This window comes from Pedobacter rhizosphaerae (assembly GCF_900111155.1).
GTDB lineage: Bacteria > Bacteroidota > Bacteroidia > Sphingobacteriales > Sphingobacteriaceae > Pedobacter > Pedobacter rhizosphaerae.
This window is the reverse complement of sequence record NZ_FOGG01000022.1, coordinates 1-57,671: the sequence shown is the minus strand read 5'-3', so window position 1 is coordinate 57,671 and position 57,671 is coordinate 1. Positions and strand designations below refer to the sequence as shown.

Sequence of the window (57,671 nt, the reverse complement as noted above, 5' to 3'; positions counted from 1 at the left end):
CAACTATTTTAATCCCTATTCCCCATAACTTGGTTAGACCATAGCTGAACAACGAATATATAAAATAATACAAAAAAACGTCTCCTCAACGTTTTTTATATTTTGTACATTTGCGGGCTGATAAAAGAGCGGGTTATTGAATAAAAAATACAGATCAAGCTTACTGAGGTACTTTTTCTATCCTTTATACAACAGGAACCGGCTTCTCATCAAGTAACACATTTACGAATAAATCAAGCCTATACTAAACCGTTTTAAACAACCATGAAATCCACTTTCAGCGCTATAATCTTGCCCATTTACTTAATCGTTTACGTAAATAAAGTCGCTTGATTTTGCAGTTATCATGTTTCAAAACGTCAACTTTATTCCATCTAATCAAAACATAATTAATTTCTAACCGATGAGCATAAACAAGAACTCAGGTATTGTTGATGGAAATAATCCACTACACAACTTAGATGAATGGGAAGAAGATGTAATCAAACGCTATCCCGATCCCACCTCAATCAATAAAGACAAAAAAGAGGAACAATTTCGCAACTACGAAGAAACGGAGAAAGATGGTGTAAAGGAATTTTACCGTTTAAATCACCTGTACCAAACGTATGAATTTGTTCAACAGAAGAAAGCCCAATATCTTAAGTTCGACAAAAAGGAAATGCCGATTTGGAGTGCCTTCGAATTCCTGAATGAATTGGTTGATGATTCTGACCCGGATACCGATCTTGATCAAATGCAACACCTGCTTCAAACCTCAGAAGCCATTAGAAATGATGGTCACCCGGATTGGATGGTACTTGTAGGTCTTATTCACGACATGGGAAAGGTACTTTGCCTTTTTGGTGAGCCTCAATGGGCGGTTGTGGGCGATACTTTTCCTGTAGGGTGTGCTTATTCGGACAAAATCGTTTACCCGGAATTCTTCCAGCACAACCCCGATTATCAAAATCCAACCTACCAGACAAAACTGGGGGTATATACACAGAATTGTGGCTTAGATAACGTACACATGTCTTGGGGTCATGATGAATATGTATATCACATGATGAAAGATTATATTCCTGAACCAGGGCTTTACATGTTGCGCTACCACTCTTTCTATTCACAGCATCGCGAAAATGCTTACGATCACCTGATGAATGAGAAAGACCATGAAATGTTTAAATGGGTTAGACTGTTTAACCCGTACGATTTATACTCTAAAAATCCCAATCAAAAAAGTTGGGAAGAATTGAAACCTTATTACCAGGCTTTAGTAGCCAAATATCTTCCCGTAAATATTAAATTCTAATCACGCCCCCCTTTGCGGGGGCAAATTTTCATAACAAAACAAACTAACCAATTTATGAACCTAATTTTACAAAAATCATGAGATTTAAAAGTACAAGCTTTAAGCGCAGTTATCTGGTATTGCTGTTCTTATTTATTGGCCAGTTCTTTAATATCGCATTGGCTCAAAACGAGAGAAAAATAACGGGTAATTTAGTCGATGCCCAAAACTTGCCCATCATTGGTGCATCAGTTATCGTAAAGGGAACAACTAAGGCTACCTCAACGGGTGCTGGTGGAGCATTTAGCATTACAGCAAAAACAGGTGATAAAATCGTATTCAGCTTTCTGGGTTATGACCCACAAGAATTAACCATTGGTGCAGCAAACAATTACAAGGTAACCATTCAGGAAGCTGCTGCTTCTCTTAATGATGTAGTGGTTGTAGGTTACGGTAAAAGCACCAGAAAAGCATTAACCAGTTCTATTTCTACCGTTAAAGGAGACGATTTGAACAAAGGCGCGATTAGTGACGTTGGTCAAATGCTTCAAGGTAAGGTACCCGGACTAAACATTAGCCGCAGTGGTGACCCTAACCGTAATGCTGCCATTATTATGCGTGGTGCTTCTACGCTACGTGAAGGTGCACAATCTCCGTTATTTGTAATTGATAATGTTGTAGGAGCCGATATTTCTGTTCTGGCACCAGACGACATCGCTTCTATCGACGTGTTAAAAGATGCCGCTGCTGCTGCAATTTATGGTAACAGAGCTGCCAATGGGGTTATTATGGTAACTACTAAAAAAGGAACTGCGGGACAAACACAGCTATCCTATAGTGGTTACTTTGGTGTAGAAAATGTTTCCAATCAATATGACATGATGAATGCAGATCAGCTTCGTTCTTTCCTGGCAAGAAACAATTCTGCATTAACACCAGCCAACGATAAAGGTGCAGATACTGATTGGCAAAAAGAAGTACAACGTGCCGATGCAACCTCTTATAACCACAATATTTCGATGAGTGGCGGTACGGAAAAAACTACTTATAATGCCAGCATCAACTATTTTAAGCAGCAAGGTATTGTTAAAACAAGTGGATTAGACCGTTTTATTGGTCGACTAGGCATTGAGCAAAAAGCATTGAATGATAAATTGAAGCTGGGCTTAACATTAAGCAATTCGATTAGCGATGCTGACTTGGTTCCATATCGTAACACCGTATTGGCTCAAATGTTAACTTATTTGCCAACTGCACCAGTTAGAAACCCTGATGGAAGCTATTTCGATAACCTGATTCAAACCAGTTATTACAACCCGGTATCCATGTTGGAAAATGGCAAGGAAAACCTGAAAACTAAAACCATTATTGGAAACTTCACTGCAAACTTGAAATTACCTTTTGGATTCTCTTATGATGTATCCGCATCTTATCAGAATACCCAAAATATCTATGGTGCATTTTACAACAGCATCTATACTTCGAGATATAACAACGTAAGGAATACACCAGACCCACCTGCAAATCCAACATTTGTTTCCCTGGTAGGACAAAATGGCGTTGCAGTGAGAAATGCTTATCAAAATACCAATAAAATTATTGAAACTTATTTAACCTGGAATAAAAAATTTGGCAATCACGACATTAACGCAGTTGTAGGTTATTCTTACCAGCAATCATTAAATAATGATGGTGTACAAGCAACTTCAACCAATTTCCCTGTTAACGAAGTAAGTTATAACAACTTAAGTTTGGGAAATCCTTATGCTGTAAGTGATTTCAGGGTGAATTTTAATCCGGATGTTGTTTACCAGGAAATCCTCATGATTTCTGATTTTGCCAGGGTAAACTATAATTACAAGAATAAATACTTACTTCAGGGATCGATAAGAAGAGATGGATCGAATACTTTTGGAAACAATGAAAAATGGGGTTATTTTCCTTCCATTGGTGCGGCATGGAATATTGACCAGGAAAATTTCTTAAAAAACCAAACTGTACTTAGCACATTGAAACTTCGTGGAAGTTATGGTATTGCGGGTAATGCCGCTGGTTTTTATCCTTTAACCACCAAGTTAATTTATGGTGCTGTTGGACAGTTCTACTACAACGGATCGCCAAGAGAGGGCGCTTACGGAGCCATTCAAAACGAAAATCCAAATCTACAATGGGAAAAAACAGCGACAACGAATATTGGGGTAGATTTCACTTTCTTTAATGGTCGTTTAGGAGGTTCATTAGATTGGTACAACAAAAAAACCACAGACCTTATTCTTCCGTTTGAGGTAGATCAAAACCTCTATCCATCTAATTTACTTACGGCCAACGTAGGTAAGCTTTCCAATAAAGGACTTGAATTTGTGTTAAATGGAACACCGGTAAGTACAACCGATTTTACCTGGACTACCGGAATCAATGTGGCACACAATAAGAATAAAATCATTACACTGTCTGACAGCCAGTTCAAAATAGACGACAGGCTTACCGTGCAGCCAGATGGTGCCGGACAAAGTGGTGCAACCTTACAAATATTATCTCCAGGACAAGCCATTGGAACATTTTACACCTTTCAATATGCAGGTAAAAATGCTAACGGTGTTTCTCAATACTATGATGCTGCAGGAAACATTAAAACTCAGGGTTTGCTAAACAGAACAGACTACTACATTCTGGGTAACGCACAACCGAAAGCTTTGATTGGATGGACCAATAATGTTAGATATAAAAACTTCGATTTCAGTGTTTTCATGAGAGCAGTACTTGGAAATAAAATCATGAACGTTACCCGTGCTGATTTATTCCGTCCTAACACCGCTCAGTTCACCAATATCCCTGTAGAGGTTGAAAATGAATCCACAGCAGATTTCAATTCATACAAATATTCTAGTAGATTTATTGAGAACGGAAGTTATCTTAGATTGGACAATGCAACATTAGGCTATACCTTTAAAAAAGGCATTATCCCTGGCGTAAGATCTTTAAGAGTTTACACTACAGCTAACAATTTATTTGTAATTACTGGTTACAAAGGTATTGATCCGGAGATTAACCAGGGCGGTACAGCACCAGGTGTAGATACCAATAACTTCTATCCAAAAACCAGAACTTTCCTATTCGGTTTAAACGTATCATTTAACTAAAATATAAGGAGATGAAAAATCTTATCAATATAACTACAGGCTTGATCTTATCACTTACTGTGTTAACATCCTGCCACAAACTGGATTTAAAAGTGGAGACACAATTAACTCCTGAAACTTTCCCCCAAACAGATCAACATTATATCCAGCTTACTGGCCAGGTATATGTACAATTACGCCAGGGATGGGGAACAGATTATTTCTTCATGCAATCGCTGAGTACGGATGAATCCATTATGCCTGCAAGAGGCGGAAACTGGTATGATGGCGGACGTTTTGAACAACACCATAAACATACCTGGGATAAAGATAACGGGCACGTAAACAGTGGCTGGTCATGGCTCTCTGGCACCATTAGTAAGGCTAACCAAAGTTTATTTTTACTTAAAGATGCTCCAGAATCGCCAGCAAAAACAACGGCATTAGCAGAACTTAGAGCCACACGTGCCTTGGCATTCTTTATGATGATGGACCTTTGGGGTAATGTTCCTATTGTAACCACCTTTGGTGAAACTACACCGCCAGATACTAAGTCAAGATTGGAAGTATTCAATTTTATTGAGACAGAATTAAAAGAGGTTTTGCCACAATTGAGTACTGTTGTTGGCGCTGCAACTTACGGGCGGCCAAACCGTTATACAGCTTATGCTATTTTAGCAAAGATGTATTTAAATGCACAGGTTTATACTGGTACCGCACGTTATAATGACGCTGTAGCCATGTGCGATGCCATTATTACGGCAACAGGATCTCCTTACAGTCTGGAATCTGATTATCGTAAGATGTTCTTTATCGACAACGGACCTCAAATTAAAGAGTTTATTTTTGCTCTTCCTTTCGATCCGGGATTTAGTAATGGTTATATGTTTTATGCCAGATATTCACTTCCTCGTTCTTTACAGGCTAAGTTCAGTTTAAAACACACGCCAAGTGCTCCAATGAGTACCTTGCCTGAGTATTATGCAAACTTTAACGATCCTAATGATAAACGGAATAATCAATGGATTAAAGGACCACAATTTAACTACAGTGGAACTCCTGTAAATGTAAGCACCACCAAAAAAGGCTATGATCAGTTTTATACCGGTGCTGACGGCTCTGCGCCAATTACTTACCAGGTAGATATTACACCAAATGTGACTTTAAGAGACGCTTCAAGACCATTTGATGCCGGTAATGATGAGATTGCCTGGAATATGGGATATCGCAACAATAAATTTTATTGTGATAGTACCTCATCTAACAGAAATCAAAATAATGATGTCCCTATCTTCAGGTATGCAGATATCTTGTTAATGAAAGCCGAAGCCATCCTACGTGGCGGAAATGCTACTAATGGCCAAACAGCTTTATCATTGGTTAATCAGGTACGTGCGGTACGTACTACCTCTCCTGCCTGGACTACTGTAACGCTGGAAGATTTATACAAAGAACGTTGCAGAGAGATGGCCTGGGAATGCTGGCACCGCAACGACATGATTCGTTTTGGTAAATTTGAAAACAGCTGGGGCTTTAAAACAGATGCCCAAACTTTCCACAGGTTATTCCCTATTCCAGCAACTGCAATGGTGCTTAACCCTAAGTTGAAACAAAATCCGGGTTACCCTCAGTAAGCGTTAATATCCTTTATATCGGAAAGATGAGGCTGTAGCAATATTCAGTTATCAATTTAAGTTGTCAGGTTGAGCTTGTCGAAACGCATTAATGTTTCATTAATCCTTCGGCAAGCTCAGGATGACCAATCAATTTTATAAATACAGCCTCATACCTTTCCAAATCTCTATCTTTAATCGGTCAATTTCTTTAAACTGATTAACACTTTTTCAAAGCATCCCATGATTAAACATTTACCTTTTCTCCTCTTTTTAATGGCATTCGGTTCTGTAAAAGCACAATTATTGCTCAAAGAACCAGCAAGCAACCCAGCCATTACGAAAACAATAACCAAAACACCCGGTTCGCTAAATTTTATTGCCATGGGCGATTGGGGCCGAAACGGAGCCGATCATCAAAAGCAGGTTGCCAAACAAATGGGCTTAACGGCAACAGACGTTAAAGCACAATTTATCATTTCTACCGGCGACAATTTTTATCCGAGCGGTGTTATCAGCGCTCAGGATCCATCATTCAAATATTCGTTTGAAGACATTTATACCGATTTCTCTCTTCAGTGGGACTGGTACGTTGTATTGGGCAACCACGACTATAAATCCAATCCGGATGCACAGGTAGAATATTCCAAAATCAGCAGAAGATGGAAAATGCCTGCCCGTTACTTTGCAAAAAAATTCCCCATTAACGGGGATCTAAATAATCAAGTCTTAATTGCTTTTATAGACACAAACCCCCTCATACCCGAATTTTATAAAAATTCGGAATATGGTCCAAATGTTAAAGGACAAGACACTACCGCACAAAAACGTTGGTTAGCGAAAACACTGAGTGATAGCGACCCCAGCATTAAGTGGAAAATAGTAGTTGGTCACCATCCCATGTATACAGGCGGTAGCCGAACTGATGGTTATGATACCAAGGCTGTTCGCAGCTCACTTAAATCGGTACTGGACCGTTATGGTGTAGATGTTTACTTAACAGGCCACGAACATAGTTTACAACACATTAAGCCAGAAGGCAAAACCCATCATTTTATTTCTGGTGCAGCATCAGAAAAAACACCGGTAAAACTGATCGAAAACCAACAAATGGCAGCCTCTACTTATGGTTTTATGCTTTTCTCCATTAATAAAGATTTGATTAAGGTACAAACCATAAACGATGAAGGTGAAATCATTTATACCACCAATATCAAAAAGTAAAAATAGATTCAAAGCCCAAAATGATCCTATCTCCAACATCTGAAAATAGTTTAAAACCCGCTAAGTCTAAAAGATTATTATCATTAGATGCGCTTAGGGGTTTTGATATGTTCTGGATTATCAGCGGTGAGGGTATTTTCCACGGCCTTGCAAATGGTGTTAAGGAAAAACATCAGCTGCTCCGAAATGCGGAGAACTGGATGATTCAGCCCAATGGCGAATTATCTTTTTTAGAACGTACTGCCGTACTGGTTAGTAACCAGCTTCACCATACCGTGTGGAACGGCTTTACCTTTTACGACATGATCTTTCCCTTGTTCATTTTCATCTCCGGCATATCAATGCCCTTTTCCTATAGCAAGTATTTTACTGAAACCAATCCGGTTTTGAAGAAAGAGGCCAGAAAAACAATCTATCGTTCTCTTATCAAAAGAACTTTAATTCTACTTGTTTTAGGTATGGTGGTTAATGGCCTGCTTCAATTTAAAGGCTATGAACAAACCCGTTTCGCAAGCGTTTTGGGCAGAATTGCCTTATCTGCCTTTTTTGCGGCACTGATTTTTCTACACTTCAACTTCAAAAAGCAGGTGATGTGGTTTGCAGGAATTCTGTTTGGGTATTTTGCGTTAATGATGTGGGTTCCCGTGCCTGGTTTTGGTGCTGGGGTAATCAGCCCAGATGGCAACCTTTCGGCATTTATAGATCAGCACTTTTTGCCCGGTAAACTACATCGTATATTTTACGACCCTGAAGGTTTGCTTTCTACGCTACCTGCAGTAGCCTCTGCCCTTCTCGGGATATTTACAGGCCAGTTTTTAAAACTTTCTGAGCACAAATTCAGTCTGGCTAAGAAAAGTCTTTTAATGGCTATTGCTGCAGTTGTGCTTCTTGGCATGGGCTTAGTGTGGAGCATTTGGTTCCCAATTAATAAAAATATATGGAGCAGTTCATTTGTACTTTTTGCAGGTGGCTGGAGCCTGCTGTTATTTGCCCTGTTTTATGCCATTATTGATGTGGCTGGATACCGCAAATGGAGCATGCCTTTTGTGTGGATGGGTACCAACTCTATCTTAATTTACATGGCTGCGCATGGATTGATTAACTTCGAAGCCAGTTCGCAGTTTTTATTTGGTGGCATGATCAAGCTGGCCAATACACCGTGGCAACCCGCTATACTCTGGCTTGGTGTATTGCTGATCCAATTGGCCTTGCTCAAATTTCTTTACGACAAAAAATGGTTTTTAAAGGTTTAATTTATATCAAATGAGATTAAAAATATTTATAGCTGCAATAACACTTTTGGGAATTACCAATGAAGTAAGCGCGCAAGCAGACCTTCAGGCATCCAAAGCCTTAATTTCGAGGGTATTGCCCCAAAAACAATCAGCATTTATTACCGAAAGCATCCCCCAGGAAAATGGAAAAGATGTTTTTGAGTTGGAAAGTAAAAACAACCAAATCATTTTGCGGGGAAGCAGTGGCGTAGCCATTTCCTCTGCCTTATATTATTACCTAAATGAATATTGTCATAGCCAGATTACCTGGAATGGCACTAATTTAAACGTACCGGCAAAACTCCCTTTAATCGCTGAAAAAATCAGAAAGGTTACCCCTTACACCTATCGCTATTACCTAAACTATTGTACTTTCAACTACAGCATGAGCTGGTGGAATTGGGAACGCTGGGAAAAGGAAATTGACTGGATGGCTTTGCACGGGATTAATATGCCCCTGGCCATTAGAGGTGAGGAATATACCTGGTATTTATTATACAAAGAGATGGGATTTAGTGATGAGGATTTGAAAGGCTTTTTCACCGGTCCGGCATATTTCTCCTGGTTTTGGATGGGTAACATAGACGGTTGGGGTGGCCCGCTTCCTGTTAGCTGGATGAAAAGCCATTTCGAACTGCAAAAGAAAATCTTAGCCCGTCAACGCGCCTTAGGCATGAAACCTGTGCTTCCTGCATTTACAGGCCATGTTCCTGCAGCTTTTCAGAAGAAATTTCCTCAGGCTAAATTAAAAGCCACCAATTGGACAAATGGCTTTGCCGATACCTACATTCTGGATTCTGAAGACCCTATGTTTGCCGAAATTGGTAAGCGTTTTTTACAAAAACAAACGGCCTTATTGGGCACAGATCACCTGTATTCTGCTGATACCTTTAATGAAAATGAGCCGCCATCTGATGATCCGGCATTCTTAGGAAAACTGAGCAAAAGAGTATACGATGGGATGTCGCAAGCCGATCCCGCCGCAGTTTGGGTAATGCAAGGCTGGCTTTTTTACAGTGATCGTAAGTTTTGGAAAGAACCACAAACAGAGGCCTTACTCAAAGCCGTTCCTAACGATAAGATGATTATCCTTGATCTGGCTACGGAAATTGAACCTGTTTGGAAGCGTACGGATGCCTTTTATGGTAAGCCCTGGATTTGGAATATGCTGCATAACTTTGGCGGTAACACCAACCTGTTTGGCAGAATGGATGTGGTAGCCTCAGCTCCTGCAGCTGCATTAAATGATCCTAAAAGCGGAAACCTGGTAGGCATTGGTCTTACAATGGAAGGCATAGAGCAAAACCCTGTACTTTATGAATTAATGACGGCACATACCTGGCAAAATCAGGCTATTGACCTCAAAACCTGGCTTCCATCATTTATCCGCAACCGCTATGGAAATAAAGATGCTCATGCTTTGAAGGCTTGGGATATTTTACATCAAACCGTATTTACCGTACCGCAAGACAAATACATTAGAGATGGGGCCGAATCTATTATTCAGGCCAGACCAACCTTAGATAGCCTTACCCGATGGACGAATACACGTTTAAACTACTTACCTCAGGATTTGCTCCCTGCCTGGGACGAGCTGATAAAGGCATCGGCTACCTGCAAAAAAAGTGACGGCTTCCAATATGACATCGTTGATTTAACGAGGCAAGTAATGGCCAACTATGCACTACCCCTTCAACAAGAAATTGTACGCGCATATAAAAATAAAGATCAAGCTGCGCTGAAGAAATACAGTGTACAATTTATACAATTAATTACTGATATGGATCAGGTTTTAGCCACCCGAAGGGATTTTCTTTTAGGCCCCTGGGTTGCAGATGCACGCCGTTGGGGAACAAATGAAAGTGAAAAAGCCCTTTACGAAATGAACGCAAAAGACTTAATTACCTTGTGGGGGGATGCCAAAAACCCACTACACGAATATGCTTGCAGGCAGTGGAGTGGGTTGATGAACGACTTCTACAAACCAAGGTGGCAACAGTTTTTCCAAAAGCTGGAAACCAGCTTACAACAGAAAAAAGCGCTTGATGTGAAAGCCTTTGATAAAGAGATTAGCGAATGGGAATGGAAGTGGGTTAATCAACGGAAGGATTATCCAACACTAACCAAAGGTGATCCTATTGCAACAGCAAAGCTCATGTATCAAAAATACAGAAAGCTGATGCAAAGTGCTCATTTGTAGTAAAAATCAATCCTGAGTATTGAACATGCCCAGTACTCAGGACTGATTGCCTTCGACTTTCTAACCGAACATAAACAACTCATTAACAGATTTTTACAAAAAAGATGCCATGATGGCTTCCAAATCTAAAATCGGAACAGGTATCCGATAAGCTTAAGCAAAGCTTTCATTAACGCTTGCTATATTCATAATTAACAAACAGAATTAATGCTACATCCTCTTTATTCCTTTTCATCATCATTCTTCTCGGGATAATGAAGATGCACATCCTGTTGTGGAAAAGGAATAGCGATGTCATTTGCTTTAAAAGCAGCTGAAATGGCAATAATCAGATCACTTCTAGTCGCATAAGCATCTCTGATATGTTTAGTCCAGAAGTTAATTTTAACATCAATGGTACTCGCACCAAACTGCTCGTATTGAACAACCGGACCTGGGTTCTTGACTACCCTGGGTTCTGCAGTTAAAACATCAGAAAGAATTTGTCTGCACTGCTGTAAATCGGCCTGGTAGGAAAGTCCCATTACAATAGATATTCTTTTGCGGTTACCAGCAAGTGTCCAGTTAACCAGATGCGAATTCAAAAGATCCCCATTGGGCATCACCAAATCTGCACCATCCCAGGTAGATATCACACTACTTCTGAACCCGATCGACTTCATTGTTCCTCCCTGACCATCAACATCAACAATATCACCTACATTAACCGGTTTTTCAAATGCAATGATTAAGCCACTCACCAGGTTATTCACCAGGGTTTGTAGTCCAAATCCGATGCCTACACCCAAGGCACCCAACACGATCGTAATCCGATCCATGGGTATTCCTGCCGCAGCAATGGCTAAAAACAAACCCATACTTAAAATAAAGATCCGAACAAGCAGAATCCAACTTCCCAAACCTGTTTTAGGCTTTTCATCTTTGTTTACCACTAAATGCTCATCAGAAGCGAAAAAAGAAACGATTTTAGAAATCAATACAGCTATCGCCATAATGGCTACAAAAAGTAGCAGGCTATTAATGCTAAAGGTATAATTACCTAAGGTACGATCTTGGTTAAAAAAATCTTTTAAGGGTGCAGAAAGGTATTCGAAAGCGGGAAAGTTATGTCCCATCAAAATGAGCCAGCCCAATACGAGGAGCGCATAAAGCAAGACAGGGGCCTTCTTGCCAACCCTTTCAAAATTGAGGTAAAAAAGTTTTCGGTCTTGTACGGTATACACATCAAAGGCAAGTAGTAATCCCTCATTAATAAAGCGCACTACCCAAAGAAAAAGTATGGCCACAACAACGTTAAGAAAGCCACCAATAAATAGGGTTTTAGAGAGGTTATAACGGCCTAAAATATTAGCCATTATGGATACTGTCTCCAGAAATACCATAAATCCAATGGAATAAATGATCCATCTTTCTCTGAGTTCGCTCTGTCTTTTCTCAAAAAGAATAATCAATCCTATGATCACACCAATTCCAGCCACAACCAAAATGAACCAACGTTCTACCCTGGAGGCTTGTAAAACCAAATTGTCTACCGAAGAAAAGAAGAAGAAAAAAACCATTAACAACCAAACATTTAGCCAATATTTGGTAATAAATCCTTTAAAAATGATGGTTAAACTGAAGCAACAAATCAACCAGAATATTACACTGAGGATAAATGGAGGCGAGAGAAAAATGAACTGAAAGAGACTGATGACCAATATGATAGCAGAGGCAATGGGGTAACGAAGCACAAGCTGTCCTTCAAAATCACTTTTAAGCAAATTTCTAGCTGCATATATTCGCTTTAATGAGCGCAGGTAAATAAAGGAAATCAGCACCAAAAGGAAGAGAATTATTAATTTCCCTAAATTGTTCTCTGCATAAAAAAGCAGTGTCATTATCCCTTTAGCTATAGAAAAATGGGCTATTTCTCCAAATGAACGATATTGACTGGCTGGACTCCAAAGATTTCCAAAATCTCTTCTGAAGGTATGTACGGCCATCTCCTTCTGATAGACTTCAATTTCTTCGATGTTAATCTGAAGTTTAGATACAACTAAATTAACCTGATTTAATAACGTTTGAACATTACCATTAGCAAGCTTTAATGCACTATCTATTGGTGTCATTTCATAGGCAACGGTTGCAATCTTTTGCAAGTATTTAACTAAGGCTGAAGAATCTGTAGGAAAACGAAAAAGTGCAGGAACACTAATTAAAGAATCTAGTCGGTAACGAAATCCGTTCAGCTGCTGCTGATGATGATCTAAATTGGACTTACGCGCCTTGGCCTTGTTTAATAACTCATGCAGGATTTTTGAGGTGGCTGTTAAATTTCTGAAAGTTTGGGCGCTACCCTTTTCAGTAAATACGCCATCGCCAGCAACTTTTAAGTCAGCTTCAATTTCCTTTAATTCAGACTTGGTACCCACCGTATCAACACTGGTTCGAAGGTAAGCTTTAGCTTTTTGCATTGTTATCCTTACCTCCTCAAATACATTGTTCTGAATGGCAACGGCTTTATCATCCTCAAAATCGGTGGCACTTTTCCGAGCAGAATTACGGGCAAATTCCTGCATTTTGGCCACAAACGTTTTATTGCTATCTAGTTGTTTTGATCTTAAAGTATCTCTTTTTTGAGCCAGAGTACTAAACCAGGTCAATAAAAAAAACAATAGCAATAAGGGGAATCGATTTGTTTTAAGGATGATCATAAAAGCGGAACTTACTCAATAATAACGAAAATGAAATTTGAATCAAAACATATTGTTTGGGAAATAGTTGATTGGTTCAATAGTTCATTAGGCATTGGTTCATTCAATCATCCAATCATCCAATCATTCAGTCATTCAGTCATTCAGTCATCCAATCATCCAATCATCCAATCATTCAATCATTCAATCATTCAATCATTCAATCATTCCATCATTCAATCATTCCATCCCTGTACACTATAACATCAAAGCGCTTTCGATAGGTGCTAATTTACCTTCCCGACCAAACTTAATATCAAGTGTATTCTTTTCACCATCCTTTTGAAGTTGATAAACTTTTATGGGGTGTATTCCTTTCTGCAATAGGATCGTTCTTTCAATTTTTCGACCTGTATAGCCGAAATCCGCATCAATTGTGGCAGCATCATGGATCCTTACAAAGGCTTTCTCTTTACTGGATAAGGAAATCTGGTAACGTCCGGTTTCAGGAACTTTTAGGTAAGAAGAAAATACCAACACTCCCGATCCATTTATTTCTTGAGCATCGAAGGTACTAGCAAGGCCTGATTTTGATATCTTTAAACCATTTTCTTTCGCTAACCAGGGAAAATCACCTTTATAAAAGCTCCATTTAACACCCTTCTTAGGCATTTTTCTAATCTTAATGCAGGAATTGCAGTTGTATCATAAGGTCTCCTGGCCTCTTTATCTGGAGTTCTTAACTGCAATACACGATCCTTCATTTGCTGTTGTGTATTTATATAATGAGCAAGTTTCGCCAAATCAACGCTCTCCTTAGGATCTTTCACTACATCATAAATTTCAAAATTATCATCAGCTGACTTGATATTGTAACGGACTCCAACCAAATTCCCAAAACGGATCATCTGCATCTGTCCACGCTTTCTCCCTTGCCTGCCCAATTCAAAGGAATTGAACTTTGGTGTATTTCCTCCTTCAAAATATTCGGTGTATACCATACTTTCCTGCTGATTTCCTTTCCCCAATAAAGTGGGTAACAATGAAACTCCATCTGCCCTAGCTGGAATTGGAAGCTTTGCTGCATCGGCAAATGTTGGCAACCAATCAGATAACATAGATGGTGTAGCTACTATCTTCCCTCCAGGAATATGTTTTTTCCATTGTACAATAACTGGCATGCGCATTCCTCCCTCCCAGCAATCGCGCTTAATCCCATCAAACGGACCATAACTATCAAAAAACGTGGGCAGGTTTGCCGCATATTCCTTAGGAAGGTAAGACTCCATTGACGGACCATTGTCTGATGAAAATACGACTAAGGTATTGTTGTCTATTTTTAAATCCTTTAATAGTTTTAAGAGATCTCCTACTGCATCATCAATCCTTCTCACTGCCGTTGCATAACGCTTATAAGTATCTGGCCAGGGTACCTCTGGTGTAGCAGCATTCTGGTCATCATCATACGTGGCATGTACATAATCCGGGTGAATGTAGTTATCTACCGTTCCAGAAGCGGTGTTAATCATGTTACCTGCTGTACCCATCCATTTTAAGCCGCCATCAATTCCGCCACCTGGCGGATAAGCCTGTGTTGGAAGTTCGAGTACTGCATGTGGAGCATCATAAGCCAGATACATGAAAAAAGGCCTGGCGCGATCTTGCTCTTCAGCTTTGATAATCCAGTCTTTGGCTTTCGCTGTCCATAAATCAGTAGTGTAGCACCTGGCAAAATCTTTAGAAACCTCTTTATAATTTTCCCAAATCTCCTTTTTACCCCTGTATATTCCTTCAACTGGATAATGCTCATGGCCATCTGCGTGGCGCATATAGCCAAAGTAATGGTCAAATCCTCTTTTTAGTGGATGTGCAGGCCAATTCGGACTTTGCTTCTCATCATCACCCTGCAAGCCCCATTTCCCAATTGCTGCAGTGCGATAGCCGGCTTGCTTCATTACAGTTGCCAGGGTATGGTTATTTTCGAGTGCTTTATCAAACTGATTATCTCTTACCTGAGCATTTCCTTGATTAACACCTGTAAGCAGAGATGCCCTTGAAGGCGCACACACAGGAGCATTGGCATATTGTTGAGTTAAAATGGCACCTTGAGCAGCCATCTCATCCAAATGTGGACTAACCTGATAAGGAAGACTTCGGTTTCCGCTTAATTTACGTTGATTTTGAAAAAGTACCCCCAAATCTCCGTAACCCATATCATCTACCAAAATATAAATAATATTGGGCGCTTGCTGGGCATAGGTAATTAAAGTGAATACACTAAAAAAGGCAGCGATAATTATTTTTTTCATGGTCGGTTTTAAAGGAGTTTGAGGTACAAATGGCTTTATCGTCCTATTTCAGTACGTATACAAAACCAATTCTCCCAGATTTAAAGGAAACTTCAACTCTTTTATAATCGTCTACCTCATATTCATCTGCCTGAGCAAGCTCCTGGTCAGTGATTTCAAAAAGTACTCCTTCTACCTCCTTCGCCTCTTCTCCTGAAAAATGAATAATGGGATGGTATTTCTCCTCGCTCTTTCTTAGAACTTCAGGATCTGTAATCTCTAACATCCTTAGCTCATAGCCTGGCAAAGCATCATGCTGCCCTTTTAAAATGCGTCCAAAAGTTTCTAGCTGAACTTGTTCTTTCTGCAGTGTACCGTAAGAAAATAATAATGGCATGTGTAGATAAATTTATATAATTCGTAAGAATACGGAATTTCGTCTGAATAAAGTCATATAGCAATTTAAGAAAAAAAAGCAGAAACAATATGCCTGCTTAATCGTTTAGTAAATGATTCCGGGGTGGTTTCCGGAATATATTAGTTTGGTTAGTTGATTAGGGATAGCGTTCTGCATCCCTTTTCTTTTTTCCTGGAAATTTCACCGACAACATAATCCACACATTACCAACACTATAGCATCACACCTGCAGCAACAGCCATGGTCATAGCCAGGTCAGGATGATACGACTTACTGGTATACTCTATTATACTGGTTACAAATATATACCACACACGATATACCTTTGGTTAAAATTTAAAATCATGAAAAAGTTTAATAACAAAGTTGCAATCGTTACAGGTGGAAATAGCGGTATCGGTTATGCAACAGCACAAGAATTAATAGCACAAGGTGCTAAAGTAATTATTACAGGTAGAAGAAAAGAAGCTTTAGAAAAAGCTGCACAAGCGCTTGGAGCAATACCCTTTGTTGCAGATCAAGCAGAATTAGGCGATATAGATAAGCTGGTTGCAGCAGTAAAAGAATTTCATGGAAATGTAGATATCTTATTTGTTAATGCAGGCATTGTGGGAGAAAGTACCTTAATTGAATCTGCCAGTGCAGAAAATTTCGATCAGGTAATGAACATTAACTTTAGAGGAGCCTATTTCACCTTAAGCAAATTTATTCCAATCCTTAATGATGGGGCCTCAGTGGTCATGCTTTCTTCTATAGTAGCTACCATGCACCAACCCTCAAGCTCGATCTATCAAGCCAGTAAAGCCGCACTCAATTCTATCTCGAAAACTGCTGCCAATGAGTTGGCCCCTAGAAAAATTCGGGTAAATATGATTAGTCCAGGACCTACTCAAACAGAAGTAATGAATAAATCTGGAATGGATGAAACTACAGTAAAAGGGATTATGGATCACCTAACCAACATTATCCCCTTAAAAAAGATAGGAAAACCTGAAGATGTAGCCAAGTTGGTAAGCTACTTAAGCGATGATGCAGCCTCTTTTATAACGGGATCTGAGTTCATCATTGATGGCGGATTAACTTTGTAATGTAAGAGGGCTGAAAAGTGGAAGATGGTATAATGGAAATGGATATATTAAAGTCCTGAAATCCATCTTTCCCTTTTTATTTGTAGCCACAGAAGAAAGATAAATGGTGCCCTATTATATGGTTTTCAGCCATCAGAAAGTCCCTACTAGTTTAGTTCATTTTGCATCCAAGCTAAAACATTGTTCGTCCTCAGCATTGTCTATCTGGTCTTTTATTTTGTCTAACTCAGGGTAAAACTGCTCTAACTTCCAGGGATCAAAACCCATCTTTGAATTATTAATTAACTCAAAATCAAAAGATCATGAACACAAAAACAACAAGCGTAATTTACTGGGCAGGCGTAGCATTAACTTCATTATGGTTTGGCGCTAGTGGTATATTCGAATTAACAAAGAACCCAATTGTATGGGATATCACTTTACAGTTGGGCTATCCGGTCTACTTTATTTATGTATTAGGAGTAGCTAAATTAACAGGTATTGCTGTACTACTTACTCCCGGGAAATTTTTAAGATTAAAAGAATGGGTATTTGCCGGAATATTTTTCGATATCATCTTTGCTTTCTCCTCCAAGTTAAGCGTAATCGGATTTGCCGCAACCACAGATGCCATCATCGCTTTTGTAATGGTAAGCGTTACTTATGTGATGTTTAGAAAATTGTATCCTGCTACCTATTTAAAAGCTGCAACAATTTAATCAATAGCTTAATTATCAAAAAACCCATGGTCCGTGCTTCACGGACCATCATCTATCGATCGGCCATCCAGGATAAAAAATTATTCGATTTCTCTTTATTAATCAATAATTTATCTGGCGTTTCGATCACCAACTTAACGTAAAGTTTGCGAAGAAAATAATGCTCAATTTCTTTTATGGCTTTAAAATTCACCAGGTATTGGCGGTTAACCCGAAAAAACTGTTTACTGGATACTAAGTGGGTAATTTGATCCAGCGACTGACTAAGTGCAAACTCCTGCTGGTCAAAGCACATAATGGATGTAGAATCATTTCGAATGTAAAAGAATGCAATTTGATCGACATGCACAGTCGTATATTTTTGATTCTTAAATACCAGAAAACTCGTTTTTTCTGCGGCAGGAATTAGCCTGGCTAATAATTCTTCAATATCTGGAGAAGTTTTTTGCTGGAAGAAATTTTTAAGTTCGTCAACCTTTTTAAATGCATTTTCGATATCTGCTTTAGAAAAAGGCTTCAAAATATAGTCAACACCATTACTTTTAAAGGCATCTAAAGAGTATTCATCATAAGCAGTGCAGAAAACCACCGGACAAGTAATCTTTACCGATTTGAATATCTCAAAACAAAGTCCATCGGCTAATTGAATATCCATAAAAATTAAATCGGGCTTAAGATCAGCTGAAAGTGCTGTTACCGATTCTTCTACGCTTTGAAAGTGACCAATAAGTTTGGCAGCAGGTTTAATCTCTACAATAAGGTTTTGAAGTGACTTAGCTGTTCTAAGCTCGTCTTCAATGATGAGAATGTTCATAAATAAGTGGGAGTTTAATCTTAAAAATTTGCTGGTCATTTACTATTTCTACGCGTTTATCTAGCAATCGGCTATATCTAAGTTCAACATTTTTGAGTCCCACGCCAAGTGAATCTTCAGCTTTTTTCAGTTGAATCTGATTCTCTACAACGATTTGCTCATTTTCCTGATATACCTTGATATGTAGTGGCTTATTTAGGGAAACAATATTATGTTTAAGGCAATTTTCGATTAGCAATTGCAAGGTGAAAGGTGGAATAAGCGTTTGTAATACCTCTTCATTCAGCGAGCTCGTAAAGGTAAACCCTTCATCAAATCGGGCCTTCTGTAAAAAAAGATAAGCATTTAGAATCTCCATTTCTTCGTTCACATGAATCAAATCGAGTTTTCGACTTTCCAGGGTATGCCTGTAGAAACTCGATAATTTCAAAATAAAATCTCCTGCATCCTTATCTCCGGTTTCTACCATCGCCTTTAATGTACTTAAACTATTAAATAAGAAATGTGGATTTACCTGTTGTTTCAACAGCTCGTACTGTGCCTCCAGATTATCGGTTTTAATTTGTTCCAACTCTATGCTTACATGCTGATTTTCATAGTTTTGTTGTAGCAAATTGAGAAACATATAACAAACCAGGTTAATTAAAATGCCCCTCACTTCCACCATCAGCATGATTGGTCCAAAACTAATATGCGAAAGAATAAGTTGCTGAATATAAGCCAGTCCAAACATAATAACCAAACCAAACAGCAAGGACCGAAGCAATTTGGAATAAGATATCCGCTGCTTACGTGGATTACTATCCTTACGGGAAAGCATATAAATATTGAAGTACCACATCAATAATGAAAATATAGCTGTTATGGCGGCATTAACGGAGGCCTCGGCTAAATTAAAATTATGTGATGCCAGTTGTGGCGCAGAGGATATTAAACCCAAGAATATGGAGCTGAGCCATATGGTGGCCTGAGATATCTTTAAATCGTTTATTTTCATCTATTCTGGGATACTGTTACCTGGTATAAAAACAGTATACAAATTTATAATTAAATTAGAGAGATATGAGACGCTAGAAATTAGACACAAGATATGAGACGCTAGATATGAGACTACCGGTATGGTGCCTATTTGCCTCTCAAGTCTCAAATCTCATATCTCACATCTCAAGCCTTTGCTAGATATGAGACGCTAGATATGAGATTACTGGTATGGTGCCTATTTGCCTCTCAAGTCTCAAATCTCACTTCTCAAGCCTTTGCTAGATATGAGATGTGAGACGCTAGATATGAGATTACTGGTATGGTGGGTATTTGCCTCTCAAGTCTCAAATCTCATATCTCATATCTCACTTCTCAAGCCTTTGCTAGATATGAGATATGAGACGCTAGATATGAGATTACTGGTATGGTGCATATTTGCCTCTCAAGTCTCAAATCTCATATCTCATATCTCAAATCTCAAATCTCAAATCTCCATTACATTTCACTAACTGCAATAATTGCGTCTGCAAAAGCTTTAGGTGCTTCCTGTGGCAAATTATGCCCTATCCCACCAGAGATGGTTTGATGTTTATACTTCCCAGTAAATTTGGCTGCATAATTTGCGGGGTCAGGGTGTGGCGCTCCGTTGGCATCACCCTCCATGGTGATGGTTGGTATACTGATTACCGGACCTTTGGCTAATTTTTCCTCCAAAACATCAAATTTACGTTCACCATCAGCTAAACCAAGCCTCCAACGATAATTATTAATTACAATGGCTACATGATCTGGATTATTCAATGAAGCTGCTGAACGCTCAAATTCGGCATCATCAAATTGCCATTGTGGCGAAGCTGTTTGCCAAATCAGCTTTGCAAAATCATATCGATTGGCTTCATATCCTTTTTCTCCCCGCTCTGTTGCGAAATAGAATTGATACCACCAGCTTAACTCGGCCTTTGGAGGTAGTGGTGCCGCATTTCCCCTCTGACTGCCAATTAGGTATCCACTTACAGAAACTAATGCTTCGCAGCGTTCAGGCCACAATGCAGCCATGATATTAGCCGTTCTGGCTCCCCAATCGAAGCCTCCAATGATGGCTTTATCGATTTTCAATGCATCCATCAAATCGATGATATCTACCGCTATAGCGGATTGTTGCCCATTACGAGGCGTATCGGCTGAGAGAAAGCGAGTAGAACCGTGTCCACGTAAATGAGGAACAATTACTCTAAACCCTTTTGCGGCTAACAATGTGGCCGCCTCAGTGAAACTATGAATATCATACGGCCACCCATGAATTAAGATGACTACCCGCCCTTTCGCCGGACCAACTTCTGCATAACCAACATCTAACACTCCAGCCTTAACCTGTTTGATCTGTTCAAAAGAATTTCCCACTAACCTCGTCTTGTTTTTCGCAGGAATTACCTCTTTTAGCGCTTCTGCTTTTAACAAGCTAACTCCACCTAATTCTGCTGCAGCAAAAGTAATTGCGGCCATACTTAAAAAGCGACGGCGACCTAAGTTTGTATTATTTTTCATGTTGTTTTTGTTAAGTATTTAAAATGGTTGATTGTATGCTGGACGTTTCAGTGCCTTTAACAATTCAAAACTAGCTTCTCAAAGTGCTTGAAAAAATCATTGTTTAGCTGAAATGGACATACTTGGAGGTGAACTAGACATCAGTATGCCCGAAAGGGCTAAACTGAAATGAATTAACATCGGGCGTAATGAAATATATCATCAAAATTTGATGTCCAATTGGTAAAAATAAATATGGAAATGGAATGATGGAAAATGGAATGATGGAAAATGGACAGGCGCAATCCCAACCACCAAGGCGCTTAGGCACCGAGATATATCATCAAGAAATTGGTTTCTTTGTTCCTTCGTGGTAAAACAAATATGGGATATCCTTAGGTATCTGACCTGGCTAAAAACCTGTTACCTACCTAACCACTCCTTCTTACATCTTTACGTTTAGCAGAAAACTCCATGAGCATTCCACAACTTTGAGGATCACGTTCAAAACGGGCAGTTGAAATAGACAGAAAAGATGATAACGCAATAAAGCTGGTAATGATTTTTCTTTTTAGAGCAATGATGAAAGTTTTCATAAGTATTTTTTTAATGATTAGACTAGAATTGGCCTAATAATTAAAGTTAATCCCAACAAAAGCCAGAATCAATTAACGATCATCTCTAATGGACAAATTCCAGCTTGAACTAGACATTAAAAAACGCAGGTGCATGGGCAGGCCATGCTTAGATCTTTCGCATTAACTTACTAGTTTTTCAACAGCGTGCTCCAATAAAAAGTTAGCTTTTCTCTTTTACCACAGTTTTAGTCGATCCATCATTTGTATTATCTTGTATAGAATTATTTCCTGTCTCCACTTCGATTTCTCTGGTGGTTACCGCATAATGTGCAGGTTTAATTTCAGATCCGTAAGCTACTGCATAAGCTTTTGTAAACTCTGCTCCGAAATAGAGTATAATAGAGGAATAATAAGTCCATAATAGCAAAATTACCAAAGAGCCGGCGGCCCCATAAGTACTGCCTACATCGCTTTGTCCAATGTAAATAGAGATGCCGAATTTACCGAGCATAAATAATACAGCCGTAACTATAGCTCCCAAGGCCACATCACGCCATTTGATTTCGGCATCTGGCAATACCTTAAAAATGACACCAAAAATTAATGAAATTACACCTAATGTCACTATCTGATTGAGGATATAGAAAACAATCACGGAAATATCTTGATACCGTGCCTGTAAACGGCTGCTAAAACCATCCAAAACAGTAGTTACAGCTAAAGAAACCAAAAGAATAAACCCTAAACTGATAATGACAGAAAAAGATAAAAATCTGTTCTGAAGCATCTTTAACCAACCTCTTTTGGGTTTTGCTTTAAGCCCCCATATACTATTGATTGAATCCTGAATATCTGAAAAAACGGAAGTTGCACCTACCAGTAACGTAACAATACCAATAATAAAAGCTACAGTCCCCTTTTTTCCAATAGCCGCTTTTTCCACAATATTCTGAAGCTGTAAAGCAGTTTCCTTTCCCATGAAACCGGCCAATTGTTTGTAAATTTCGCCTTGCGCTGCTTCCTGACCTAAAAAAATACCACAAAGAGAAATGATTACCACTAATAATGGTGCCATGGAGAATACAGTATAATAGGCTAGTGATCCACTAAGCTTAGTCACCTTATGATCTGAGAATCCTGTAACTGAATTTTTGAGTACCTTCCAGATACCTTTGAATGTCGGTCTTTCTTTCTTCATCTTTATACGGGGCTAATGAGCTAATCTAACAATGTGTTATTTACCTAACTACTGTTTCAGATGAATTGTTTTAAGTACGCATAGCGTAAGCAATCGGATTTTCTTTAAAAAAATTTAGATAAATTGTGGAGACAACGCTTGAGCTAGCCACTAAAAAGGCCGTAGTGAGACACTACAGCCAGATGAGTTTATCTATTATTTTTGCCGTTCGTTACAATAAGCAATCAAATAAGTAGAATCTTTGGGCGACTTTTTACCCTTTTGTTTTTGTATTAAGCGATCAGCCTCTTCTTCCAATTTTGGACTAATCAACTTTAAAAAAGGTAAAATATCATCAGGTGCTATTTTGGTATCCAAAATTGGATAGAATCTTTTTTCTAAATCACTTTTTCCATTAAGTCCTGTGAGTTCTAAGATCCATTTATCTTTTTCCGAAAAACCATATTCATACCTGATATTATTCAGTTCATACAAGAAAGCCTTTGCTTGCATGCCAACGCTATCACTTGCCATTTTTAACCTTTCTATTTAACATTACAGGTTCGTCTTTCAGAACAGTTTTACCTTTTCCCGATTGGTAATCAGAGGGAGTCTTGGTTTTAACACTCGTCTCTTTTTTCTTTTCTCTACTCATAACAAAGTTATTAAACACGTAAAAGACCAAACCATTATTGCATAAACAATTCAATGGTTGGAATTAATGATATAAAACGGTATTTCGGATTATATTTAAGATACCAGCAAGAAGGTAATTTAAAATTAGTGGAATTTTGATCGCTGGTTTTAGTAAATATACATTAAATATTTGGTAATGAATACATAAGTAGTTTAAAACCGGAAGATACCGGTACAGTAAATCAGAGTGACGGCTGTTTCGCTTAACCGCAGAGGGTACAAAGTTTTCGCAAAGCAAGCAAAGCATAACAAAACAGAAAAGGAAATTTACTAAAGGCACGAGAAGCTGCCCAGATTGAAATTTATTTTAAGCACAAGCGTGACGCTACACTAGAAGAAAAAATCATTCCGGTTGGTAGGGATACCAACCGGAAGATTAAAATATTTAAGTCGTAGAGAGAGGCTACCAATGCTATTAACTTAAGGAGAAAACTAAAATGGATTGTCAATCCTGAGCCTGTCGAAGGGTAATCCATTTTAGTTTTCTCCTTATTCAGAAGGTCTTCGACTACTTGTCCCGATTTCACATTGCGAAGCTCGGACTGACAGCATTTAGCTTAAGTTAACTGCATTGGAGGCGCTAAGACCAGATAATCTAGATAGAGACAAACTATTTACTTAATCATTATGTCCTGCACTACTTTCAAATCCAAACAAAGTCAATCTTACTGGTCTTGAAGAAACCTTGTGCTTAACTACCTTACCGAAATCCGTTAAATCGATTTGAGCCACCTCTCCTGTTGACGGCAAAGCGATATAAGCAAACTTAGAACTGGCTTCTAAAACTGGCTTATACGTATCCGTTGCACTAACTGCTGATATTACACTTCCTTCTTTAATGAGCTGAGAGGTACTGAGGTCGTAAACCCTTAACTTCCCATCTAGTGTTAATACCAGTAATTTCTTGCCCGCATAATCCACCTTGCATTGAAAAGCATCTGCTCCCGCATAAATTGGTGTAATTTTATCAGTCTTAATGTCGACCAAATAAGCCCCTTTGGTGGCTACGAAACCAATAAATTTATCAGCCGCATCAGCGTAATAAATTGTAGCTAATCTAAAGGCCCCAAATCCTGCCGGATTTGGAATTAATCGTTGCTCCCCTGTCGATTTTACCACTAAAACCCCTCCTGCGGTAGCTGCAGAACTTGCAAAAGCACCGAATACAGCATTTCCACCATCCGTTGCATTGCCATGAATGGCACCTACCTCTAAATTAGATTCGTGGATATGCTTTCCATTTTTATCAATAATGAGTACCCTGGTTGGTGAAGTGCCAGCAGTTGATGTAGCAGTAACGGCAATATTTCCGCTATCAAAGTTCGCCATGGCACCATGGTGAGGCAACAAACCAGCATTGATGGTTTTAAACTTCGCGCCAGCAGTATTAAAGTCAGTTTCTACACCTAAACTCAATGTTCCTTCCGCATCGTTAAAAATAAGCGATTCCTTGCCGGCAGTTTTGAAATGTGTAGGCTTTGCACCTGTGGCTGTTATGGCAGTCCATTTCGGTTGGTTTTCCACATCGATATGATCCACATGAGTAGAAAGGCCACTATCAAAAACTTCAACCAGATTTTGGCTTGGGTAAAGCACTGCAGCATATCGCCCACTGGCTGTTCCATACAAATTTGCCAAAGGATACTTAGCATCATAACTGGTTACTGAAGCACTGAAGGGATCAATCTGGCTGAGTTTATTGCTCAGCTCATCGGCAACCAGCACGCGAAGGAATTTAAATTCTTTAGCTGTATTTTGGGGCGTTTCGGGCTCAGTTACATCGTTGTCTTTCTTACACGCCGTAAAGGATGCAGCTATTAAAGCAAACAGGGCAATTTTCTTAAAGTGTTTTTTGTTTAACATAATGGGTAATTTTGATTATGGGTTTATTTAATTAATTATTTAAGGAGTTTTTTAAGGAGAAGGCAAATCAATACCAGCACTCCGGCAACAACAATTGGCCATATGAAAAGACCAAGAATTGGGTGAATGATACCGGATAAGCACATATGACTATTGAACCTTGATGCTGATTCCTCTAATGGTTTGCCAACCCGCTTTATCCGTTAATCGGATCATAAAATGATAGTCTCCCGGATCGGCATCTGCCGGAACAACTAGTTCTTCATTTATGGTATAAGTTTTTTGACCAGCAGCAATGGGAAATGCTTTGATCAGTAAAAAAGGATTAACAGGTTTTTTCACCGCTTCCATGCTACAATCGTTCACTTCTGTACTGTGCGTATGGTGATCGAAGTTGTGGTGAATATCTATACTTGCAGAACCGAGCTCCACATTATCACTAAAACTGGCCCGGAAACTAAACTTTTCGCCACGTTTAACTATACCACATTGCTTGGGAAAAGCATTAACGGCAGAGAGGTCAATCTCAGGATAAGTGGTATCGATTTCTTCGGTCTCCTTCTGACACGCGGCTAAAAAGCCTAAACTTAAGAGCAAGCCAAACATTAAAGTTCTTGTATTCATATATGCTGTATTTGGGATTGTTTTATTGATAGTTGATGGTAATTGGAATACTTTTGTGGATACTGATGTTGTGCACTTTATTTTCATAAATCAGCAGCAGATTGTATCTCCCCGATTCCCAGGCTTTTGCAGCACTGATAGGGAGTGGTGCAGGAACGGCATAGTCAACCTCTGCGCCTACCACAAGCGTATTGAACATACCCCATGATGGTGTGGTGCTATCTGTGTAATTTCCAAGGGTAATGGCCTTGCTAAAATCAATTTTACTTACCGTTTCCGGGTAATGCTTTGCACTTTCCTTGATGAGCACAGCACATAAGGTACCTTCATCTCTTACGTTATTCACACTAAAGCGGGCAATAATGCTTTCTCCTTTTTTGTAAACCTGATTGTCTGTAGGCACATTCCGAAAAGTAAAAGTGGGATTAAATGGTAGGTCGGCTGCTGCCAGGATCGTAAAGTCTTCCCTAATTTCAAGCTTCGTTCCGTTCTGGTCAGTTACAATCAGAAAGAAATCATACTTGCCTTTTGGAGCATCAGCAGGAATATCAAAGTGCTTATGGATATTGGTGTTCTTTGCACCTTTATAGGTTTCCCAGGAAACTTCAAACTTCCAGGCTGCCGTATAAGTTTCAGTAGTTTTTTGTGCAATGCGTACCGTTACGTTGTCAATTTTATCGCCGGCAACGATATCGGCGTTAAGGTGAAAATCTGCGCCTATAATGCCACGCTTGTTATTATTCGTTCCAATTTCGAGGTTTTGAGCAGTAGGCTTGGCGAGTTCAGGTACCGCAGCATCATCTTTTTTACAAGAACTCCAGGTAGCGGCCGTAATCAGCAGTGCCAGGATCATTTTTTTTGTTTTCATTACGATTTTTTTATTGGTGGATGGATGTTTATTTCTTGGTAATGGGAATATTTACCGATAGAATGAGATTGCGCCCTGCCTCGGGTAGTTCAATCAAACGGTAAAAACTGGTATGATTCAGGTATTTGGTATTCAGGAGGTTTTGCGCCTGTACATTTATCGATATCCACCTCTCCCCAGCCTGTATTTTTGTTCCCGCCTGCAGGTTAAAGATGGAATACCCGGCGGTCTTCTTCTCCGGTGGAACAATATTATCCTGCCTTGCGGTAGCCCGATAATCAATGGATAAATAAGCCTCCTTCAGTTTTGGGCTGAGATCAGTTTCATAGCTTAAATTAAAAAGTACTGAGGCAGGTGGCGAGAAAGGTAATACGTAACCTTTTTTATCTCCGGAAAGCTGTTTTGAATAAAGATATTCGCCCAAAACTTCGGCAGTAAGCCCTTTAAAAACATTTACTTTCGCCTGCAATTCTGCACCATACCGCATTACCCTACTTTGGGCATATTCAAATACCTGGTTACCTGCACCATAAAAATAATCGTGCGTCGCCGTCGGATTTAAGTAGATATAATTCGGGAAATAATTATAAAAAGGACTAAAATTTACAGACCAACGTTCAGCCTTCCAACCTAAACCTAAATCAAACTGATAAGAAACTTCGGGAGATAGATTAGCGTTGCCTTTTTCATAACTGAAATAATGATAATTGACTCCATTAGCCCCAAGCTCCTTGGCAATAGGCATTCTGAAACTTTTGCCGGCATTCCATTTCAGGCTAAATGCTCCACTATTAAAATTCATCCCCAGGGCATACACCAAACTGTTAAAGTTTCTGGTCAAATCGGAAGAACGTGTGAGATAAGCAGAGCCCTGTGCCGCACCTGTACCCAGCTGGGAAGGGAACCAATCATCATACCGATCCATATCAATGCGACCAAAATCATAACGGATGGCTCCATGAAGCCAGATCTGATCATTCAGTTTAAACTTGTCGTAAACAAATGTACCCTGGCTAATCTGCCTGAAGGCAGGCACCAAAAAGCTCCAACCACTAATTTTATTGTTTTGAAATTCTGTATTGAGCCCAAAGCTCAATTCATGATTACCTAAAGCAATTTGGTCTTTAAAATTTGCCGAGTAAACCTGCTTATTAAATTCCCGCTCCAAATCGGATGGCTCTTGCCGATAATCGGGATAAATGGCAGGCATATAGCCATGGTTTACATAAGCACTAAATTCCTGCCTAAAATTATGCTGGTAGCCTAAATCAACCTTAAACCGGTGCCTTCCCCATTTAAAATCTGTCCTGTTGATTACCTTAAAATGATTCACTTCCTGTTGGGGCATTAAGATATCTCGGGCAGAAGCATCATGAAGCGTCGCATCCACCCTACGCGGTTCGAGTCCGTGGGCATTAGCAAAAAAGCCACTTTTATTATAAATATTACTGAAGTAAAAAATAGAACGGATGCCTTCATTTACATAACCCGTTGTAAAGTGCAAATTGGTTTCACGCCCGGCGGTATTGCGCAAATAACCATTCTTCAGGGCTACAGCATAATCGTATACATGTACCGAATCGGCAGGCACCTGGTAATCGCCATAGTTTTGGTACGTAATTCTCGAATCGAAGAACCATTTATTGCTTCTTCCATCCAAATTAACAGATGTTCCATAAAATCCATTGTTAGACTTGCCTGTCAAATCAACTGCACCCGATATCGTATTTGCTAGCGGAATAAGCGGTGGTTTAAGTTCAATCACACCAGCAATGGCATCAGAACCATAAACAAAAGATGCCGCTCCTTTCAATATTTCTACTTCTCTGGTCGCAAACTGATCAATTTCCAGTCCGTGGTCAGCTCCCCACTGCTGCCCCTCATGTTTCATTCCTTTATCCACCACAACCACGCGGTTAAACCCTAATCCACGAATCAAGGGTTTAGATTGACCACTCCCAATTCCTATGGTTTTAATTCCAGGCAGTCGTTCCAACGATTTCATCAAGCTTCCACCCAAATTTTTAATCAGGAAATCTCTTTTTACTGTTTCTACATTCATCGACTCTTCTTTGCTTCTAATCTCCATCAGGTTATCTTTCACAAAAACCTCATCAAGCTGATGAACAAGTGGATCTAAAACAAAAACCAAAGATTTGGTGGTCGTAATAAGCTGAATATCTCGTGTTAACTGTTTATAACCAGCTAAAGTGATTTGAATACGATACCAACCGGGAGACGATAAGCCGAAATTAAAGAGACCTTCAGAATTGGTTTTGGAGACCTGTTTGAGTCCTTCAATGCGAACCTCTGCTCCAGTTAGCGGATGGCCATTATGGCTTATTGTTTTTCCCGTTAAATGATACTCTTGTGCAAAAAGCATAGCACAATACAACATGCCGGTAAACAGCAAGAAGATTTTCTTCATGGTAAATGGAAGGCATGCCAAACATACCCAGGCATCGGAAAACCCAAGTTAATCCGATCAGTAAATGATTAATAAAATGGAAAGTTGGGGCACATTACAGCCCAGAAGGAAGAATCAGGAAAAACTGGGAGGGCCTTTATTACTGAAACTTTGAACAATACAGCTGTAATCTCCAAGAAAATGTACTCCACCCTTTACAATCGGAGGTGCAGTTATACTCCAATCGAGCACAGTAAAATCTGGCTTAATGGCAGTACTTTGATGATGAAAAAAGTGATCGCAAATTTTGCAGTGTTCTGATTTCTTGATCACTGTTTTGGTAACGCACTCGTCATGATGAGCAGAACTGCAATGGTGATGATATTGAAACACGGCAATAGAGCATAGCGTCACCACTAAAGAAAGCGAAACTAAGCTTCTCCAAATTGTTGCGATATATTTACCCTTGCCTTTCAAATTGCAACAAAATTGCATTTAAAAAACCTGTTTTGCAAATGAATTTTCAAATATAAAGGTATAGACTTATTATCAACAACTTAGAATATTACAGTTAGATGCAAACTTGTACTTTATTCGAACCAGATAAGCCTTGTAAGGAAAATATAAGTAGGGTTAAAAGTGATGGCTTAGGGCGCAAGAATGGACTTAGCGAGACCTGAAGAGTAGATCAGGTTAACCGCAAAGCAAAGTAATAGACGCTATAACTAGAAGATAAGAAAACTATTCCGGTCGGTAGGGATACCAACCGGTAGATTAAGGAGAAAACTAAAATGGATTGTCATCCTGAGCCTGTCGAAGGGTAATCCATTTTAGTTTTCGACTTATTAAGAAAGTCTACGACTAATTATCACAATATCACATCGGGAAGCTCAGACTTGTGACAGCATTTAGCTTAAGTTAACAGCATTGGCTGGGATACCAACCTGTAGATTAAAGTATTAGAGTTATTATTTCACTAAAGCCGAATTAAGCTTCTCTAACCTTATTCCAAATATCATGGTAAAGCTCCTCGTGCCTTTTAAATTGTAAATGCACATACGGACAAACTGGAATAACCTTAAGATGATGCTCACGCACATACCCCACCATGGCATCAAGCAATAACTTAGCATAGCTCTTTCCCTCTTTTGATGGGTCAACTTCGGTATGATAGACGGTTAAATCGGTTGAATTGATATCAAAAACCATTTCACCAACCTTGCCATCTTCATCGTATAAATCGAATGAGCTTGGCCCTTTCTCCTGAATATTGATTTTAACTTCTGCCATAAGGATTATTTTTTTGAATGAGCAATTTAACAACTTCTGTCCTAACAAATGCCAACGAGGCTAAAAATGTAAACCTGAACTTATTATTGATTTATTTTCAAATTTTTAACTTTAACTGGTATGATCCTTTTACCGGTAGGAATTTTTGTGTCTGATAAATCAATCTGCATCTCCTGTTTCCGAATCACCTCATCGCTAAAGACTTTTTCCTTCCTTATTTTATGAAGTTCCTGACGTTGTAACTTATAAATATCCTTAAGTATATCGTTATATGCTTCCATTTCTGCATTTTCAATTTCCTGGCACTCCATAGATTCCAGTCTTCTTGATGCATTTGAAAGGCTATTTTCCAATTCCTCCTTCAGCCCACTAATTAATCCAACTCCTTGTATTTCATTCGAATATTTTTCTTCTAATGCCATTAAAGAAATTTTCAAAAGTCTAAGTTTAATGGTCGATTCTTGCTGTTCTTCAGGCACAATCGGGTCAATTTCATCCACTTTGATGGCTTTAATAATATAGGGTAAGGTAAGTCCCTGAAAAACCAGTGTTACCAAAATCACCACAAAAGTGATGAAGATAATGAGGTTTCTATGTGGAAAATTGATATTTGCAGCCGTGGTTATAGGTAGTGAAAGTGCCGCAGCTAAAGAAACCACACCTCTCATTCCTGCCCAACCAATTACAAAAGGAATTTTCCACCCCGGATGAGCCTCCCTTTCCCTTACTTTTTTAGATAACCAACGAGGGATAAACGTTACCGGATAGATCCAGGCAATTCGCAAAACAATTACAACAGCACTAATGATCAAACCGTAACTAATAGCTTCCCATAAAGAATAACCTTCCAGGCCTGCCATTACAATGGGTAATTCTAAACCGATTAAAATAAATACGAATGCATTGAGAATAATAGTCAGGGTAGACCAAACATTTATGGCCTGTAACCTGCTTTGTCCATCCGTAAAAATTTCATGTGACCGGTACGATAAAAATAGTCCACCACTTACCACAGCCATAACCCCCGAATAATGAAACTGCTCTGCTGCCAGGTACATAAAGTATGGGGAAATGAGAGTTAAAGCAGAATCAATACTTGCCGTAGTAGGTAAAAATCTGTGGATGAGATAAAGCACATGTGCCACAGCTAAACCAATTACGATCCCCATTATGGTGCTTAAGAAAAAATCTGTTGTCGCTTGAGATAATGAAAATTGCCCTGTAATTACTGCTGCTAAAGCAAAGCGAAGTACAATTAAACTGGATGCATCATTTACCAAACTCTCGCCCTCTAATATTGTGGTAATCCGTTTGGGTACTGTTATATTTTTGAGTACGGATGTTGCCGCAATCGCATCTGGCGGAGAAACAATCCCTCCCACTAAAAAGCCCATGGCCAGTGTAAAACCCGGGATCATTGAAGAAGTTATAAAAGCTACGGCTAGAGAGGTGATAATAACCAATCCAAAAGCCAAGAGACTAATTGGCCTGCGCCATTTCCAGAAATCATTCCAGGAGGTATACCATGCTGCTTCATAGAGTAATGGGGGCAAGAAAATTAAAAATATTACTTCGGGATCAATAGACATTTCTGGAATTCCCGGAATGTAGCTAATGCCCAATCCTGCAAGCACTAAAAATATAGGATAAGAGATTTTAACCTTCTGAGCCAGCAAAATGAGCATAAAGGCAACAAAAAGTAAAATAAGAAACTGAAGTAAAGTATAGTGCATAGTCTTTTAGGATGGAAATAAATGCAAATATAAGGAAGAAAGGGGAAAGAGTTGAAGGAGTGAAAAGTTAAAAGTGGAAAGTTGAAAGTGAAAAGTAGAAAGTATAAAGTACTACCGCCTTAACTTACCTCAACTTCTTTATGTTTAGCGGAAATAGTTAAAAGTTGAAAGTGGAAAGTGCTACCGCCTTAACTTACCTTAACTTCTTAATGTTTAGCGGAAATAGTTAAAAGTTGAAAGTGAAAAGTAAAAAGTAGAAAGTATAAAGTATAAAGTATAAAGTGCTTCCGCCTTAACTTACCTTAACTTCTTAATGTTTAGCGGAAAGTGGGAAGTTGAAAGTGCAAAGTATAAAGTGGAAAGTGCTACTGCCTTAACTTACCTTAACTTCTTAATGTTTAGCGGAAATAGTTAAAAGTTGAAAGTGGAAAGTGCTACCGCCTTAACTTACCTTAACCTCTTAATGTTTAGCTGAAATCGGAAAGACCAAAGCGATATACCAGCAAGACGAGATCCCGAAGAAGTTTCTTCTAATCTCGTCTAAAAGGGAATCTACTGGTTCAACAGTAACCGCTCCATTCTAATTATGCGATATAATTGTAGCGGTCAGGGCTGGTGTTCCTGCTAATGTTCCGTTGAGATAAATGGTATAAATCTTTCCGTTTTCAAATACAGCTCCGGTTAATGCGGTATTGCTAAGCGGAATAGTTGTTTGATTGGTATTATCTTTAATCAATAGGTTAATGCCAGAACCTGCATCCACTTCCTTAAAAGGACCTAGTGTTTTCCAGCTTAGTCCTTCAATCACCGCTGGTGCCTTTCCTGCCGTGTAGGGAATTACGGTTTGACCACCAAAAGTACCATATCCCACAGCGCTGAATAGTACCGATCCGCTGGCATAACTAAGATCTACCTTAGGTGCATCGGGAGAAAAGTTAGCAAATCTAATCTTGGCTTTGCCCGATGCGGGTAAGCTTAAATCATCGTAAACCAATATTAAACTATCTATATTGTTTGGATTTACAGTGCTGGTAAGTTTTTTCTTTACGGTGAATAAACTATGTGCAAAATCTGCTATCGGACCATTTGGGCCTGCAAAAGATGCAGAATTGGTTTCTTGAACAAAGTTAGCACTCCCTCCAAAAATATACGATGCCTTGTAAGATGGATCAGTTCCTTCGGTGAGGTTAAATTGTACCTTACCATATTGCGTTTCCAAATAGGGAGAAGCAGTATTTCGCTGAAGTACTGTACCGGTTACCTTTCGGGTAAAATCCCAAAAATTAACGGCAACGGTCGATTGTCGGGCATTAATAAACTTCACCTTAGCACTTAATGGTATCCTGTCTCCGGCATCTATATCGAGGTAATCGGCCTTGTTGCAGGAAGTAAGTACTGTAGCCGTTAGTGTTAAAATGAGAAGAGCTTGCTTAAGTATTTTCATATCTCTCTGGTTGTAAAGCAATCGTTAAAGGTTATATTATTTAAAATTCGCCGCAATGCGGATAAAGGGTTGGATTCCGGTGCTGGTGCCCGATTGAGCGGCACTAGGTGAAGGTGTTCTGGTTATATTACTTCCGGGTGCAGGAATGGCATAATCGCCCTGAACATTAAACAGATTATTTACTCCTAGGGTGGCATTCAGCACTGGTGTAATCTGGTAACCTGCAGAAATATCGGTAATCCAGATTGGACTATACGTTTGGTAATAATAATCGGGCTTAGGGAAGTTAGCATTTAGCTGGCTTACAGAGGTTACCGAACCAAAATATACCCCACGAACCAGGAAGTTAAACTTATTTAAATTATAAGTTCCTTGAAGCGTAACTTTCGTTTGAGGGATACTGGAAGTAACACGTGCCTGCTCGCTTTCATCAAAGATAATGTAGCGATAAGCCTCTAGTCCCTTAGGGGTATTTACCTTGGTTAAAGTTGTTTTTTGAAGGTTTGCTCCGGCAAGGAAAGCCACATTTCCACCGTTAGGGAGTAAAAACCGATAGCTACCGGTAAACTCTATCCCTTTGGTTCTGGTGCTAAATGAATTGTAAAAGAATTTGGCTTGTACCGTACCTGTCTGAACAAAAAGTGCACGCACATCTGCCGGAAGGTTCGTATCCGTTGCCGAAAAACGCCCGGTATTCCCTACCCTATCTTTGATGTCTACCTGATACGCATCTACGGTAATTTCTACGTTTTGTATCGGTTGAGAAGTGATCCCTGCAGAATAACCTTTAGACCTTTCCGGTTGTAACGATGGAATGCCCAAAGCTTTAGTCGCTGGATTTACATTATTTGCCGTAACCTGATCTATCGCTACTCCATTTTGAAATGTAGTAGAGGTTTCTGTATAATAAAATTGCGCCAGATCCGGAGCCCTAAAGCCTGTATTAAAACCACCACGAACGGCCAGCCATTTTGCAAAACCATACCTGGTGGCTGCTTTATAAGTAGTTACACTTCCAAAATCCGAATAATTTTCCACCCTTAGCGCTCCTGAAAGTAACCACTTGTCGGTTACATTTAGCTCTACATCAGCATAAGCTGCAGAAATAGACCTGTTTACGTTAACTTCATTGGATGGGCGGAAACCTGCATGGATTTGTGAACCTGGAGAAAGACCGTTTAGTGGTGTACTTCCAGATGTTACCAGATATGGTATGCCCCCAGTGGTATAGGCAACGGTATAAATGGGACTTAAATCCGCTTTAGAATAAGAGCCTTCTTCTCCTGCAATAATTTGATAGGTTTCTACCCGGTATTGTCCCCCAAAAGCAACGTTTAATCCATGAAGCACTTTATCAAACTTACGTGAAAGATCTACGCTTCCGCTGTTTTGTGAAGCATTGTAACTCCCTGCATTAAAAGTTCTAGGCGTTTTTTGGCCCAAACTGGCATTTAAAGTGTTACTGATAATATTATCGAAAGCATTTCTGCCATAAACATTAGATACATCAATGTTCCATCCACGGATTTTTCCTTTTACACCAACGGCAAAAGATTGATCGGTAATGATATTGTCCATAGCAGGAAGAAATCCATCTGGATAAACGAAGGTATTATTGCGTTCAGTCCATCCCGGAAGGCGGTACACGGCAGTAAACTGCGAATTTCTGTGACTTATCCCTCCAAAGGAATAGATTTCAAAGCCTTCTTTTAAAGGAATAGCGGCATTAAACGATAGTAATCCATCTTTTGATTTATTGGTAGATCCTCTCTGATCGAAGTGATGGCGGTCAATTCCTCTACTGGCGATAATCGCATCGTCAATTTCTTTAGTATAGATTTGATCAAATCCCCTGGTATTGGCACCACCACCATATGCAGGACCTATATATATCCCATCAGTATCATTTCCAACAGGAAGCGACACGCCTTGCGTAGCATATTCTCCTGTAATATTTAAAAAGCCTTTTGAACCCAATTTTAAACCGATATTGGCATTGGTTCTGGTCGTTAAACCGTCTCCTCTTCTGCGGATACTCTCTACAGTGCTCAAGTTCACCTCTTCCGAATTATTTTTGAGTACCACATTGATTACCCCCGCAATGGCATCTGAACCGTATTGTGCCGCAGCACCATCACGCAGGATTTCAATTCTGTCGATAGCTCCTACTGGAATGGAGTTTAAATCATATCCCGTAGCACCATTCCCTAATCCACCCCAGCTGATATTCGAACTTTTATGTCTTCTTTTTCCGTTTACCAATACCAGCACCTGGTCTACTCCGAGCCCCTTAAGCTGTACCGTGGAAGTTGCCGAAGCGGCATCGCCTCCCCCAGATACTGAAGAGTGAAAAGAAGGTGAAACATATTGCAATAACTGCGTAACGCTGGCCTGCGGCGAATTTTGCTGCAATGCCTTCAGGTTAATAATGTCGACAGGTACCGGCGAATTTAATTTGGTGCGATTAGCGTTACGTGAACCTACGATTTGCAATTCAGTTAGCGTATTATCGGCTTCCTCAAGTGACACATCAAATTTAGTATTGGTGCCAATTTCGATCACTAAAGACTTATAACCAATGTAGGAAATTTCCAGATAGCGGCCATTGCGCGTTGAAATTTTGAATTTTCCGTCTTTATCTGTTACGGTAGAGCCTTCCAGCCCTTTAATCCTTACAGAAACTCCTGGTAGCGGCTGTTTGTCATCTGCTGATGTAACAACACCGGTAATGCTACGCTGCTGTGCCAGCAGTTGGGCACTAACCACCAGAAATAACAATAGTATTGATAGTATTTTTATTTTCATATTTACCTTTTGGAATAAGCAAAACGAGGTCTGTCCAGCCCTGTTTGGGGTAGAAAAGACATGTTTTGCCTGATGTTTTTAGTTGTTTATTTGGTTTTACACATTACTTCTGGGCAGTTTTTAAAAACCGGTCGTCGGTAAGTGATAGCAGGAAGGCTTCTAAATCAGTGATTTCACTTTCAGAAAGCCCCAATGGCTTATTTAAGGATAAATCTCTGTTCTTGCCATTTTTGATTACAGCATCGGGATCATTATAATACCTGATGACCTCTTTTAAGGTTTTAAACATCCCGTTGTGCATGTAGGGTGCAGTTAAGCCCACATTTCGCAAACCTGGAATTTTAAAATGTCCTTTATGTTCAGGCTCTTTTGTCACATCAAACCGACCTTGATCTTTCAGCTCTGCATCGTTAAACAGGCCAATTCCTTTGAAACGATCGGCCGTAAAGTCTTCTCCTGAATGGCAGTTATTACAGTTTGCTTTACCAATAAATAATAATCTTCCCCGCTTAGCATTTTCAGAGATGGCATTATCATCGCCATTGATATAACGGTCGTAAGGGCTATTGGCCGTTTCGAGCGTACGTTCAAATGCAGCAATGGCTTGAAGCAGGTTTTTCTGTGTAGGTGCCGAGCCAAATATCTTTTGAAAGAGTGCTGCATACACCTCATCTTTATTTAAACGATCAATAGCTTGTGCAATTGGCAGGTCCATTTCTACAGGGTTGATAATGGGCTGTAAAGCCTGATCCTCTAAAGAATTTACCCTACCATCCCAAAATAGATTCGGCCTCCCCGATAAATTAGTAACGGATGGAGAATTTCGGGTTCCCTTTTTCCCACCTACGCCAATGCTTACCATTGCGGTATCGGCGAAGGCAAACTCAGGACGATGACACGATGCACAACTAACGGTTTTATCTTTTGAAAGGATCGGATCAAAGAACAGCTTTTCGCCTAAACGTTCTTTAGAATTGATGTTTTCCGGATCGTCTGCGCCAAATCCAGCCATGAGTATGGTTACAACAGAGAGGCTAAAGAAAATTTTGATCTTGTTTCTGCTCATTAGAAAATAGGATATAGGTGGATAGGATTATAGAAGAGGCTGTACCATAAATTAAACTTGTCATCCCGGGCCTCCAGATGTAAAATCGGGACAAGTTGTCGAAGGGTTTACATAAAGTGTATGTAAAGCGTTTCGACAGGCTCAACGTGACAACATTGAAGTGATTAATGATACAGTCCCCATCTAAATCAACATAACAAGAGAGAATTTTTAGTTATTGGCAACCAGTTGTACATTCAGGTCAAAATCATCATAGATGGTTTTGTCGCCCAGGTTTTCAAAGAAACTTTTAGATCTGAATTTAATATCGTACTTGGTTCTATCCACAGTTATTTTAGCATTGGCAATCACCTTGCTGCCTTCCTGTTTTACGGTTGCAGGAAAGCTAATTTCGTGTGTGATTCCTTTTATTGTCAGGTTACCCTTTACATTATAAGCACCTTTACCACTTGGGGTTACATTCGTAATTTTAAATAGCGCTTTACCATGCTTATCTACAGCGAAGAAATCATCTCCCTTAAGATGGCCGAGCAATTTTGCATTGGTTTCTTTATCGGCAACATCAGTAACCGTAATGGTTTTGGTATCCAATTCAAAGCTTCCACCTTTAAGCACGCCCTTATCTAAATCCAAAGAACCAGCACTTACATTAATGGTACCTGCATGTTCTCCGGTAACTTTTTTAGCTAACCAGGTTAGTTTACTTTGTTCGGCATTCACTTTGTAACTCACTACTTTTTTAAGCGTAACTACGGATACTTTAGCTTTTGGTTTCGGACCGTTCGGTGTACTTACAGCAGATAATAAGGCTACCGTTGCGGCTAGTGCAATTGTTTTGTACTGTAACATGATATATGGGGTTTGGTTTATGGGTTTATTTATTTTCCTGTGGCCTGAGCTTCGAAATAAGAGGCAGATGGTACGGGTTCGGCAATGAGCTCATCCAAAAGCTTGTTGAATTTTTTCTCATAGTCGTCGTAATATTTACCGGTAACCGTTCCGGTATAGCCCGTATATATTTCACGTACTTCTCCTTTTCTATCGATGATGATGGTAGTAGGGTACGCAATAAATTTGTTTAAGGCAGGCAGTTTGTCTGCTACCAAACGTTTATCTGCTAATCCTCCAAAAAGGATATCATACTTGATGTTGTACTTATCACGAAGCTTGCCTAATGTATATTTACCGTATTCCAGGTCATCCTTTTGCTCAAAGCCGATAGCAATGGCCTCTACTCCTCTTTTAGCATTTTTATTGAACCATGGAGAAAGGAAGATGGTTTGATCGGTACAATTTGGGCACCAGGTACCCACCAATTCTACGATAACCACTTTGCCTTTGTACTTATCATCCGTTAGGGAAACAGGTTTACCCGTCAAATCCGGAAAAGTAAAGGCTAATTTTTTAACTCCTTCTTTTAATGAGGTGATTTTATAAGGGTCTGGCAACTCTGCCTTAACGTCTTTTACACCTGTAAATTTCAGATTATCATAAATTCCCTGAGAAATTTCACCTGAAATGGTACCATCTTCGTTAATGGTTCCCTTATATATTTTCGGACTAGGGCCACTAAAACCAGAGAGCACAAATTGGTTGCCCTGAACAGTTCCTTCCAATTCGCGACTATCGCCGGTTACCTGCATAATTACACCAGTTAGTTTGTTTCCCTGTTGCTTTAATATAGCTACCTTATTGGGAACGGCCTCTTTAGAAAAGCCTTTAAATTCCCATTTTCCGGTTAAGTCTGCTGTTGGAGCAACGTCTTTTCCTGGCTCAACAAAGCGATAAGTTTTGCCTTGCTCTGCTGTAAAGGGAAGCGAATTACCTTTCAATCCGGGAACCAGACTTCTATATTCGCCAGAAATCCTGCCGTCGCTTTCAATTTTAGCCACTAAGGCCGCATCGTAGGTATTCATTTTAATGAAAAGAGAATCCTGACCGAGATAGCTGATGTGGAAATCGTCTCTGCGGGTTCCATTTAGTAAAGTAAAAGTAGCGTGTTCGGCATCCTTTCCTTTTAGCTCAAAGTTGAATGGAACTTCTGTTTCTGCAACTTTGAAAACGCCTCTCCAGATCCCCTCTTTGATAAATTTCTTAGCTTCTTTTGGCTTCTCATCTAATTTGTGTGCAGCTAAGGCTGATGTAGAAATCAGTGAGGCTACGGCCAAAACCTGAAATCTTGTAAAATAATTGCTCATCGTTTTAGTTTTTTAGTGTAGGTTGAAACACACCAGCACATTTTATTGCACTGGTGTAAGTTTAGTTTGTGGTTTAGTATTTATTTACCGTTTTCGGTCTTGGTAGAAGCCAGTTGTGGTACTGGTTCAGCAATAAGTTCATCTAATACCTTGTTGAACTTTGCTTCATAATCATTAAAGTATTTGCCTGTTACCGTTCCGGTGTATCCGGTATAAATTTCCCTTACCTCTCCTTTTCTATCAATGATGATAGTGGTTGGAAAAGCAATAAATTTATTTAAGGCGGCCAGCTTTTCGGCAACTACTTTTTTATCGGCAATACCACCGAAAAGGATATCGTAGGTGATGTCATATTTATCTCTCAGTTTACCGAGTGTATATTTGGCATATTCGAGGTCATCTTTTTGCTCGAAACCGATGGCGATAGCTTCTACACCGCGTTTTTGGTTCTTTTTAAACCAGGGAGATAAAAAAACAGTTTGATCGGTACAGTTTGGGCACCAGGTGCCAATGGTTTCTATAATCACCACTTTGCCCTTGTATTTATCATCGCTAAGCGAAACTGGTTTTCCATTCAGATCCGGGAAGGTAAAATCTAATTTCTTATAGCCTTCTTTTAAAAAGGTGAGTTTATATGGATCAGGGAGTTCTGCCTGTTCATTCCGTTGTCCGTCAAATTTCAGGTTTTTATAAATCCCGAAACCCTGCTCACCTGTGATGCTATTGTCATCGTTGATTTTACCCCTTACAATAAAAGGGCTAGGGCCTGTAAATCCCGAAAGTTCAAATTCATCGCCCTGTACAGTGCCTTCTAATTCGCGGGTATCGCCTACTACGGTCATAATCACGCCCGTAAGTTTGTTTCCATTTTGTTTTAATAAGGCAATAGAGGCAGGAACAGCTTCCTTCGTGTAGGTTTTGATTTCCCATTTCCCTGAGATGTCATGTTTAGGTGCAACATTCTTTCCTGGCTCTACAAAGCGGTAGTTCTTGCCGTACTCTGCTACAAACGGAAGAGAATTACCTCTAAAGCCAGGCACCAAACTGCGATATTCACCACTTAATGTACCATCGGCCTCTACCTTCGCCACCAGTGCTGCATCATAGGTATTCATCTTTACGTAGATAGAGTCATCCCCTCTACGCTCGACATGAAAATCATCTCTGCGAGAACCGTTTAAGAGCGTTAATACCGCACTTTTTGAATCTTTACCTTTAAACTCAAAATTAAAAGGTACCTGCGATTCGCTTACCTTAAATACACCCCGCCAGATTCCCTCTTTAGGGAAAGGTTTAGGGCCGTTTGCAAAGGCTGATCCGCCTAACAACACCACCGAGGTTGCCAGGCATGCAATTTTGGAGTAAATTGAAGTTTTCATAATCATCGTTATTAATTAAAAACACTATTGGTTTTAGGTTTTAAATAACTGTAAACCTTCAGGCAAGAAATTTAACCCATATCGAAACACTCCGGTGCAGCAGAGCAATTGTGACATTGGAAAATCCTTAACAGAAACTTGTGTTTACTGGTTATCGGTTAATTTATAATCTATTGCTAGATCAGTTTGAGCACTTTTTCCTATGGAAAGTTGCTAGAAGTTCAACGAGAACTGACTCTCCCTTCTTCTGTATAAATCAACTAATTAATGGTGGTGAATTAATTAGAGTAATAACCTAAACTAGTGGTGGTGATTAGTTAGGCGGTTCCTGATACCCCGGCAACTTATTTCCAAAATACATGACCACCATAATATTCTCTCCACTTGTCCCGGGGTACCAGGATTTTCAAATAAGAATTTGAACGAGAGAACCTTCGAAAAGGGGCGGACTATATTTCAGTTATAATTAGCGGCAACAGCAGTTGCACATGTCTGATAGAGAAATCAGAAAAGTGGGCTGTGGTTGTCTGCGGGATTTCATATTGAACGTATATTTGCTGGTGAATAATTATTATTTTTTTTGTAAAAGTATAAACTTCAATTAAATTAAACAAGTAATTCTATAGAATTAGTAGACTTATTTATTAAAACATTGATTTAGTGGTGATTAATTTTTATTTAAGGGGTTATACAAGGTTGATATTTATGCTTTTAGTTGCTCGGTTAACAACACTAAAAGAAAAGGAACATATAAATCTGGCTGGTGGGGACACCAGCCAGTAGAGGAAGTTTACTGGTCCGTGAGACACAAAATGCTGGTCCGTGAGACACGGACCAGGGGGGGATTTAAGGGTTGATGGTTAACTGTTTGCCAGCAATATCTTCCCAACGGTAAAAGTGAAAAGTCTTGTCGTCGCTCATGGCTACCAATAAACCATGCTTAAAATCAGAGTTCAATGGAACTGAAACGACATCAATACCATCGGTTTGATTAGCTGAATATTTAATGGTAGCTAAAAGTGGATGAGGATTAGCAATATTCGCCTTACCTACCCTATCGTAAACTTTTAACTGTTGTGCACCTTGATCGGATACTAAAACATAGCCTTTGTTTCCTGCAGTTTTATAAATTGCGATACCTTCATTATCTACGGAAAAATCTCCCTTTCCAAATAAAGCAAGCTCTTCATTTCCCTTACTCGGTTCTGCATAGTACTTGCGAACGCCTACCTGCTCATCACAGTAATAAACATAACCTAATTCATTATCCACGGCAATGGCCTCAATCTCCTTTTGGCCGCTGTACTTTCCAAACTTACGTACCAGCTCTGCTTTCACATTTCCCTCTCCATCATCAGTTAGCAAATACTGCCATAAATAACTTCCCTCTTTGGGTCCATTTTTACGTCCAACAATAGCGTAAATCTTACCGTTCGGATCGGTATACATCGCTATTCCCATTAAATCCCGATACTCTGCTCCTGTTTCGCCAACAAATACCGGAATCCCTCCGTTATCTACAGCTTTCATATCCGGCAGCGAGAAAATCCTCAGTTTGTGCGTATATCGTTCAGTAGTTACCGCTATATCTGTTTTTTTGCCACCAAGTAACAAGCCGTAGGCAATATCGACGTTATCAGGTCTTTTTAACCCTTTTATGGTTTTATTTTTAATGATCTTACCTTTCAAATCAAATACGTACAAGCCGCCATTCGTATCTTTATCGGTACCAATTACCAAAGATTGAGCTGCATCCTGAGGGTTGACCCAAATCGCGGGATCATCGGTATCAAAATCTACAGGCTCTGATACATAAAGTGGTTTAATGGTATTTGAATCTTTCTGTGCTGTTCCGCCATTACATGAAATGGTCAGACTAATAACCGCCAGTGCAACCAAATTGATAATATACTTATTCTTCATTGTTATATTTTAGTTCCGTATGCACCTACAAAGGTTGATGGCTGAGGTGAGGTATAGGTAATTCCGTTTTTCATCACAATGCCAGCCTGGTGGTGACGGGTAAAGTTGGTGATTCCTTTACCTAAAGCGGGTGAATTACCCTGCAAATGAAAATCCCATGAGGTATTGAAATCAGCATTGCTTACAGCTGTATTTAACGGATAATTTACGAATTTAGGATCATTTACGCCCGCTACATTGCTTATGATATCGTTTTTACCACCAACAATATCGCCAGTTGGCTGAAACTGATTTACTGTGGTTTGGTCATAGCCATAATACCAGTTATTACTGTAAACCGAACGGCTATCTTCGGGTTTCTTTGGATCTCTTTTTACACCAAAACGGGTATTGGCGAAAAGATTGTTATATAAATCTGCACGAACCGTACTTTCTAACCAGATTGATCCACCTTTGGCAGTTGGTCTTCTCCATCCCGTATTCACCAGGGTGTTATTGTAGGCAATAATATAGGTTTGTGGTGTTTTATCGCCACTGTTAGACAACTTCAAGGCATTGGTATTGGTACTGTAAACCAAATTATAAGCGATATCTGCCAAACAACCTGATTTAAAGTTCATCGCCTCTCCCCCGGTTACTCCGGTGGTATAAAAAACATTATTGGCAAAAATGATCTTCCCGCCCTCTATGTAAGTACAATCTTCCTGGAAATTTCTGATCACACTGTTTTGAACCACTAATCTACCACTAGCATTGGCAAACCAAAGGGCAGGTAAATTTTCGCCCGCAACGGCTTTATAAAGTCCCATTTTTACCGAAGTGGAAGCATCAGAAGTGGTAGAACCACCGTATTCTAAAATCGCATGATCGAGTACCAGGTCTTCGCAGGTTGGTCCGGCCAATATTCCTCCCCAAAGCTTTCCAAATTTCTTAGCCGGGGTTTTATAAAATTCGTTCACGGTAAATTTGATTGGGTTTTCGGCAGTTCCCAGCGCATAGAGATTTCCTTTCACAATAATCTCAGGTTTGGCAAGCGTATCCATTAAGATGGTTACCCCCTCTTCTATGGTTAGGGATTTTCCTTGCGGAATAACAATATCGCCCTTTATTACCTGCGTACTTCCCTTTGCCCAAACACCAGATACTTCGCCTATGGCAGCACCATCTACAGCAGACGTATCTACATTAATATTTGCCTTTTCACATCCTGCCAAAACGATCAGGGAAAGGATCATTAAACTAAAAAACTGTCTCGTTTTCATGTCTTTATTTTTTAAAATTTCGATTAATTAAACTTATATCTGAAGCCGATCAGGTAATTCTGGCCGTAGTAGTCGCTTCTAACCAGAGTACGCCCATCTTTCACTAAATCCTCTTTAATTTTATCGTTCTCCGGATTGGTACCTTTTATAAATAATTTGGTTGGGGTATTCAGTATGTTATTCGCTTTGATAAAAACACTTAAGCCACTTTTAAAACGCTTCTCTGCTGATGCATCCATCTGAATGAAGCCTTCTTGCCATAAATCATTGTTTAAGAATTGAGAAACCGTATTAATCCTTGGACCAGTATAAGCACCTGCAACCTGAATATCTAACCGTTTTTTAGTATCCTTAAAGAGTAGAGATAGATTGGCAATATGCTCTGATTGTCCGTAAAGCGGACGCTCCTGATCTACAGAAATGGCCTGAATATCGCCAGTAGTTGGGTTAATGGTTCTGGTGGTTTTAGGTGTGGTAATGCGAGAGTGTGTGTAGGTATAGTTCGCCTTGATACCGATTTTGCTAAAATATTTGATATAATCTACCTCTGCTCCATAGTTATTTGCAGTACCGAAATTGCCTGGTGTGTAGTATATATCTTGTCCACGGGTAGCATCAGCCTGGAAAGTATATTCAATAGGATCTTTAATTCGTTTATAAAAAGTACCCACCAACAATTGTTCTGAGGCACCAGGGAAAAGTTCATACCTCAAATCGAAGTTATCGGCCAGTGCACGCTTTAAATTTGGATTTCCACGTTCCTGGAATTCTTCATTGATTACTTTTCCAGGTACAATTTCATAAAATCCCGGACGATTAAGCGCGCGGTAATAAGAAGCGTGTAATTGCGCTTTATCGGTTAAAAAATACTTTCCCGTTAAGCTGGGTAAAACATCTGTATAAATCTGCTTACCGTTTGGAGCACTTTCTCCTGCCGGAAAGAGTAGATTATATCCCTGATTAGTATGCTCTACTCTCACACCCCCAATTAACTCTAACTTGCTGGAATTGTACTTAAACATACCATAACCTGCACCTATTTTTTCTGTTGCATCATAAGTTAAAGGATTAGCTACAGCACCTGTTGGATTGGTAACCACCAAATTTAAATCGGTATAATTTTGAAAATCGATACCATAAACATCATTTGCATCAGCGGCATTCGGCGCTAAGGTATAGTTGTTGAAGAAACTACTTCTCTGTTTATCGCGGTATAAACCTCCAGCCATCACATCCAACTTATCCTTTCCTAGCGAAATGCGATAAGTAAGGTCTAAATAACCTGCTAAATCTTCATCGGTATTGCGTTCCCATCTTCTGTTTACAGGAGCGGTATTCACCAGGCTCAGTCGTTTACGCTGAAAATTCTGTTCAATCCCGTTTAAGCTAATACTGGTATTTTCAGGAACATCATTTTTAGCCGATGAGTAAACTGCAGACCATTGAACCTTAAATTTATCGTCGAAGAATTTGTGATCACCGTGCAAGGTACTGTTATAAATCTGTTGTTCTGTTAAACGGCTACGAGTATTGTAAACCAATTCTGCATTTCCCAAAGTGGGATTATAAACACCATTAAAAGTGGTAGTTACGGCATCCCTCAGTTGCTGGTTCTTCAGGTTAACGTATACATTATAAAGCGTAAGCTGATGGTTTTTATTGAATGCATAATCAATTTTACTGTGCAAGCCTGTTCGTTGCTGCTGCTCAGAAAATTCTCTGTAACTTTTATTCGTAATAACCGAATAGGCATCTGTTCCGTTAACGGCTGTATTGTAGAATGTACTGTTGCTGCCGCGATAAGTATTTTGGTAACTTCCGGCCAACACTACCCCCAGTCTATTATCTAAAAACCTTTGGCTTACAGATAAACTTCCAATTAAGTTCGGCGCAGGGTTTTTATACTTGTAATCCAGTGTTCCTGCTGTAAAATCATTTTGTGTGGCGTTGTAGCTCCTTCCGTTGATTTCGTAAGGCGATTTAAAGTTAATTCCTGACGATTTAAAACTGGCGAAACTGCGATTAAAAAACAACTGGTTATAACCCGAAGACACATTAGCATTCACCTGAAACTTACCGGGTGCATTCTTCATCACCATATTAACCGCTCCGCCTATCGCATCGCCTTCGAGGTTGGGCGTAAGTGTTTTATAAACTTCTAAACGATCCAGAAGGTCTGATGGGAAAAGGTCTAATGGTACGTAACGGTACTTATTATCAGGACTTGGAATTTTCACTCCATTTACCAGCGTATAATTGTAGCGTTTATCCATTCCTCTCAAAATGGCATACTGCCCGTCGCCATTGCTGTTGCGTTCTAATGAAACTCCCGAAACCCTTTGCATTACATTGGCCACAGTTAAATCCGGAGAAATCTCAATTGACCTTCCTGATATGATATTCATCAACTGGGTAGCGTTTTTTTCTAATCGACGGGCTCCCTGATCTGTCGAACTCACCGAATTTGATTTAATGGTTACATCGTCAAGACTGGTGGCATCACTCTCTAAGTAAAACTTTAAGTGATCGTTATCATCCTTTTCTACCACAAAGGTTTTAACAATGGTTTTGTAAGTAATGTAGCTTACAGTTACAGTAGCTTTTCCTACGCTTAAACCTTTAAATTCAAAGGTTCCATCTAAGCCAGTATTGGTAATCCGACGGGGATTTTCAAGAACCACGGTGGCCCCTACTATGGCTTCTCCGGTCTGCTTATCGTAAACATGACCTTTTATTTTTGCAGCATTGGCTGTGCCTGCACAAAAAAGAAGTAAAAAAAGAATTTGTAAAAGTTTGTTCATTGCGTTTGGTAATGTCTTTTATTTATCGACGGAGCAAAGGTGTGTACATCAATCCATACGAATGAAATCTTTGGGGTTACATAAAGGCAACAGCGTTACCACAACCATAGACCAAAAAGCAACAACACATATCAAGACTCTGAAAATCAGATAAATAAAACAATAAAAAAGCGCCGTTATGCTTTTATTACCGTTACATTAACAAATTGTTAAGCACTTAAAACCATCAAAAATTTAGCTTTTAAACCTGCCGATTTAACGCTTATAGGGTTTGAATAAAAGCAGATAAATTATCACCTTGTGCGAGATTTAGTTTTTTCCGCAGCCTGTATCTGGATACCCTCAGGCTATCGGTAGATATACCCAGTAAAGTGGCAATATCTCCTGAATCGAGATTCATTTTAAGCAATGCGATCAGGCGCATATCTGCCGAAGTTAACTCCTGACTATAGGTTTTGAGGTTTTCTAAAAACTGATGATGAACCTGTTCAAAGGCCAATGTAAATTCCTTCCAATTACGTTCATGATTAAAGCTCTGATTGATTTCGGTCAAAATTTGATTCATCTGTTTTTTCTGATCCCGCTTATCGTCCTTTACCATGGCTTGCAGTGTATTTCTGAGATTCTCGAGAAATTGATTATGCTTGATCAGATTGAGCGTATGCGTGGATAATTCCCTGCTTTTAACCTCCAGTAATTGTTTTAAACCCTGCTCCTCTAACTGCAGGTTTTTAAGCGCTAAACTGGTCATATCATGTTCAATATCCTTTTGCCTGGCCAGCATCTGCTGATCTTTAAGCTTTAAACGTTGCCTGCTAAAAACGACAAAACCTAAAAGCACAAGCAGGATAATGACTATAGCTGCTGAAAAGGCTATTATACCATTGATCTTCCTATCATTTTGCAGCTTGTTTATCTCATCAGATTTTTTATTTATGTCGTAAAGTACCTGTAAAAATGCTGCTTGCCTCGCACCATCCTCTGAATATAGATCTAGCGTATATTTATAACCCAGTTTTACATAATGATAAGCACTGTCCATTCTATTCATCAACTCGTAGGCCTTCCCTAAATCTCTGCAACACGAAGCCAGCTGATAGATATTGCCTAACTTTTCAGCCAGTTTCATGGCAGCCTCAGTTTTAGCCACACTCTCCTGGTAATGGCCGGTTTTGCGCAACACATCACCCAAATTATTGATCACTTCTATACTGGCAAGGTCATTTTTATCAAGCTGATATAAGTCTAAAGAACGCTGAAAATTGACCTGAGCTGAATCATACTTTTCTAAATCTTCATAAATACTCCCCAGATTCTCATATATCTTCGCTGCCGCGCTATGGTCATTATTTTGCTCATTTATTTTCAGGGCTAAGTTCTGATAATAAAAGGCGCTATCGTACTGTTGCTTCTTCTCGTAAAGCTGCCCGATATGGCCGTAAACATTTGCCTGACCGGTTAAATCGCTTGAATTTTTATAAATATGGAGGGCTGCCCGATAGCTATGCATTGCCTTATCATGCTGCTTCATGTAATAGTAGAGGATACCTACATCAGTTAAGTTGGCGGCCATGCGTAATGGCTTTTTGGCTGTATTGAAAATCTGATCGGCCTTTAAGAAAAACTCCAGCGACTGACTAAAATGTCCCTGCGCATAACACACTTTACCCATCTGCTGTAAACACTGGCCTTCTAAAAGCTCATCATTGCGCTCTATTGATTCTGCATATATTTTCTTTAAACGGACTAATGATTCCGTTGGGTTTTGTTGGTGGTTAGCCACAATCGACTCAAATTTCTCTTCCTGGGCATGCAGGCTTGAAACAAAAACGAAGGCAGATATCAGGGTAACTAAATATTTTAACATATTGAAAAGCCTGTAAATGGTACAAACTGAGGCAAAGTAAGCCGATGTATGTTAAGTTAAGGTTAAGAAAGAATAGAAGGGGGAATAATGGAAGATGGAAGGGATTGCAACATACCAAGTCCATCGCCCATCATTACACCCAAACATCTTACATCTAATGGAAGAGAGAATAATGGAAGATGGAAAGGGATTGCACTAAGCCAGACCATCGTCCATCATTACATCAAACCATCTTACATCTAATGGAAGAGGGAATAATGGAAGATGATAAGGGATTGCGACATACCAGGTCCATCGTCCATCATTACATCAAAACATCTTACATCTAATGGAAGAGGGAGAAATGGAAGATGGAAGGGATTGCGATAGGCCAGGTCCATCGTCCATCATTACATCAAAACATTTTACATCTTACATTTTACATCTTAAAAAACTAGCACTATCCCAAACGATAGTAGTATCCTCTGTGATAGTATCTAGGTGATCCAGATGAGCAGCCTTAATTTTGCGTAGGTTATTGTAATAGCGTAGAAAAACTCAGACGCTATCTGAAAAAATAGCCTTAAATCTTATTAAAAACAATTTAGACAATGAAAAAAGTACTTCATGTAATATCAAGCCCTAGAGGCGATGCTTCATTTAGCATAAAACTGGGCAATGCCATTATTGATAAAATTAAATCAGCATATCAAAATGTTGAAGTGGAAGAATTCAATCTTATTGAAAATAGCTTCCCACACCTGGAAGAGGCTCATTTAACTTCCTTTTTCACTCCAGTAGAAAGCAGAAATGAAGCACAGCTTGTGGCTGTAAGCCATTCAGATAATGCCATTCAACAAATAACTGATGCCGATATTATTGTCATTGGTGCCCCACTTTACAATTTTGGTATCCACTCTTCTTTAAAAGCATGGATTGATCATATAGCCAGAGCGGGCGTAACTTTTTCTTATAGCGAAAATGGTCCGGAAGGGCTTATTAAAGGTAAAAAAGTTTATATCGCGGTATCTTCAGGTGGGATTTATTCGGAAGGACCAGCTAAAGGCTTTGATTTTGTTGAGCCTTACTTACGATCAGTTTTAGGCTTCTTAGGCTTAACCGATATTACAGTATTCAGAATTGAAGGCACAGCGTTGCCTGGAAATACAGAAACAGCCGTAGAAAAAGGATTGAATAGTATTATTTTAAATTAGTATTGTGCAAGAAGACCAGGGGGGCAAAATAACCACCTTGGTCTTCTTACTTTCGCTGCTAATTTGGACCTATTACAGCATAGGATGTGTCCGGAAGTAACCGTTAAACACAGTAACAAACAACTCATAATCAAAAACTTAAACACTGTTATTGACTTAAGTTAAGGGGAAAATAAAATTGTGCAGAGCCAGTTTCAGGATAAAGCTTTATCTTGGCTTCAGATATGCAGTTGTTGAATCTATTGGTTAGTACCAGTTGTCTTTTCCTTCTTTTATTTTCCATGCATTTATTCTTCGCTAAAAAAGGGAATAAATTGCTTAATGTATTGCTTTCTTTAATATTTTTTTCACGTTTTGGGCAAATTGTAACCATAGTATTGGCTACTTCAGGCCAATCGAACTTTTTAAGCGTTGCTTTCCTGGCATTCACCCCCTTGTATTACGCCGCACCCGCTTGCTTCTATCTTTACATCTCCTGCATAATTGACGATAGAACTGAGCTTAAAAAATTGCAATGGCTTCATTTCATTCCTGCTTTATTAGCCATCATCCACGTTACGCCATGGCCAACGGCTACAGAAATAGACTGGAATTCCATCACCAGGCACTTGGCTGCTAAAGGATATTTCTCGCTAAAAGTAAGAAGCGGATTATTTCCTTCATCCTTCCATTATATACTCAGGCCCTTACTGGTTTTAAGCTACCTCACTTTAGCCTGGTTTAAATTACTGCGGTCGAAAACAGCTGAGTCTAAAAATCCAGATCAGAGCCAACGTTTCTGGATACTGTTTTTCCTGAGGACAGCAACATTTTTCCAAACCCTAAGCTTGGTTCCAGCGTTTTTAACTATGCTTCACATCCCCTATACCTTAACCTCATTTGTGATTGTCAATTGCCTTGCTCTTCTCGCGATTATCCTGTATACACTTCACAAACCGAATATTTTCTACGGGCATCTACTTGTAGCTGTAGATTGGAAAAAGAAGCCAGAGCCTTTAATACGCTTAACGGAAGATACAGGTAAGCAGCATGAAATTCGCTACATCGAAAAAGAGGAAAACGAAAAACCGTTAAGCAAACCAGGTAAAAAAGTTAAAATCCCGGCAAATCAATTAGCTGAATATTCATTTTCCATGAAAAAGCTAATGGAAGAGGCCGAGCTTTATCTGCTGCATGATTTTCAGATTATTGATCTCGCAGCGAAACTTGATATTCCCGTACACCATTGCTCCTACATTATCAATAACCATATCGGTAAAAATTTTCGCGATTGGATTAATGGATACCGGGTAAACTATTTTCTAAAGCAATACCCCATCAAGGGAGATAAAATCACTATTGAAGCCATAGCCAATGAATCTGGCTTTAAAAGTTTAGCCACCTTCTACAATGCTTTTAAAAAAGAGAAAGGCGCTATGCCTAGTCATTACCTCAATCAGGAAGAAAGTAGAAAGTTGTTGAATAAATGAATGAATGAGGGAGGGAGTGAATCACTGAGTGATTGAGTGGGTGAGTGAGTGATTGAATGAGTGATTGAATGAGTGAATGAGTGATTAGGCATCGTGCTTACTACTCGATAAGATGAAATAATTCCCTCATTCTATCATTCTCTCATTCAATAATTCTCTCATTCAATCCTTCTATCCTTCTCTCATTCTATCATTCTCTCATTCATTATTTCTATCATTCAATAATTCCCAAATTCTATAATTCGTAAATTAATTATTCTAACGGTTGAATGGTTAGAGGGAACTGTTATACACTTTTTACAGTGTTTAACATATTGAGGCTAATTTTACGGCAGTAGTGCAAAAGCTCTATCTGCCAATTATAGATAAGCTGTTGCAAAACTCTATCCCTATATTTATTGTCCTAATGCCTGAAATGAAACTTCATTCGCCGCTGCTTCCGCTATTTCAATACCTGGAGCAATTTCATCCCCTATCCAGAGAATTTATGGAGGCGCATGAGAAAAATTGCAAGTTAATCCGTGTTAAAAAATATAAGTATGTGCTCTCCCCGATAGACAATAATGCTTCACTGTATTTTTTAGTGAGTGGCATTGTTCGTGGGTTTATCAAAGAAGGAAAAAAAGATATTAGCACCTGGTTCAGTTTTGGGAACGAAGTAATTGGTGCCATCAGACATCCAATAGAGCACTCCAATCACTCCATGGAATATCTTCAGGCATTAGAAGACGCGGTGTTAATCTGCATTCCCTATACATTGATAGAGAATGCCTACCTCGCCTTTCCGGAAGCGAATCTGATTGGCAGAAAACTTCTAGCCTTGCATTATTATGCGGCATCAGAACGGTCTATTTTAGCCAGAATACCCAATGCATCAGATCGGTATCACAAGCTGGAAAACAGTAAGCAAGATTTTGACCGGATCCCTAAGCGGTATCTGGCCAGTTATGTAGGTGTACGTTTAGAAACTTTAAGTAGAATCAGGACTAAAGATGTAGAACAAGGGTTCAGTACAATTTCAAAAAAGCTGGAAACAGAAAGTCAGGTTTCAACTGAAGTAGTTTCGGCTTACGGCTAAAGAGAACAGTTACTTAGTTCTCTCAACTTGCTCTAGCAAAGCCCGATAATAACGTTCAACAGCCTGCTCGTGGTAAGAAAGATAAAGGAAGGGTTCGATCAGTTCCAGCTCCATTAGCATGAATTTACCCTTAACCATTAATCCATCTACGCGTGTATAAAGCGCATCTGGTGCAAAGGTAGCAGCCAGCTTACCCGCAATATCGATATAGGTTTGTTCGGGAAAAGCCACTTCAATGGTACCTCCAAAAATCTGCTGTACTCTAAAATCACCCGCTTTGGGTTTCTTAATAATAGTATGACTGTAGGTACCATTTAAAAAAATAAACGACCATTCGCCCTCCTGAATTTGTGGCATCAGAGGCTGCAGAATAAAATCCCCTGCCGAAACCAGCTCCACTACCTGGGCCTTATTTTCATTTGCAAGACTTTTATCAAGTATTAATGTATTCTTTGATCCACCACTGATGCAAGGCTTGATAATGAGTTGATCTGCTCCTAACTGTTCAAAGAAAGGTTTTAAATCATCATTCCAGCCTTTTGCAATAAATATGGAAGGGATAATATCAAAACCTGCTGCAGCAACTTCCGATAGATAGTGTTTATCCATGTTCCACCTTACCAGTTCATAATCATTCAGGAGTTTTAGCTTCAGTGATTGAATCTTATCCAGCCAAAGGTTAAACTGCTCAAATTTCTCGTGGTAATCCCATGGTGTTTTTAATAATGCAATATCATACTTTGCCCAGTTAACCTCAGGATCATCCCATACTTCTGCAACAATATCCAATCCTTTCTGCTGCAAAAACGGCAATAGATCTTCGTTTTCATTAAAATTATTGGCAGTACCGTATTTTAAGGCTCCACTGTAGATTATGTAGGCAATCTTCATTCTTAACTATTTCTTTGTTTGATATTCACTACCACCTCAGGGAGGCTCCATAATAATCTTTTCGTTTCTTTCCTTTGGCCCTGAAAATAAAATCTTCGCTAAAATTATGATTGTATACACGGAAAGTGACAGGCCATTCATCCTGCAATAAGGAAACGACATACTTAGAAAAAATCTGCTCAAATGTTCTGAAGCTTACCTGTGCACTACAAACCACCATGAATTCGCTGTCAGATCGCATTACCACCTGCTCTATTAACTTGGGCCATCTGGCCATAATCTCTGCTGGTAAAGCATGGTAATGCTGCCGATCAATAAATGTTCCGGCACCAGAAACCAACGCAGCCGGGAGGCTTTCGCCAAGCACTTGTCGCCATTCTCCCCTCAGCTTGGCAATATTACCCAATAACTTATCTCCTTCAACCAACCTCCATGGCTCCTGTAATTCAAACTGGATTAGTTGTATTACACGGTCGGCACCACCTGGCGTTGGAAAGAAATAGTCTAACTCGATCATGGGAATGATAATTGGATGAACCACAAAACTAACAATAGTCAGCTAATAGCGGAGCAGGAAAATATCAACATCCGTAAATGAATGTAAAAGGCATTAATATAAAACAGATACCACCAATATCAAAATATACTGCCAACCTGAAGCACATTCAGGCTGGCAGTATTTCATATCACAGTAATTCAGAAACCGTTTCAGACTCTCCCGTCGGCCATCATTCTTTTTCCTTTAACGATAATTTTTTTAGCCTGCCTGTCGAGCAAAAGATTTCGTCCTGTTTTACTTTCCTTTTCGTGATTGATATTATACGCTTTGACAATATCTTTATAACTTAAAAGCCCTTCAAAAGTTACCCCATCTCTGTGATTTACAACCGGAAGAAAGTCGTTTTCTTCTTGAGACATGAGTGACAAAGCCTGTTTTAGATAGTCGTTGTTTTTCACTTCTCCTTTGGTAAACCTGGTAATGGTGATCACTCCCGCAGTAGCATCTACTGAAGGAGAAAACAGGTCTAAAATGGATATAGTGCCCAGATAGCTCCCTTTAGGGTCTCTTATTGCATATTGATTTTCCTTTGGCGGATGCGTTCCAAAGTATTTTCGAACTTCTGCAATGGTGTTATATGGACTGATAAACACCGGGTTATGATCCATCACCTCAGACACCCTTAATTTGAGCAACAAATCCGGCTCATAGCTATCTGGTGTATGCACTCCCCTTCGGGCAATCTTTTCGGTCATAATGGTATTCTTCATAAAAAATACCGAAATTAGATAGGCACCAGAACAAGCTCCCAGAAGTGGAAGCAAACCATTAATTTGCTGTGTAGATTCGAGCGCAAAAAGGATACTGGTTAGATAAGCCCTTGAGGCTCCGGCAAACATGGCAGACATACCCACCAGTGCCGACATGGACACACTGATGTCCAGGCCAGGAAAAAAAGAATGCAGCAAGTAACCAATTGCGGCACCACTTGCCCCACCAATGGTCATTAGGGGTGCAAGAGTTCCTCCAGAAGTTCCGCTACCTAGGGCTATGGCCCATGAAATAAATTTGAACAAGCACAAAGAAAGAATTACAGAAAGGGAGAGTTGTCCGCTTAGAAGCGAGATGATATTATCATACCCTACCCCTAATGTACGGGGCGCGAAATAGCCTACAATACCCACGGCCAATCCCCCAATGGCTGGCCACCACATCCAGTGGATTGGAATTTTCTCAAAAACATCTTCAATAAAATACACCATCTTAGTGAGTGCAAGAGAAGCTAAACCTACCAGAATTCCGATTAAACTATATATACCCAAAGCTGCATTTGATGGAGCCAAAAGTGTTGGCATAGGAAAAACTGGTCCTGATTCAAATAAAAGATGATGACCGGCAGCACCAGTAATACAGGCCAAAGCTACGGGAATGATAGATTTCGGGGAGAATTCAAACAACAATAGCTCTATGGCCAGAAAAACCGCTGCCAGAGGAGTACCGAATATTGCAGACATCCCGGCGGTAGCACCCGCAGCCAGTATAATTTTCCGTTCGTTGGCACTCACCGTAAACAGTTGCCCCAGTGTAGAACCCAATGCCCCACCTGTAGCAATGATGGGACCTTCAGCACCAAACGGCCCTCCCGTACCTATAGCAATGGCAGAAGAAACAGGCTTTAAAATCGCTATAGATGGTTTTATCTTGCTCTGATTGGTTAGCACTTGCTCCATAGCTTCTGGAATTCCATGCCCTCTAATTGCTTTAGAGCCGTAAAGTGCCATCAGACCGACAATCACGCCACCAATAACGGGAACAATCACCACTAATAACCCAAGGTGATTATTGGCGGGACTTTGGAAACTAAAATCAAATTGCTGATAGAAAGAAAGATTGGTGACTAAATTGATCAGTGAAACGAGAACCTTTGCAATAAGAGAGATACCCACAGCAACCCCAACCGATAACATAGAAATAAACAACAGGCGCTTTTTCGAACTCTTCTCTTTGTTCTTACCCATTTTAAATTTACCGAAAATACCCAGCGCCGGGGAAATCGGTATAATATTTTTTGTCTTACTCATTTTCTTTTTAGAATGCACAAAAGTAAAAATAAAAAACAGGAAATAAAAAATAAATATATTTTAAGCAATACTAAAATATAATTCAAACCAATATATATACATTAAAATATAATACAAACAATATAAAGATCAAATAAACAAAAATTAAATATAAGTTGTATTTTTGCGCTAAGTAAGATTCAACTGATGAAAGAGAGCAATAATGTGTGTGATGTAAAAAGTTGCTATTTGTGTAGTAACGTAATAGCAGACTGGCTGCCTGCAATTGCTCAGAAGAAGAAAAACTTCCAACTGAAAAAGGGGGAGCATTTGTTCAGTGAATCGGAGCCTGTAAGTGGCATATTTTTCGTTTATTCAGGAATAATCAAGGTCCATAAAAAGTGGGATCATGAAAAGGAGCTCATCATCAGATTTGCTAAGCCAGGAGATATTATCGGGCACCTGGGCTTGGGGAAAAATCCCACCTATCCTGTTTCAGCCACAGCCCTGGAGCAAGCTACCGTATGCTTTATTGATCTGGATTTTTTTAGATCGAGTTTAAAAGTAAATCCCGATCTCACCCACAAATTGATGGATTTCTTTGCCTCTGAGCTTCAGGAATCACACGAGCGCATGCGAAATCTGGCTCACATGTCGGTGAAAGGCAGAATTGCCAATGCCATACTCTCCCTCCAAACGCAATTTGGTGTGGATTCCGCAGGTGCGATTAATATCGACATTTCTCGCCAAGACATTTCTTCCTACTCTGGAACAACCTATGAAACCCTCTTCAAAATTTTTACAGAATTTACTAAAGCAGGGAAAATTGAAGCCAATGGTAGAAAAATTAGTGTGCTGGATACCGGTTTTCTTCAGGACATTGTGGCTGGGGATAATAGGAAGTGAGGGGCGTTGAGTGAGGTGAGTTTTTAATTGCTTAATTGTTGAATTGCTTAATTGCTGCCTGCAAATGTAGTCGGTAATATAGAATGCAGAGTTTTTGGTAATTAGGAATACAGTATTTTTGGCAAGAATGGTGCAGAGAAAATGGCACTAACAAATACAGAGTCCGATTCAAAAGTAGGTTAATATTTTTATGTTTCAAAGAAAGTTTTCCGGTTCTGTAACCTGAAACTTTCTCCGGTAAGGTTAACCACTTCACACTTAAAAAGCAACCTGTCTAGCAGTGCCGTAGCAATGACTTCATCCTCCAGCATTTTTGCCCATTCTGTTGGTTTTTTGTTCGTAGTAACTACAATTGAAGTTGACTCATAAACGTGGTTTATAAAGTTGAAAAAGGCCACTGCCATG

43 protein-coding genes and 1 riboswitch are annotated in these 57,671 nt (G+C 39.5%); of the genes, 12 read left to right on the top strand and 31 right to left on the bottom strand.

What is annotated here, in order from left to right:
* Positions 1-403 precede the first annotated feature (403 nt).
* From BMX11_RS16705 to BMX11_RS16680, 6 genes are all read left to right on the top strand, one after another.
* Complete coding sequence (locus tag BMX11_RS16705) at positions 404-1,294, top strand: inositol oxygenase family protein (protein ID WP_090886328.1); 891 nt, start codon at positions 404-406, stop codon at positions 1,292-1,294.
* Between the two features lie 77 nt (positions 1,295-1,371).
* Positions 1,372-4,413: a SusC/RagA family TonB-linked outer membrane protein gene (locus BMX11_RS16700; RefSeq protein WP_090886326.1), complete on the top strand. Its 3,042-nt coding sequence runs from the start codon at positions 1,372-1,374 to the stop codon at positions 4,411-4,413.
* An 11-nt stretch (positions 4,414-4,424) separates the two neighbouring features.
* Entirely contained in the window at positions 4,425-6,026 is a 1,602-nt protein-coding gene (locus BMX11_RS16695) for a RagB/SusD family nutrient uptake outer membrane protein (protein WP_090886324.1), read from the top strand.
* Between the two features lie 222 nt (positions 6,027-6,248).
* Positions 6,249-7,229 (top strand): purple acid phosphatase family protein, encoded by a 981-nt coding sequence (locus BMX11_RS16690; protein ID WP_090886322.1) that lies wholly within the window; start codon positions 6,249-6,251, stop codon positions 7,227-7,229.
* Between the two features lie 20 nt (positions 7,230-7,249).
* The gene (locus BMX11_RS16685) at positions 7,250-8,482 is read left to right on the top strand and encodes an acyltransferase family protein (protein ID WP_090886320.1); all 1,233 of its coding nucleotides are present in this window, start codon (positions 7,250-7,252) and stop codon (positions 8,480-8,482) included.
* Positions 8,483-8,492: 10 nt separating this feature from the next.
* The gene (locus tag BMX11_RS16680) at positions 8,493-10,703 is read left to right on the top strand and encodes an alpha-N-acetylglucosaminidase (RefSeq protein WP_090886318.1); all 2,211 of its coding nucleotides are present in this window, start codon (positions 8,493-8,495) and stop codon (positions 10,701-10,703) included.
* A gap of 221 nt (positions 10,704-10,924) precedes the next feature.
* On the opposite strand, the gene BMX11_RS16675 is transcribed toward BMX11_RS16680, so the two are convergent.
* The 4 genes from BMX11_RS16675 to BMX11_RS16655 form a co-directional block, all read right to left on the bottom strand.
* On the bottom strand, positions 10,925-13,399 hold the full coding sequence (locus BMX11_RS16675; RefSeq protein WP_245738694.1) for a mechanosensitive ion channel family protein: 2,475 nt from the start codon (positions 13,397-13,399) through the stop codon (positions 10,925-10,927).
* 237 nt (positions 13,400-13,636) lie between these two features.
* Entirely contained in the window at positions 13,637-14,050 is a 414-nt protein-coding gene (locus BMX11_RS16665; protein ID WP_090886314.1) for a PA14 domain-containing protein, read from the bottom strand.
* Positions 13,996-15,687 (bottom strand): sulfatase-like hydrolase/transferase, encoded by a 1,692-nt coding sequence (locus BMX11_RS16660; protein WP_090886312.1) that lies wholly within the window; start codon positions 15,685-15,687, stop codon positions 13,996-13,998. The genes BMX11_RS16665 and BMX11_RS16660 overlap by 55 nt, the downstream gene beginning before the upstream one ends.
* A gap of 43 nt (positions 15,688-15,730) precedes the next feature.
* The gene (locus BMX11_RS16655; protein WP_090886310.1) at positions 15,731-16,063 is read right to left on the bottom strand and encodes a gamma-glutamylcyclotransferase family protein; all 333 of its coding nucleotides are present in this window, start codon (positions 16,061-16,063) and stop codon (positions 15,731-15,733) included.
* A gap of 365 nt (positions 16,064-16,428) precedes the next feature.
* Between BMX11_RS16655 and BMX11_RS16650 the strand changes: the two genes are divergently transcribed.
* Both BMX11_RS16650 and BMX11_RS16645 read left to right on the top strand, forming a co-directional pair.
* Positions 16,429-17,172 (top strand): glucose 1-dehydrogenase, encoded by a 744-nt coding sequence (locus BMX11_RS16650; protein ID WP_090886308.1) that lies wholly within the window; start codon positions 16,429-16,431, stop codon positions 17,170-17,172.
* A gap of 302 nt (positions 17,173-17,474) precedes the next feature.
* A complete protein-coding gene (locus tag BMX11_RS16645; protein WP_090886306.1) occupies positions 17,475-17,870 on the top strand; it encodes a DoxX family protein in 396 nt (131 codons plus the stop codon).
* Between the two features lie 52 nt (positions 17,871-17,922).
* Here the strand turns inward: BMX11_RS16645 and BMX11_RS16640 are convergent, their stop codons facing one another.
* From BMX11_RS16640 to BMX11_RS16535, 23 genes are all read right to left on the bottom strand, one after another.
* Positions 17,923-18,684, bottom strand: coding sequence for a LytR/AlgR family response regulator transcription factor (locus BMX11_RS16640; RefSeq protein ID WP_090886305.1), 762 nt, complete (start codon positions 18,682-18,684; stop codon positions 17,923-17,925).
* Positions 18,665-19,681, bottom strand: coding sequence for a sensor histidine kinase (locus BMX11_RS16635; RefSeq protein ID WP_090886303.1), 1,017 nt, complete (start codon positions 19,679-19,681; stop codon positions 18,665-18,667). Before BMX11_RS16635 ends, BMX11_RS16640 begins: the two co-directional genes overlap by 20 nt.
* A 479-nt stretch (positions 19,682-20,160) precedes the next feature.
* The gene (locus BMX11_RS16630) at positions 20,161-21,210 is read right to left on the bottom strand and encodes an alpha/beta fold hydrolase (RefSeq protein ID WP_090886301.1); all 1,050 of its coding nucleotides are present in this window, start codon (positions 21,208-21,210) and stop codon (positions 20,161-20,163) included.
* 410 nt (positions 21,211-21,620) lie between these two features.
* Positions 21,621-21,785 (bottom strand): hypothetical protein, encoded by a 165-nt coding sequence (locus BMX11_RS24355; protein WP_175474596.1) that lies wholly within the window; start codon positions 21,783-21,785, stop codon positions 21,621-21,623.
* A 202-nt stretch (positions 21,786-21,987) separates the two neighbouring features.
* Positions 21,988-22,965: a YihY/virulence factor BrkB family protein gene (locus BMX11_RS16625; protein WP_175474595.1), complete on the bottom strand. Its 978-nt coding sequence runs from the start codon at positions 22,963-22,965 to the stop codon at positions 21,988-21,990.
* Positions 22,966-23,160: 195 nt separating this feature from the next.
* Complete coding sequence (locus BMX11_RS16620; RefSeq protein WP_090886297.1) at positions 23,161-23,478, bottom strand: hypothetical protein; 318 nt, start codon at positions 23,476-23,478, stop codon at positions 23,161-23,163.
* Positions 23,468-23,599 (bottom strand): hypothetical protein, encoded by a 132-nt coding sequence (locus tag BMX11_RS24745; protein ID WP_262502422.1) that lies wholly within the window; start codon positions 23,597-23,599, stop codon positions 23,468-23,470. The genes BMX11_RS16620 and BMX11_RS24745 overlap by 11 nt, the downstream gene beginning before the upstream one ends.
* Positions 23,600-24,258: 659 nt before the next feature.
* Positions 24,259-25,503: a hypothetical protein gene (locus BMX11_RS16615; RefSeq protein ID WP_090886295.1), complete on the bottom strand. Its 1,245-nt coding sequence runs from the start codon at positions 25,501-25,503 to the stop codon at positions 24,259-24,261.
* A gap of 150 nt (positions 25,504-25,653) precedes the next feature.
* Positions 25,654-26,127, bottom strand: a complete 474-nt coding sequence (locus tag BMX11_RS16610; protein ID WP_090886293.1) for a DUF4625 domain-containing protein — start codon at positions 26,125-26,127, stop codon at positions 25,654-25,656.
* Positions 26,128-26,149: 22 nt separating this feature from the next.
* The gene (locus tag BMX11_RS16605; RefSeq protein ID WP_090886289.1) at positions 26,150-26,995 is read right to left on the bottom strand and encodes a DUF4625 domain-containing protein; all 846 of its coding nucleotides are present in this window, start codon (positions 26,993-26,995) and stop codon (positions 26,150-26,152) included.
* 28 nt (positions 26,996-27,023) lie between these two features.
* Positions 27,024-29,423 (bottom strand): TonB-dependent receptor, encoded by a 2,400-nt coding sequence (locus BMX11_RS16600; protein WP_090886287.1) that lies wholly within the window; start codon positions 29,421-29,423, stop codon positions 27,024-27,026.
* Positions 29,424-30,389: 966 nt separating this feature from the next.
* Positions 30,390-30,692, bottom strand: coding sequence for a GNAT family N-acetyltransferase (locus BMX11_RS16590; RefSeq protein WP_090886283.1), 303 nt, complete (start codon positions 30,690-30,692; stop codon positions 30,390-30,392).
* Between the two features lie 83 nt (positions 30,693-30,775).
* Positions 30,776-32,425, bottom strand: coding sequence for a Na+/H+ antiporter (locus BMX11_RS16585; RefSeq protein ID WP_090886281.1), 1,650 nt, complete (start codon positions 32,423-32,425; stop codon positions 30,776-30,778).
* A 580-nt stretch (positions 32,426-33,005) separates the two neighbouring features.
* Complete coding sequence (locus tag BMX11_RS16580; RefSeq protein WP_090886279.1) at positions 33,006-33,869, bottom strand: DUF4397 domain-containing protein; 864 nt, start codon at positions 33,867-33,869, stop codon at positions 33,006-33,008.
* Between the two features lie 36 nt (positions 33,870-33,905).
* A complete protein-coding gene (locus BMX11_RS16575; protein WP_090886277.1) occupies positions 33,906-36,674 on the bottom strand; it encodes a TonB-dependent receptor in 2,769 nt (922 codons plus the stop codon).
* Positions 36,675-36,777: 103 nt separating this feature from the next.
* On the bottom strand, positions 36,778-37,740 hold the full coding sequence (locus tag BMX11_RS16570; RefSeq protein ID WP_090886274.1) for a cytochrome-c peroxidase: 963 nt from the start codon (positions 37,738-37,740) through the stop codon (positions 36,778-36,780).
* Positions 37,741-37,950: 210 nt separating this feature from the next.
* A complete protein-coding gene (locus BMX11_RS16565) occupies positions 37,951-38,589 on the bottom strand; it encodes a YceI family protein (RefSeq protein ID WP_090886272.1) in 639 nt (212 codons plus the stop codon).
* Between the two features lie 29 nt (positions 38,590-38,618).
* A complete protein-coding gene (locus BMX11_RS16560) occupies positions 38,619-39,938 on the bottom strand; it encodes a peroxiredoxin family protein (RefSeq protein ID WP_090886270.1) in 1,320 nt (439 codons plus the stop codon).
* 80 nt (positions 39,939-40,018) lie between these two features.
* Positions 40,019-41,317 (bottom strand): peroxiredoxin family protein, encoded by a 1,299-nt coding sequence (locus BMX11_RS16555; RefSeq protein WP_090886348.1) that lies wholly within the window; start codon positions 41,315-41,317, stop codon positions 40,019-40,021.
* Positions 41,318-41,477: 160 nt separating this feature from the next.
* Positions 41,478-41,575: riboswitch (SAM riboswitch) on the bottom strand.
* Between the two features lie 588 nt (positions 41,576-42,163).
* A complete protein-coding gene (locus tag BMX11_RS16550; protein ID WP_090886268.1) occupies positions 42,164-43,240 on the bottom strand; it encodes a phytase in 1,077 nt (358 codons plus the stop codon).
* A gap of 2 nt (positions 43,241-43,242) precedes the next feature.
* The gene (locus BMX11_RS16545) at positions 43,243-44,502 is read right to left on the bottom strand and encodes a hypothetical protein (protein WP_090886266.1); all 1,260 of its coding nucleotides are present in this window, start codon (positions 44,500-44,502) and stop codon (positions 43,243-43,245) included.
* Positions 44,503-44,525: 23 nt separating this feature from the next.
* The gene (locus tag BMX11_RS16540) at positions 44,526-47,303 is read right to left on the bottom strand and encodes a TonB-dependent receptor (RefSeq protein WP_090886264.1); all 2,778 of its coding nucleotides are present in this window, start codon (positions 47,301-47,303) and stop codon (positions 44,526-44,528) included.
* 262 nt (positions 47,304-47,565) lie between these two features.
* Positions 47,566-49,170: a tetratricopeptide repeat protein gene (locus tag BMX11_RS16535; protein WP_090886261.1), complete on the bottom strand. Its 1,605-nt coding sequence runs from the start codon at positions 49,168-49,170 to the stop codon at positions 47,566-47,568.
* Between the two features lie 590 nt (positions 49,171-49,760).
* Here BMX11_RS16535 and BMX11_RS16530 point away from each other — a divergent pair.
* The 3 genes from BMX11_RS16530 to BMX11_RS16520 all read left to right on the top strand — a co-directional run bounded on the left by BMX11_RS16530 (position 49,761) and on the right by BMX11_RS16520 (position 52,910).
* The gene (locus BMX11_RS16530; protein WP_090886259.1) at positions 49,761-50,363 is read left to right on the top strand and encodes an FMN-dependent NADH-azoreductase; all 603 of its coding nucleotides are present in this window, start codon (positions 49,761-49,763) and stop codon (positions 50,361-50,363) included.
* A 281-nt stretch (positions 50,364-50,644) separates the two neighbouring features.
* Positions 50,645-51,832 carry a helix-turn-helix domain-containing protein gene (locus BMX11_RS16525; protein ID WP_175474594.1) on the top strand — a complete coding sequence of 396 codons (1,188 nt, stop codon included), beginning with the start codon at positions 50,645-50,647 and terminating at the stop codon, positions 51,830-51,832.
* Between the two features lie 415 nt (positions 51,833-52,247).
* Complete coding sequence (locus BMX11_RS16520) at positions 52,248-52,910, top strand: Crp/Fnr family transcriptional regulator (RefSeq protein WP_175474593.1); 663 nt, start codon at positions 52,248-52,250, stop codon at positions 52,908-52,910.
* Between the two features lie 9 nt (positions 52,911-52,919).
* On the opposite strand, the gene BMX11_RS16515 is transcribed toward BMX11_RS16520, so the two are convergent.
* The 3 genes from BMX11_RS16515 to BMX11_RS16505 all read right to left on the bottom strand — a co-directional run bounded on the left by BMX11_RS16515 (position 52,920) and on the right by BMX11_RS16505 (position 56,381).
* Positions 52,920-53,801: an ATP-grasp domain-containing protein gene (locus tag BMX11_RS16515; protein WP_090886254.1), complete on the bottom strand. Its 882-nt coding sequence runs from the start codon at positions 53,799-53,801 to the stop codon at positions 52,920-52,922.
* Positions 53,802-53,829: 28 nt separating this feature from the next.
* Entirely contained in the window at positions 53,830-54,318 is a 489-nt protein-coding gene (locus BMX11_RS16510; protein ID WP_090886252.1) for a hypothetical protein, read from the bottom strand.
* Between the two features lie 191 nt (positions 54,319-54,509).
* Positions 54,510-56,381: a chloride channel protein gene (locus BMX11_RS16505; protein WP_090886250.1), complete on the bottom strand. Its 1,872-nt coding sequence runs from the start codon at positions 56,379-56,381 to the stop codon at positions 54,510-54,512.
* 186 nt (positions 56,382-56,567) lie between these two features.
* Between BMX11_RS16505 and BMX11_RS16500 the strand changes: the two genes are divergently transcribed.
* Entirely contained in the window at positions 56,568-57,266 is a 699-nt protein-coding gene (locus BMX11_RS16500; protein WP_090886248.1) for a Crp/Fnr family transcriptional regulator, read from the top strand.
* A gap of 188 nt (positions 57,267-57,454) precedes the next feature.
* On the opposite strand, the gene BMX11_RS16495 is transcribed toward BMX11_RS16500, so the two are convergent.
* A partial coding sequence (locus BMX11_RS16495; protein WP_175474522.1) for an ATP-binding protein occupies positions 57,455-57,671 on the bottom strand: 217 nt, incomplete at its 5' end.

Bases quoted from the DNA above. Each gene is read 5' to 3' on its own strand.
- BMX11_RS16705 (WP_090886328.1), top strand. From the start codon at position 404: ATGAGCATAAACAAGAACTCAGGTATTGTTGATGGAAATAATCCACTA.
- BMX11_RS16700 (WP_090886326.1), top strand. From the start codon at position 1,372: ATGAGATTTAAAAGTACAAGCTTTAAGCGCAGTTATCTGGTATTGCTG.
- BMX11_RS16695 (WP_090886324.1), top strand. From the start codon at position 4,425: ATGAAAAATCTTATCAATATAACTACAGGCTTGATCTTATCACTTACT.
- BMX11_RS16690 (WP_090886322.1), top strand. From the start codon at position 6,249: ATGATTAAACATTTACCTTTTCTCCTCTTTTTAATGGCATTCGGTTCT.
- BMX11_RS16685 (WP_090886320.1), top strand. From the start codon at position 7,250: ATGATCCTATCTCCAACATCTGAAAATAGTTTAAAACCCGCTAAGTCT.
- BMX11_RS16680 (WP_090886318.1), top strand. From the start codon at position 8,493: ATGAGATTAAAAATATTTATAGCTGCAATAACACTTTTGGGAATTACC.
- BMX11_RS16675 (WP_245738694.1), bottom strand. From the start codon at position 13,399: ATGATCATCCTTAAAACAAATCGATTCCCCTTATTGCTATTGTTTTTT.
- BMX11_RS16665 (WP_090886314.1), bottom strand. From the start codon at position 14,050: ATGCCTAAGAAGGGTGTTAAATGGAGCTTTTATAAAGGTGATTTTCCC.
- BMX11_RS16660 (WP_090886312.1), bottom strand. From the start codon at position 15,687: ATGAAAAAAATAATTATCGCTGCCTTTTTTAGTGTATTCACTTTAATT.
- BMX11_RS16655 (WP_090886310.1), bottom strand. From the start codon at position 16,063: ATGCCATTATTATTTTCTTACGGTACACTGCAGAAAGAACAAGTTCAG.
- BMX11_RS16650 (WP_090886308.1), top strand. From the start codon at position 16,429: ATGAAAAAGTTTAATAACAAAGTTGCAATCGTTACAGGTGGAAATAGC.
- BMX11_RS16645 (WP_090886306.1), top strand. From the start codon at position 17,475: ATGAACACAAAAACAACAAGCGTAATTTACTGGGCAGGCGTAGCATTA.
- BMX11_RS16640 (WP_090886305.1), bottom strand. From the start codon at position 18,684: ATGAACATTCTCATCATTGAAGACGAGCTTAGAACAGCTAAGTCACTT.
- BMX11_RS16635 (WP_090886303.1), bottom strand. From the start codon at position 19,681: ATGAAAATAAACGATTTAAAGATATCTCAGGCCACCATATGGCTCAGC.
- BMX11_RS16630 (WP_090886301.1), bottom strand. From the start codon at position 21,210: ATGAAAAATAATACAAACTTAGGTCGCCGTCGCTTTTTAAGTATGGCC.
- BMX11_RS24355 (WP_175474596.1), bottom strand. From the start codon at position 21,785: ATGAAAACTTTCATCATTGCTCTAAAAAGAAAAATCATTACCAGCTTT.
- BMX11_RS16625 (WP_175474595.1), bottom strand. From the start codon at position 22,965: ATGAAGAAAGAAAGACCGACATTCAAAGGTATCTGGAAGGTACTCAAA.
- BMX11_RS16620 (WP_090886297.1), bottom strand. From the start codon at position 23,478: ATGGCAAGTGATAGCGTTGGCATGCAAGCAAAGGCTTTCTTGTATGAA.
- BMX11_RS24745 (WP_262502422.1), bottom strand. From the start codon at position 23,599: ATGAGTAGAGAAAAGAAAAAAGAGACGAGTGTTAAAACCAAGACTCCC.
- BMX11_RS16615 (WP_090886295.1), bottom strand. From the start codon at position 25,503: ATGTTAAACAAAAAACACTTTAAGAAAATTGCCCTGTTTGCTTTAATA.
- BMX11_RS16610 (WP_090886293.1), bottom strand. From the start codon at position 26,127: ATGAATACAAGAACTTTAATGTTTGGCTTGCTCTTAAGTTTAGGCTTT.
- BMX11_RS16605 (WP_090886289.1), bottom strand. From the start codon at position 26,995: ATGAAAACAAAAAAAATGATCCTGGCACTGCTGATTACGGCCGCTACC.
- BMX11_RS16600 (WP_090886287.1), bottom strand. From the start codon at position 29,423: ATGAAGAAAATCTTCTTGCTGTTTACCGGCATGTTGTATTGTGCTATG.
- BMX11_RS16590 (WP_090886283.1), bottom strand. From the start codon at position 30,692: ATGGCAGAAGTTAAAATCAATATTCAGGAGAAAGGGCCAAGCTCATTC.
- BMX11_RS16585 (WP_090886281.1), bottom strand. From the start codon at position 32,425: ATGCACTATACTTTACTTCAGTTTCTTATTTTACTTTTTGTTGCCTTT.
- BMX11_RS16580 (WP_090886279.1), bottom strand. From the start codon at position 33,869: ATGAAAATACTTAAGCAAGCTCTTCTCATTTTAACACTAACGGCTACA.
- BMX11_RS16575 (WP_090886277.1), bottom strand. From the start codon at position 36,674: ATGAAAATAAAAATACTATCAATACTATTGTTATTTCTGGTGGTTAGT.
- BMX11_RS16570 (WP_090886274.1), bottom strand. From the start codon at position 37,740: ATGAGCAGAAACAAGATCAAAATTTTCTTTAGCCTCTCTGTTGTAACC.
- BMX11_RS16565 (WP_090886272.1), bottom strand. From the start codon at position 38,589: ATGTTACAGTACAAAACAATTGCACTAGCCGCAACGGTAGCCTTATTA.
- BMX11_RS16560 (WP_090886270.1), bottom strand. From the start codon at position 39,938: ATGAGCAATTATTTTACAAGATTTCAGGTTTTGGCCGTAGCCTCACTG.
- BMX11_RS16555 (WP_090886348.1), bottom strand. From the start codon at position 41,317: ATGAAAACTTCAATTTACTCCAAAATTGCATGCCTGGCAACCTCGGTG.
- BMX11_RS16550 (WP_090886268.1), bottom strand. From the start codon at position 43,240: ATGAAGAATAAGTATATTATCAATTTGGTTGCACTGGCGGTTATTAGT.
- BMX11_RS16545 (WP_090886266.1), bottom strand. From the start codon at position 44,502: ATGAAAACGAGACAGTTTTTTAGTTTAATGATCCTTTCCCTGATCGTT.
- BMX11_RS16540 (WP_090886264.1), bottom strand. From the start codon at position 47,303: ATGAACAAACTTTTACAAATTCTTTTTTTACTTCTTTTTTGTGCAGGC.
- BMX11_RS16535 (WP_090886261.1), bottom strand. From the start codon at position 49,170: ATGTTAAAATATTTAGTTACCCTGATATCTGCCTTCGTTTTTGTTTCA.
- BMX11_RS16530 (WP_090886259.1), top strand. From the start codon at position 49,761: ATGAAAAAAGTACTTCATGTAATATCAAGCCCTAGAGGCGATGCTTCA.
- BMX11_RS16525 (WP_175474594.1), top strand. From the start codon at position 50,645: ATGCATTTATTCTTCGCTAAAAAAGGGAATAAATTGCTTAATGTATTG.
- BMX11_RS16520 (WP_175474593.1), top strand. From the start codon at position 52,248: ATGAAACTTCATTCGCCGCTGCTTCCGCTATTTCAATACCTGGAGCAA.
- BMX11_RS16515 (WP_090886254.1), bottom strand. From the start codon at position 53,801: ATGAAGATTGCCTACATAATCTACAGTGGAGCCTTAAAATACGGTACT.
- BMX11_RS16510 (WP_090886252.1), bottom strand. From the start codon at position 54,318: ATGATCGAGTTAGACTATTTCTTTCCAACGCCAGGTGGTGCCGACCGT.
- BMX11_RS16505 (WP_090886250.1), bottom strand. From the start codon at position 56,381: ATGAGTAAGACAAAAAATATTATACCGATTTCCCCGGCGCTGGGTATT.
- BMX11_RS16500 (WP_090886248.1), top strand. From the start codon at position 56,568: ATGAAAGAGAGCAATAATGTGTGTGATGTAAAAAGTTGCTATTTGTGT.